We start from the raw sequence: 56,905 nt of genomic DNA, 5'->3' as shown, positions 1-56,905 counted from the left end.
GGTGGACTTGCCCACCCCGCTCGGCCCGACCAGCGCCACCGTCTCCCCGGGCTCGACGGTGAACGACGCCTCGCGCACCGCGTCCACGGACCGCCCCGGGTACCGCACCGTGACCGACTCGAAGGCCACCGCCCCCGCCGGCACCGCCGCGGTCCCGGACACCGGCACCGGCGTCTCCAGCACCTCGAAGATCTCCTCCGCGGCGGCCAGTCCCTCCGCCGCCGCGTGGTACTGCGCCCCCACCTGACGCAGCGGCAGATACGCCTCCGGCGCCAGCACCAGGATCACCAGACCGATGTACAGATCCATGTCGCCGTGGACCAGCCGCATGCCGATCGTCACGGCCACCAGCGCCACCGACAGCGTGGCCAGGAGCTCCAGCGCGAAGGAGGAGATGAAGGCGATCCGCAGGGTCCGCATGGTCGCCTGGCGGTACTCACCGGTGATCCGCCGGATGGACTCGGCCTGCGCCTTGGCCCGGCCGAACACCTTCAGCGTGGGCAGTCCCACGACCACGTCCAGGAAGTGGCCGGACAGCCGGGACAGCAGTCGCCACTGCCGGTCCGTCCGCGCCTGCGTGGCCCAGCCGATCAGCATCATGAACAGCGGAATCAGCGGCAGGGTGCCGACGATGATCGCCGCCGACACCCAGTCCTCGGTGACGATCCGCGCCAGCACCGCCACCGGCACCACCACCGCGAGCCCCAGCTGCGGCAGATAGCGCGAGAAGTAGTCGTCGAGGGCGTCGACCCCACGCGTGGCCAGGTTGACCAGCGAGCCGGTGCGCTGCCCGCCGAGCCACCCGGGACCGAGCTCCGCCGCCCGCTCCAGCAGCCGGCCGCGCAGTTCGGACTTCACCGCAGCGCTCGCCCGGTGGGCGGCCCGTTCGGTGAGCCAGGCGACCAGGGCCCGCCCCACGGACACCGTCACCAGAAGCAGCAGGGGAGTGGTCAGTCCGGCCAGGGAGCGTCCGTGCTGGAAGGCGCCGACGACCACCTCGGCGATGAGCATCGCCTGGGCGATGACCAGCCCGGCACCGACGGCGCCCAGGGCGACGACCGCCACCAGGAAGAAGCGGGTGGCGCGGGCGTACCGCAGCAGACGAGGATCGACTGGTTTCACGTGAAACAGACCCTTCGGCCCAGAGGGTGTGTTTCACGTGAAACACACCCTCGGCGGACTCAGTGTGCGGGTTCGGCGATGTGCTGGGTGCCGATCCGCTTGCGGAACACCCAGTAGGTCCACCCCTGGTAGAGCATCACCAGCGGGGTGGCGATCACCGCGAGCCAGGTCATGATCTTCAGGGTGTAGGGGCTGGACGAGGCGTTGCTGACCGTCAGGCTCCAGTCGCCGTTGAGGGTGGACGGCATGACGTTCGGGAAGAGCGACAGGAAGAGCATCGCCACGGCCGCCACGATGGTGAGGCCGGACAGGCTGAACGCCCATCCCTCGCGCCCGAGCTGGTTGGCGACCAGCGCGCCCACCAGGGCGACGGCCGCCACGACCAGGGCGATGAGGCTCTTGCCGTCACCGCTGTCGGCCTGCGTCCACAGCAGGAAGCCCACCGCCAGCACGGCCGCGACGAGACCGGCCCAGCGGGCCAGCTGCCGCGCCCTCCCCCGGATGTCGCCGACGGTCTTCAGCGCCGTGAACACCGCCCCGTGGAAGGTGAAGAGGGTGAGCGTCACCAGTCCGCCGAGCAGGGCGTAGGGGTTGAGCAGGTCCCAGAAGCTGCCGACGTACTCGAAGTGCCGGTCGATCTTGACGCCCCGCACGATGTTCCCGAAGGCCACGCCCCACAGGAACGCCGGGATCAGGGAGGTCCAGAAGATCGCCGTCTCCCAGTTGCGCTGCCAGTTCTCCTCGGGCCGCTTGGCCCGGTACTCGAAGGCCACGCCCCGCACGATCAGGCAGACCAGGATGGCCAGCAGGGGCAGGTAGAACCCGGAGAAGAGAGTGGCGTACCAGTCGGGGAAGGCGGCGAAGGTCGCGCCGCCCGCCGTGAGCAGCCACACCTCGTTGCCGTCCCAGACGGGCCCGATGGTGTTGATGAGCACCCGCCGCTCGGCCCGGTCCCGGGCCAGCAGCTTGGTGAGGATGCCGACCCCGAAGTCGAAGCCCTCCAGGAAGAAGTAGCCGGTCCACAGGACGGCGATCAGGACGAACCAGACGTCGTGAAGTTCCATGACTGTCCCCTCGGCCTAGTACGAGAAGGCCATCGGCCGGTCGGCGTCACGGGTGTCGCCGCCGATCTTCGTGGGCGGGTTGAGGTCGTCCTCGGTCAGCTCGGGCGGCCCGGCCTTGATGTACTTCGCGAGCAGCCTGACCTCGATCACCGCGAGGATCGCGTACAGCGAGGTGAAGACGATCATCGAGGTGAGGACCTCGCCCTGGGAGACACCGGGGGAGACCGCGTCCCGGGTCTGGAGCACGCCGTAGACGACCCACGGCTGACGGCCCATCTCGGTGAAGATCCAGCCCCAGGAGTTGGCGATCAGCGGGAAGGCCATGGTCCAGGTCGCGATGCGCCAGTACCAGGGGGTCAGCCCGGGGCCGAGCGCCTTCTTGCGGAACAGCACCAGATGCGGCACCTCGTCCTCGCCGACGCGCAGATGCTCCGGCAGCATGAACTTCTTGCGGGTCAGCCAGAGTCCGGCCAGGCCGATGGCGAAGGACGCCATGCCGAAGCCGATCATCCAGCGGAAGCCCCAGAAGGCGACGGGGATGTTGGGCCGGTAGTCGCCGGGCCCGTACTTCTGCTGCTCGGCCTTGTTGACGTCGTTGATCCCGGGGACCTCCGACGTGAAGTTGTCGTTGGCGAGGAAGGAGAGCAGGCCGGGTATCTCGATCGCGACGGAGTTGTGGCCCTTCTCCACATCGCCGTAGGCGAAGATCGAGAACGGCGCCGGCTTCTGGCCGTCCCACAGCGCCTCGGCGGCGGCCATCTTCATCGGCTGCTGCTTGAACATGACCTTGCCGAGGGTGTCGCCGCTGACCGCGGTGAGCATGCCGGCGATGACCACGGTGATCAGCCCGAGCCGCAGCGAGGTCTTCATCTCGCGGATGTGCTTCTTGCGGGCCAGGTGGTAGGCGGAGATGCCGACCATGAAGGCGCCACCGGTCAGGAACGCGGCGGCCAGGGTGTGGAACGCCTGGCTGAGCGCGGTGTTCTGGGTGAGCACCGCCAGGAAGTCGGTGAGTTCGGCACGCCCCCGGGCCTTGTCGATCTTGTAGCCGACGGGGTGCTGCATCCAGGAGTTGGCCGCGAGGATGAAGTACGCCGACAGGATCGTGCCGATCGAGACCATCCAGATGCAGGCCAGGTGGATCTTCTTCGGCAGCTTGTCCCAGCCGAAGATCCACAGCCCGATGAACGTGGACTCGAAGAAGAACGCGATCAGCGCCTCGAAGGCGAGCGGGGCGCCGAAGATGTCACCGACGAAGCGCGAGTAGTCGGACCAGTTCATGCCGAACTGGAACTCCTGCACGATGCCGGTGACCACACCCATCGCGATGTTGATCAGGAAGAGCTTGCCCCAGAACTTCGTCGCCCTGAGGTACTTCTCCTTCTCCGTGCGCACCCAGGCCGTCTGCAACCCGGCCGTCAGGGCGGCCAGGGAGATCGTCAGCGGGACGAACAGGAAGTGGTAGACGGTCGTGATGCCGAACTGCCAGCGCGCCAGTGTCTCCGGCGCCAAAGCCAGGTCCACGTCGTCACTCTCCTTACTACGCCGTTGTACTGCGGCGATTCGCCCCGACTGTCACGTACATACGGGGCAAACGGGACGCGCTTGTGAACGCGTTCACATTCACAAGCCATTATGGCGCACTGGTTTTCGGCCAGGAAGTCCGGGGTCGCTCCCTTGCCTCGGAGTCAAGATCTCCGAGGTCCCCGGCACGTCCCCCGAAGGGGCCGTTCCTCGCGCATGGATCTTCGGACCATGGGTAACCCCCGCCATGACCTGCGAAGATGTCGCCGATGTCCCCGTTTCACGTGAAACGGGCGCCCGGCAGAGCCGGGCGCCCGTGATGTCCTCCGGCGTGAGCCGGATAACAGCTGCTTCGTGAGCGGGATTACAGATCCCTGTGGAAGGTCTCCGAGACCTTCAGGAAGATGTCGTTCGCCTCGGCCTCGCCGATCGTGACCCGGACGCCCTCGCCCGCGAACGGCCGGACCACGACGCCGTGCTCCTCACATGCCTGCGCGAACGCCGTCGTCCGCTCCCCGAGCCGCATCCAGACGAAGTTGGCCTGCGTCTCCGGCACCGTCCAGCCCTGGGCGCGCAGCGCGTCGACCACACGGGTGCGCTCGCAGACCAGCGAGCCGACCCGGCCCAGCAGCTCGTCCTCGGCCCGCAGCGAGGCGATCGCCGCCTCCTGCGCCAGCTGGCTCACGCCGAACGGCACCGCCGTCTTGCGCAGCGCGGCGGCCACCGGCTCATGGGCGATCGCGAAACCGACGCGCAGCCCGGCGAGGCCGTACGCCTTGGAGAAGGTCCGCAGGACGCAGACATTGGGCCGCTCCCGGTACAGCTCGACGCCGTCGGGCACCTCGGGGTCGCGGATGAACTCCCGGTACGCCTCGTCCAGCACCACCAGGACGTCCTTCGGCACCCGGTCCAGGAAGCGCTCCAGCTCGGCCCGCCGCACCACCGTGCCGGTGGGGTTGTTCGGGTTGCAGACGAAGATCAGCCGTGTCCGGTCGGTGATCGCCTCCGCCATCGCGTCCAGGTCGTGCACATCGCCGGGCGTGAGCGGCACCTGCACCGACCGGGCCCCGTTGATCTGCGTGATGATCGGGTACGCCTCGAAGGAGCGCCAGGCGTAGATCACCTCGTCACCGGGACCGCTGGTCGCCTGGATCAGCTGCTGGGCGACGCCCACCGAGCCCGTGCCGGTGGCGACGTGGGAGGCCGGCACCCCGAAGCGCTCCGCCAGCTCCTGCGTCAGGGCGGCGCACGCCATGTCGGGGTAGCGGTTGAAGGAGGCCGCGGCCGCGGTCACGCGCTCCAGCACACCGGGCAGCGGCGGGTACGGGTTCTCGTTCGAGGACAGCTTGTAGGCGACCGGTCCGTCGGCCGCGGCCGGCTTGCCCGGCTTGTAGGTGGGGATACCCTCCAGCTCGGCGCGCAGCTTGGGGCTCGTCTCGCTCACCGCAGTCCTCCTCGCGACCACCGGCGGACCGTCGACGCCGCCGGCTTCCAATACTGCTCACCATATGAGGATTCGGCTGCCCTGAGTACTGGCCATGGGCAAAGCTCCTGGACCCGCGACCACAACAGGGGCATCACCGGGCATGGCCCTATGAAGGCGGATCTTTCGGGGGGCGCGCCGTACATATATCTATGCGCCGGTGGCTCGCGCCGTAGCGCGCATCACCCGTGCAGGTGAGTTGAGACCTCTTCGAAACATCGGACCATTGGCAGGCTCATGCGCGCCGTCACGCTATGTCTTGCCAAGAAAGCGCTCAACTACCTTTGATTCAGAGGTAGTTAATGCGGCATCACCATGCAGAAACGTGCCTGTCAACGAGTGCATATGCGTCCGCACTACCCCACCGCAAGAGCCCTACTATCGGCTCGCCATGACAGCAGCAGGGAAGCACCAGGTGAGCCGCGCGGAAACCTCACGTCGAGGCAGCCGGCCGGGCCGGGCGGGCATCAGGGACGTGGCCGCCGCCGCCGGGGTCTCCATCACGACCGTCTCCGACGCCCTCAACGGCAAGGGACGGCTCCCGGACGCCACCCGGCGCCATGTCCGCGAGGTCGCCGACCGGCTGGGGTACCGCCCCTCGGCCGCCGCCCGTACCCTCCGTACCGGCAAGTCGGGTCTGATCGGCCTGACCGTGACCACGTACGGGGATGAACCTTTCACCTTCACGGAGTTCGCGTACTTCGCCGAGATGGCGCGGGCCGCCACCTCGGCGGCGCTGGCCCGGGGCTACGCCCTGGTCATCCTGCCCGCGACCTCCCGCCACGACGTGTGGTCCAACGTCGCCCTCGACGGCACCGTCGTCATCGACCCCTCCGACCAGGACCCGGTGGTCGGCGAACTCGTCCGCCAGGGGCTGCCCGTCGTCTCCGACGGACGCCCGGCGGGCGAGCTCCCGGTGACCGCCTGGGTGGACAACGACCACGAGGCCGCCGTCCTCGGCATCCTCGACCATCTCGCCGCCGCCGGCGCCCGCCGTATCGGGCTGCTCACCGGCACCTCGACCGACACGTACACCCATCTGTCGACCACGGCCTATCTGCACTGGTGCGAGCGGGTCGGCCAGGACCCGGTCTACGAGTCCTACCCGGCGCACGACCCGTGCGCGGGCGCCGTCGCCGCCGACCGGCTGCTCGCCCGCCCCGACCGGCCCGACGCGGTCTACGGGCTGTTCGACCCCAACGGCACCGATCTGCTCGCCGCCGCCCGGCGCTACGGGCTGCGCGTCCCGGACGATCTGCTGCTGGTGTGCTGCAGCGAGTCCACCGTGTACGCCAGCACCGAGCCGCCGGTCACCACGCTCTCGCTCAAGCCGCGCCGCATCGGCACGGCCGTCGTCCAGCTGCTCATCGACGCCATCGAGGGCGTGGAGTCGGAGCAACCGGTCGAGCAGGTCATACCGACCGAGCTGATCGTGCGCACCTCCTCCCAGCGGCGGCCCCCGCGCACGACGGTCAGCCCACCGCGGTCCCCGGACGACACGTAGGACGGACCGCGCGACGGCGGCGCGGAAGTCGTTCGAGACGGCGCGGACGGCTTCCGGCGGCGGCCCGGGCGGTGTTCGGCCGGGGCGCCGCGCGGGCCGCAGCAGGCCGGCGGTCCTCCGACCGCCGGCGAACACCTGCCCAAACGGGGCGAAAGCCGCGGCGAAGCGGAGTCTTGTTCCGATTCACCACCCCTGGGTCATCACATGGCGCGACGCGCATTCCTATGATGGGCCCACGACACCGCGGACCGCTGCGACCAGGCAGTCCGAAGCGGTGCAGATGCGGCGCGATGGTGGAGGGGTCTGATGACTCAGGGGGCCGGTCAGGGACCCGAGGTGGAGCGGACGGCGACGCTGCGTGACTTCCGGGTGCCCGCGTATGTCCACGAGTCCGGTCCGTACGTCCCGCACACCGAGCAGGACGACAGCGCGCCGCCCGCCGAGGAGTCGTACCCCGAGGCGTACACACCCACCCAGCGCGATCTCCCGGTGATCAACCGCGGCGACACGCTCCAGCTCCCCGTCGACCCGGCGCCCGCCGCGCCCGCGCCGCAACCCGCGGCAGGACCCGGCCCGCTCTTCGTCGTCGGTGACGTGCACGGCTACCTGGACGAGCTGATGGCCGCCCTGCACGAGCAGGGGCTCATCGACGACGCGGGCCAGTGGTGCGCCGGCACCACCCGGCTGTGGTTCCTCGGCGACTTCACCGACCGCGGCCCGGACGGCATCGGCGTCATCGACCTGGTGATGCGGCTGTCCGCCGAGGCGGCCGCGGCCGGCGGCTACTGCAAGGCCCTCATGGGCAACCACGAGCTGCTGCTGCTCGGCGCCAAGCGGTTCGGGGACACGCCCGTCAACTCCGGTGCGGGCACCGCCACGTTCCAGGCGGCCTGGCTGCTCAACGGCGGCCAGAAGACCGACATGGACCGTCTCCAGGACCACCATCTCCAGTGGATGGCCCGCCTCGACGCCCTGGAGGAGGTCGACGGCTATCTGCTGGTGCACTCCGACACCACCGCCTACCTCGACTACGGCGACTCCATCGAGGCCGTCAACGACACCGTGCGCGAGCGGCTCACCCGCAACGACGCGGACGAGTGCTGGGACCTGTTCCGCAAGCTCACCAAGCGCTTCTCCTTCCGCGACGAGGGCGGCGCCGACGCCGTGCGCTCCCTGCTCGACACCTACGGCGGCACCCGGATCGTGCACGGCCACAGCCCCATCCCCTACCTGCTGGGCGAAGTCGGCTCCGAGGACGGCGAGGAGAGCGACGACCCGGTGGTCGAGGGGCCGCATGTCTACGCCGACGGGCTCGCCATCGCCATGGACGGCGGAGTGACCATGGCCGGAAAGCTGCTGGTGAGGCAACTCCCGCTGGAGCGCTGACCGTTCCCCGGGCGGCCTCCGCCATACCGGAGTACGCGCAGGCCGGGACGCAATTTCCGGCAATCCCCTGTCACCACGCGCCGTCACGGCTCTACCATCGGCTTATCCGTAGCAGGCTCCCCTCCGTCTCTGCCCGACGGCTCGCCGCTGCGCGAGCCCCAAGCCCTACGGAGCATCGGGGGATGCACATGAACAGCCTTCCGCAGCACCTGCGGAGCGAGGACCGCCAGGAGTTCGAGCGGCTCCTCGACGAGGTTCTGCGCTCCGCACCACACCGACCGGAACTGGCCGCCGTGGGACAGCGGCTCAACCCCGCGCAACTGCGCACCATGGCCATCGCCGCGTCCGCGCTCATCACGGCGGCCGCGGCCGCCGAGTACCAGCGCTATGTGCGCATCCGCGACGAACTGCGCCACCCGGAGCAGGCCCAGGGCGCGGCCGGCACCGCCCCCGCCGAGCCGGATCCGGCCGCGACGGATCTCGCCGCCGCACACGGCGCGGGCGCGGTCGCGGTCGTCGCCGTCCTGGCACCGCTGCTGTCCGCGACCGCGGCGGTGATATTCCTGCTCATCGGCTACATCCTGAGAACCCTGGACCCCGGACAGTCCTTCGCCGGCACCATGCTCACCGCCGGCTGGGTGTTCGGGGCCCTGACCGTGGCCGCGCTTCTCGTCGCCGCCGCCGGACTGCTCCTGACCGCTCTGCGCAACGGCTCCTCCCCCGAATCCCGGGCCCGCGACGCCGCCGCCGAGGAGGTCGCCAGAGCCAGAGCCGCCTGGGAGGGCGCCCTGCTGGAACGCGGCATCCTCCCCTTCCTCCAGGAGGCCCTCGCCGACCACCCCGACTACACCGGTTCGGAACAGGCCGACCCGGAACACCAGCCGGACTGACCCACCGGGCGCGGGTCCCCGGCCCGACGAGGCGCCGCTCCGAAGCCGGTGGACCGGCCGGAGCGGCGCTCACGTCCCCGTCAGTCCGCGATCGGCAGGTACACCCGGTTCCCGGCCTCCGCGAACTCCTTCGACTTCTGGGCCATGCCCTCCTCGATCTCGGTCCGGTTGCCGCCGTGTTCGCGGCGGATGTCCTGGGAGATCTTCATGCTGCAGAACTTCGGGCCGCACATGGAGCAGAAGTGCGCCGTCTTGGCGGGCTCGGCCGGGAGGGTCTCGTCGTGGAAGGCGCGGGCCGTGTCCGGGTCGAGGGCCAGGTTGAACTGGTCCTCCCAGCGGAACTCGAAGCGCGCGTCCGAGAGGGCGTCGTCCCACTCCTGCGCGCCCGGGTGCCCCTTGGCGAGGTCGGCCGCGTGGGCGGCGATCTTGTAGGTGATGACGCCGGTCTTCACGTCGTCCCGGTTGGGCAGGCCCAGGTGTTCCTTCGGCGTGACGTAGCAGAGCATCGCCGTGCCCCACCAGGCGATCATCGCGGCGCCGATGCCGGAGGTGATGTGGTCGTACGCCGGGGCGATGTCCGTGGTCAGCGGGCCGAGCGTGTAGAACGGGGCCTCGTCGCAGATCTCCTGCTGGAGCTCGATGTTCTCCTTGATCTTGTGCATCGGGACATGCCCGGGGCCCTCGATCATCGTCTGTACGTTCAGCCGCCGGGCGATCCGGCCGAGTTCCCCGAGCGTGCGCAGCTCCGCGAACTGGGCCTCGTCATTGGCGTCCGCGATGGACCCGGGCCGCAGCCCGTCGCCCAGCGAGTACGTGACGTCGTAGGCGGCGAGGATCTCGCACAGCTCCTCGAAGTTCTCGTACAGGAACGAGTCCTTGTGGTGCGCCAGGCACCACGCGGCCATGATGGAGCCGCCCCGCGAGACGATGCCGGTCTTGCGGTTGGCCGTGAGCGGTACGAACGGCAGCCGCACGCCCGCGTGGACGGTCATGTAGTCCACGCCCTGCTCGGCCTGCTCGATGACGGTGTCCTTGTAGATCTCCCAGGTCAGTTCCTCCGCCCTGCCGTCGACCTTCTCCAGCGCCTGGTACAGCGGCACCGTGCCGATCGGGACGGGGGAGTTGCGCAGCACCCACTCGCGGGTGGTGTGGATGTTGCGGCCGGTGGAGAGGTCCATGACCGTGTCGGCGCCCCAGCGGGTCGCCCAGGTCATCTTCTCGACCTCTTCCTCGATGGACGAGGTCACCGCGGAGTTGCCGATGTTGGCGTTCACCTTCACCAGGAACCGCTTGCCGATGATCATCGGCTCGATCTCCGGGTGGTTGACGTTGACCGGCAGCACCGCCCGGCCCGCCGCGATCTCCTCGCGCACCACCTCGGGGGAGACGTTCTCCCGAAGGGCCACGAACTCCATCTCGGGCGTGATCTCGCCCCGGCGCGCGTACGCGAGCTGCGTCACCGCCTGGCCGCCCCGGCCCCGGCGCGGCTGGCGCGGGCGGCCCGGGAAGACCGCGTCCAGGTTCCGCAGCCCGCCGCGCGGCGAGGTGTGCTTGATGCCGTCGTCCTCGGGACGGACGGGACGGCCCGCGTACTCCTCGGTGTCGCCGCGGGCGATGATCCAGTTCTCCCGCAGCGGCGACAGCCCCCGGCGGACGTCGGTGTCGACGAGTTGATCGGTGTACGGGCCCGACGTGTCGTACAGCGTGACCGACTGCCCGTTGGTCAGGTGCACCTGACGGACCGGCACGCGCAGGTCGGGGCGTGAGCCCTCGACGTACGCCTTGTGCCAGCCGATGGACTTCCCGGCCTCCGAGGACATGTCGTCCTGGACGGAGGCAGGCGTGCGTGCGTCCTTGTTGGTCATGAGACCTACTCCCTACGCCGGCATTACCCGGTAACAGGTTCGGCGGTCGACGCAGCGGCTTCCGTCGTCCGAGGTCTCCCGGGGAACATCGCATGTTCCACGTGAAACATCGCTTCTACGGAGGTCAGCGCCCTCTCAGCCCGGTGCTCCGAGCTCCCGCGTGTGCAAAGGTGTCTCCACGCTAGCGTCATCCGTGATGCGATGAACAGTGGGCCCTCCCCGCTTCTTGCGATGATCTGGCGATGACCCGGATGGACCAGCACCCGTACCAGCCGCCCGGCCCGCGCCGGCACGACGGCTCGGAGCCCCCGAGCCGGGGCCACCGTCACGACCCTGGCCATGCCCAAGCCCCGGCCCAGGTGCCGGTCCAGGGCCCGGCCCATGACCACGGACGCGGGCGCGGGCACAGCCACGGCACGGGCCATGGGAACGGCCACGGACACGGCTCCGGCCATGGGCACGGGCACAGCCACGGTCATGGCCCCGCCGCGCCCGTCTCCCGGCATCTGCGCAAGGTGATCGCGGCGATCCTCGTCCCGTTCACCGCGGCGGTCGTGGTCGGTCTGGTGGTGCTCTGGCCCGGTGGCGCGCCCTCGCACAAGCACAGTGGCGTCGGCTTCGACCGGCAGACCCAACAGGCCACCGTGACCCGGGTGACCGAGGTGAGCTGCGCCTCGGTGAGCGCCGGCGGCGGGGCTCCGAGCGGTGATGGCTCCGGCGGGGCACCGACGGGCCGGCAGTCCGGCGGCACCTGCAAGAAGGCGACCGTCCGGGTCGACACCGGCAGGGACAAGGGCCGTACGTTCACCGAGATCGTGCAGCCCGATCAGCCCCGGCAGCTGCACCAGGGCGAGCAGGTCGTCGCCGCCTACGAGCCGACCGCGCCGAAGGACCTCCAGTACTCGGTCGCCGATGTGGACCGGAAGTTCCCGATGGCGCTGCTCGCGGGCGTCTTCGCGCTCGCCGTCGTGGTGGTGGGCCGGCTGCGCGGCGTCATGGCCCTCGTGGCGCTGGCGGTGAGCTTCCTGGTGCTGAACCAGTTCATCCTGCCCGCGATCCTCCAGGGCTCCAATCCCCTGCTGGTGGCGGTGATCGGGGCGAGCGCCATCATGCTGATCGCCCTGTACATGTGCCACGGCCTGTCGGCCCGTACGTCGGTGGCGGTGCTCGGCACGCTGATCTCGCTGAGCCTGATCGGCCTGCTCGGCTCCGTGTTCATCGGCTGGGCCGCCCTGACCGGCAACACCGACGACAGCACCGGTCTGATCCACGGGCTGTACCCGAAGATCGACATGAGCGGCCTGCTGCTGGCCGGGGTCATCATCGGCTCGCTCGGCGTCCTGGACGATGTGACGGTCACCCAGACCTCCGCCGTCTGGGAGCTGCACGAGGCCAACCCCACGATGGGTCCGCGCGGTCTGTACCGGGCGGCCATCCGCATCGGCCGCGACCACATCGCGTCGGTCGTCAACACCCTCGTACTCGCCTACGCGGGCGCCGCGCTGCCGCTGCTGCTGCTGTTCTCCATCGCGCAGAGCAGCGTGGGGACGGTGGCCAACAGCGAGCTGGTGGCGGAGGAGATCGTGCGCACCCTGGTGGGCTCCATCGGGCTGGTCGCCTCGGTACCGGTCACCACCGCCCTCGCCGCCCTGGTGGTGGCGGCCGACCGGAGCGCCCCGGGCACGGAGACCCCGACCGGCACCCAGCCCCTGCCGGCCCGTGGCGGCCGGGGGCGGCGCCGGAAGCGGTGAGGCGGGGCGGGCCGTCCGGCAGGGGACCGGACACCGCCCGCCGCCCCGCGCGAAGGCCGACGCGGAGACCGACGGAGAAGCCGACGTGGCAGCCTGCGTGGCGGCCCGTACGAGGGCCTGTGCGGGGCCCCCTGAAGAAGCGTTACTGCACGGCCCCGTAGCACCGGGCGGAGCGTCCGCGCCCCGTCCCTCGGCGGCTCAGCCCGCGCTCTGCTCCTCGGCGAGAATCCGGTCCAGCGCCTCGTCCAGATGCGCGTCGAAGTCGGCGAGCGCGCCCTCCTGCCCGAGCGGCACCAGCTTGTCCGTGCGATCGAGGAAGGCCACGAGCGGTGCCGCCGACGAACGGAACAGGGCCTGGTCACCGCCGACCTGAAGCCTGATCAGCACCTCGCCCAGCACCTCGGCCTCGACGGGGGAGATCCGCACATCCCCCTCCCCGCACGGCCGTCCGACGCCGTCGATCAGCAGTTCCCGACCGAAGACCCAGGTCACCGGGGCATCGCCGGGCAGATGGAAGGTGAGCCGCACGGCGTAGGGATCGCCTGTCTCGTAGCGCAACTCCACCGGAATGCGGAAGGAGAGCTCCTCCGAGACGAGAAAGCTCATCATGACCTCTGCCTGTACGGACTCGCGCATCGCCTACCCCGTCATATGACATCGACTGGCCGGGTTTGATCCCTCTGACCGTGGTAAATCTTGCTGAAAGTACACAGTGGATCACAAGGAGTAAGTTTTCAGATACTGATAGAGAGGGTCAGAGATCCCAGATTCCGCCCGATCTCCGTGTGAAGCCGCCGCGCCGCGGGCAGCAGCCGGTCGGCCTGGTGGGCCGGGAGGGAAAGGGCCACGGTGGCCGCGGTCGCGCCGACCGTGATGGGCACCGCCGCGCAGACCGTGCCGAGCGCGTACTCCTGGCGCTCCGTCACCGGCGCCATGCGCCGCACCCGGGCCAGCCGCCTCAGCAGGGCGTCGCTGTCGCGCACGGTGTAGGGCGTGAGGGCCTGGACCGGATAGCGGGCGAGATACTCGCGCCGGGCGTCCTCGTCCAGCTGGGAGAGCAGGCACTGTCCGATGGCGTGCGCGTGCCCGGTCTCGCGGAAGTCGGCCCACTCCTCGGCCGCGGGGGCCTCACGGGAGTCGGCGACGCAGAGGACCTCGACCTCGCCGTCCCGGTACATCGCGTAGTACATCGGGGCGCCGATGGAATCGCGCCAGTGCGCGAGGGTGTCCACGACTCTGCCGCGACGTTTCTCCCGCGCCCCGCTGCTGCTCAGCCGCTCGGCCGCGTCCCCGAGGAAGAAGAGCCCCTTGTCCCGGCGTAGATAGCCCTCGTGCACCAGGGTGCGCAGCAGGTGGTAGGTGGTCGGCAGGGCCAGGCCGGTCGCGCGGGCGAGCTGCTTGGCGGGGGCGCCGTACGGATGGGCCGCGACGGTCTCCAGCAGCCGCATGGCGCGCTGTACGGAGCCGATGAGGGTCGCGGGGGCCGGCTGCGGCGGGACGGCCATCCCGGACGGCCGCCGGGCCGGTGGGGTGCGGGGGCGTGGCTGGGCGGGGAGTGCGGGGGTTTTCGCCGGTGCGGTGTCGACCGTGGCCAAGGGGAACTCCGGAAGCGCGTGGGGGCAGCCCGTGCGTCGGCGGGAAGCACGGATGGGTTTCTGCGCCACCCACGGGGCCGCACCCCGTGGGGAGTTCCGGACTCTAACCGGCCGCCACCGGGTGCGGCCGGGCTCACGGGGAAACTTCCCTCGCCCGAGGGAACCGGCACCCCCTTACCGGTCACCGGTTCCCGCGTGTCTCACCAGTCGCCGTGCGAGGAGGAGCTGGACATGAACTTGCGCACGATGTAGATCAGTCCGCCGACCAGGGCGACGAAGACCAGCGCCTTGAACAGCAAGCCGATCACGAAGCCGACCACGCTCGCTATCAGGCCGCCGAACACGACCAGGGCGATGACCGGCACCGCGACCCACTTCACCCACCACGGCAGTCCCGCGAAGATCCCTCGCATGGCCCTCGTCCTTCTCGTCTCGTGCGTACGTGTACGTCGCGTACGGTCCCGATGTCCTGCACTCGATGCTAGAGCCCGGGGACGGCCCGGCGGGGGCCTCGCAGCCCTTGTCCTCCCCTGAGCCGTCCCCTAGGGAACCCGGAGTCCGACCCTCACGCCTCGGGTGGAGAGAACACGACGAGAACCCTCAGATCCTCGCTGATGTGGTGGAACTTGTGGGCGACACCGGCGGGCACGTACACCACGCTGCCCCGCGCCACCTCGGTCGTCTCCAGGCCCACGGTGATCGACGCCCGGCCGCTGACGACGAAGTACACCTCGTCCTGCCGGTGCGGCTGCTGCGGGTCGTGCGCGCCCGCGTCGAGGGCGTAGAGACCGACCGACATGTTCCGCTCCCGCAGGAACTGAAGGTAGGCACCCTCGTTGGCGGCGCGCTCCGCCTCAAGATCGTCCAGTCGGAATGCCTTCATCCGCTTCGTCGCCCTCGCCTCGCTGCTCGCTTCCGATCGGGTCTGCCACGATCGGACACATGAAGAACTTCGTCATCAAGACGATCGTCAACGCGGGCGCGCTCGCGGTGGCCGTCTGGCTCCTCGACAAGATCACCCTGACCGGTGCAGGCACGGCCAAGAAGGCCGGCACGCTGATCGTCGTAGCGCTGATCTTCGGCCTGGTGAACTCGCTGGTCAAGCCGATCCTGAAGGTGCTCACCTTCCCGCTGTTCATCCTGACCCTGGGTCTGATCACCCTGATCGTCAACGCGCTGATGCTGCTGCTGACGTCCTGGGTGTGCGGCAAGCTCCAGTTGAGCTTCCATGTGGAGGGGTTCTGGACGGCCGTGCTCGGCGGTCTGATCATCTCGGTCGTCTCCTGGGCCCTGCACATGATCCTTCCGGACGAGGACTGAGCGCCCATGACCTACCGCGTCTGCTTCGTGTGCACCGGCAACATCTGCCGTTCCCCGATGGCCGAGTACGTCTTCCGCGCGCGGGTGGCGGAGGCCGGGCTGGCGGACCGGGTGGAGATCGACAGCGCGGGTACCGGCGGCTGGCACGAGGGCGAGGCCGCCGACCCGCGCACCGTCGCGGTCCTCCAGGACGGCGGCTACGACTGCGACCACCTCGCACGCCGGTTCCAGACCTCCTGGTTCGCCCGCCGCGACCTCGTGATCGCCCTCGACGCCGGCCATCTGCGGGACCTGCGGCGTCTGGCGCCCACCGAGGACGACGCGCGCAAGGTCCGCCTGCTGCGCGCGTACGCCCACCGCTCGCCCGGCGCCCTCGCGCCGGACGAGCCCCTGGGTGACGACCTCGACGTGCCGGACCCGTACTACGGCGGCCCGGACGGTTTCGAGGAATGCCTCGCGATGGTGGAGGAGGCGAGCACCGGACTGCTCGCCGCCGTACGGGAGCACCTGGAGGGACGGGCCGCATGAGCGACGCAACCGTGGGTGAAGGGCCCGTGGGCGAGGGGCCCGTGGGCGACGGCACGCGTGCGGTCCGGGCCGGGCTGCCCGAGCCGGTCAAGCACGAGCCGACGCTGCCGGGCCCCGTCTTCGCCGCGCACTTCCATCTGCCGGGCGAGGTGACCGGACCGTACTCCTACGGCCGTGACGACAACCCGACCTGGACGCTGCTGGAGAACGCCATCGGCGAGCTGGAGGCTCCCGGGCGGCCGGACGTGGAGACGCTGGTGTTCGCCTCCGGCATGGCCGCGATCTCCGCCGTGCTGTTCTCCCAGCTGCGCGCCGGGGACGCGGTGGTGCTGCCGTCCGACGGCTACCAGGCACTGCCGCTGGTCCGCGCCCAGCTGGAGGCGTACGGCGTCGAGGTGCGCACCGCCCCCACCGGCGGGGACGCCCAGCTGGAGGTCCTGGAGGGGGCCCGGCTGCTGTGGCTGGAGTCCCCCTCCAACCCGGGGCTCGATGTGTGCGACATCCGGCGGCTGGCGGTCGCGGCCCACGCCCAGGGCACCCTGGTGGCCGTCGACAACACCGTCGCCACCCCGCTCGGCCAGCGCCCGCTGGCGCTGGGCGCCGACTTCGCCGTGGCCAGCGGCACCAAGCAGCTCACCGGGCACGGCGACGTCCTGCTCGGGTACGTGGCCGGCCGCGACGCCGGGGCGATGGCGGCCGTACGCCGCTGGCGCAAGATCGTCGGAGCGATCCCGGGGCCGATGGAGGCATGGCTCGCGCATCGCTCCATCGCCACGCTCCAGTTGCGCGTCGACCGGCAGAACGCCACCGCGCTCGCCGTCGCCGAGGCCCTGCGGCAGCGGCCGGAGATCACCGGCCTGCGCCATCCGGGGCTGCCGGACGACCCCGCGCACACGATCGCCTCGCGGCAGATGCGCCGCTACGGCTGCGTCGTGTCGTTCACGCTGCCCACGCGTGCGCGCGCCGAACGCTTTCTCGCCGCCCTGCGCCTGGTGGAGGACGCGACGAGCTTCGGCGGGGTGCGCTCCACGGCCGAGCGCCGCGGCCGCTGGGGCGGGGACGCGGTCCCGGAGGGCTTCGTCCGGATGTCCGTCGGTGCCGAGGACCCCGAAGACCTGGTGGCGGACATCCTGCGCGCCCTGGACGAGTCGGCGCGGTGACTCCGGCCCTGCCGCCGGGGCACCCCGAGGGGCGCCGTACGGCCCGATTCCGTACGGCGGTCCGAGTCTCCCCCTCAGGGCTCGGACCGTCTCCGGCTCGCAGATCCGCACCCTGGAACGCCGGCCGGACAAGCGTCTCTTCCGGCGATCCGCACCGGGCACGCTCGCTGACGGCCCGGGACCACGCAGCACGGTCGGCCGGTTCCACTGTGCGATGTTTCACGTGGAACCAACCGGGCCACATTCCTCCCATGACCGTCCGACCCGTGGTCAAGCGCACCGCCCGTGCCGTCCTGCTGGACGGCGACGACCTGATCCTGATCAAGCGCACCAAGCCCGGCGTGGATCCCTACTGGGTGACCCCTGGCGGCGGGGTCGATCCCGAGGACTCGACCGTCGTGGACGCCCTGCACCGGGAGGTGTACGAGGAGCTGGGCGCCAAGATCAGCGATGTCGTGCCGTGCTTCGTGGACACCGTGGAGCACATCGGTGAGGACGGCGGCGCGACCGGCGTGAAGGTGCAGCACTTCTTCGTCTGCCGCCTGGCGTCCATGGACCCGTCCCTGCGCCATGGACCGGAGGTGGAGGAACCGGTCGGCGAGTACGAGATCGTCCGCATCCCGTTCACCCGCGTCGGCATCGCGTCCGTCCATCTCGTCCCCCTGTCACTGCGGCACTATCTGGACGGCAACATCGAGGGCGTACGCGCCATGCACGCCCCAGACCTGGGGTAGCGGGCGCGGTCGGCCGGGTGGCCGACGGAGCGATGTTTCACGTGAAACAGGTGGACGCCGGGGGCCTGCTTCGGACAGCCTGACGTGCGTGCCAACTCCTTCCCTCGACGCACTGCCCATCCGTCGTCTGACGCTGCGCGATCTCACCGCCTGCGCCGACCTGTCCGAGGACCGGGGGTGGCCACGCGAGGAACACAAGTGGGGCTTCCTCCTCACCGCCGGGCGCGGCTTCGGTATCGACGACCCTCAGGGTGGTCTCGTCGCCGCGTGCGTCATCACCGAGTACGGCTCCTGGGGACGGCCCGAACTCGGCGCCGTCGGCATGGTCCTGGTCGCCGAACGCCATGCCCGCCGGGGTGTCGGGCGCCGCGTGATGCGGCATGTGGTGTCCACGATGGAGGGCACCCCGCTGACCCTGTACGCCACGGAGAACGGCCGCCCCCTGTACGAGGAGCTGGGCTTCAAGGTGACGGGCCGGGCGGAGATGCTCCGGGGCCGCTTCACCCCCGGAGGGCCGGACCTCGGGGTCAAGACACGGGCCGCCACCGCCGAGGATCTTCCCCGGATGCTGCGCGTGGACGAGGAGGTGTTCGGCGCCGACCGGACGCCGCTCCTCGCGCGGCTGCCGGCCTTCGCGGACCAGCTCTGGGTGGCCGAGGAGGACGGCCGGATCATCGGCTACGCGGCCGCGTGGCCCAATATGGACACCCATGTCGTCGGCCCGCTGATCGCCCGGGACACGGAGACCGCCCAGGCACTGATCGCCTCGCTGGCGGCCGGCACGGACCGGCCGCTGCGCACCGACATCGACGTACGGCACGAGGAGTTGCGGGCCTGGGCCAAGGCCCGGGGGCTGGCCTCGGTGACGTACAACTCCGTGATGACGCATGGCATCACCGATCTCCCGGGCGACTGGACACGCCGGTTCGCCCCGCTGACGGTGGCCGCCGGCTGAGACGTCGTACGACACCGGCCCCGCCGCTCGAAGCGGCGGGGCCGGTGTCCGTTGCCGGCCGGGTGATCAGGCGAGGGCCTCTACGGCCGCGGTGGCGAAGCCGTGGTCCTGCTCCGGGGCGCCGCCGCCGACGCCGACCGCGCCGATCAGCCGGCCGTCGCGGTGGACGGGGACGCCGCCCGCGATGAACAGCAGCGGCCGGTCGAGGGCGGTGGGCAGCGTGTGGAAGAGGGCACCGGGCTGCACCGCGTCGACCAGATCGGCGGTGGGGGCGTTCAGCTGGAGCGCGGTGTACGCCTTGCGGGTGCTGGTCTCCCCGGAGATCAGCACCGCCCGGTCGTCCCGGCGGAAGGCGAGCGGATGGCCGCCGGTGTCCAGGACGGTGACGCTGACGGTGACTCCCGCCTCCTCGGCCGCCCGGCGGGCCGTGGCGACGAGCAGTTCGGCGTCCTCGGTGGTGAGCGGCGCGACGGCGGTGGTGCTCATGGAAGGTTCTCCTCGGGTGTTGCGGTGGGGGATGTCGCACGGGGGGCCGCACCGCGGATCGGTGCGGCACCCGCACCGGGGTGCGGTGCGGGTGACCACGGGCCGCGGTGGAGGCGGCCCGCGGTGGTTCAGTGGTGGACGGCGGTGGGCCGGTCGGCGGGCGCGGTGGAGGCGGTGGGGGCGTTGGGGGCGGCCACGGTGGCGCCGTGCGGGGTCTCGCGGCGTTCCAGGGCGGCCGAGAGGACGGCGAGGACCAGGGCGGCCGCGGCGAGCGCGGCACCGACCCAGTTGGGGGCCGTGTAGCCGAGACCGGCCGAGATCACCAGGCCGCCGAGCCAGGCGGAGAGGGCGTTGCCCAGGTTGAAGGCGCCGATGTTCACGGCCGAGGCGAGCGTCGGCGCGCCGTGGGCGTGGTCGAGGACGCGCTTCTGGAGCGGCGGGACGGTGGCGAAGCCGAGGGCGCCGATCAGGGCGATGGTCACGGCCGCCGCGATCTTGTTGTGGGCGGTCAGCGTGAAGAGGGCGAGAACGACGGCCAGGGCGCCGAGCGAGATGTAGAGCATCGGCATCAGGGCGCGGTCGGCGAACCTGCCGCCGACGAGGTTGCCGCCGACCATGCCGAGGCCGAACAGGACCAGCAGCCAGGTGACCGAGCCGTCGGCGAAGCCGGCGACGTGGGTCATCATCGGCGCGATGTAGGTGACGGCCGCGAAGACGCCGCCGAAGCCGAGGACGGTCATCGCCATGGCGAGCAGGACCTGGGCGTTCTTGAAGGCGGCCAGCTCATGGCGCAGGTGCACGCCCTCGGGCCGGGGCAGCTCGGGCACCAGCTTGGCGATGCCGGCGAGGCCGATGACGCCGAGCCCGGCGACGACCGCGAAGGTGACGCGCCAGCCGACGTGCTGGCCGATCAGCGTGCCCAGCGGGACGCCGACGACGTTGGCGACCGTCAGGCCGGTGAACATCATGGCGATGGCCCCGGCCTTCTTCTGGGGCGCGACCAGTTCGGCCGCGACGACCGAACCGATGCCGAAGAAGGCGCCGTGGGCGAGCGAGGCGACCACCCGTCCGATCACCATGACCGCGAAGGCGGGGGCAACGGCGGACAGCAGATTCCCGGCGATGAAGAGACCCATCAGCAGCATCAGCATCCGCTTGCGCGGGATCCTGGTGCCGAGCACGGTCATCAGCGGGGCACCGATGACCACGCCGAGTGCGTAGCCGGTCACGAGCAGGCCGGCCGTGGGGATGGAGACGCCGAAGTCGCCCGCGACCTCGGGCAGCAAGCCCATGATCACGAATTCGGTGGTGCCGATTCCGAAGGCCCCGATCGCGAGGGCCAGAAGCGCGAGAGGCATGTGGGGGTACACCTTCCCAGAAGATTGCATGAGCGCTTTGCGTGCTTCAACAATACTTGCAGACGCGCGTTAAATGCAAGAGCCGTCTATTGCGGGCAGTGGTCTACCCTGGGAGCAACCACTCCGAGACGGAGGAGAACGCCCATGACAGCGACGGACCCCGCGCTCACCGCCCTCGCCCAGGGCTGGTGCGCCCTCTCTGCGCTGCACGGCCGGATCGAGGCGCACATCGAGCGTGCCCTCCAGGCCGGGCACGACCTCAGCGTTCGCGAGTACTCGCTGCTCGACGTGCTGAGCCGGCAGCACGACGGCGAGGGCGGGCATCTCCAGATGAAGCAGGTCGCCGAGGCGGTCGTACTCAGCCAGAGCGCCACCACGCGCCTGGTGAGCCGGCTGGAGGACCGCGGTCTGCTGGAGCGCTATCTGTGCCCCACCGACCGGCGCGGCATCTACACCAACGTCACCGAGGCGGGCCTGCGACTTCTCGAAGAGGCGCGCCCCACCAACGACGGCGCCCTGCGCGAGGCCCTGGACGGGGCTTCCAGGAACCCCGAACTGGCTCCGCTGGTACGGGCGGTGGAGTCGCTGAACGTCCCCGCATAGAGTGCGGGCATGGGAGATCTTCAGATACGGGCCGCAGCCGAGGACGACCTTCCGGCGATCGTCGCGATGCTCGCCGCCGATCCACTGGGCGCGCAGCGGGAGTCCCCCGATGATCTGACCCCGTACCGGGCGGCACTGAAGCAGCTGGAGACGGACCCGAACCAGCACCTCATCGTCGCCGTGCGCGGCGGACGGGTGATCGGCACCCTCCAGCTCACGATCATCCCCGGACTGTCCCACCGGGGCGCGACCCGTGCGCTGATCGAGGCCGTTCGCATCCACGCGGACGAGCGGGGCAGCGGACTGGGCACCGAGCTGATCCAGTGGGCCGTCGACACGGCCCGGCGGCTCGACTGCGTGATGGTGCAGCTGACGTCCGACAAGAAGCGTCCGGACGCCCACCGCTTCTACGAGCGGCTCGGGTTCACCGCCTCGCACGAGGGCTTCAAGCTGCGCCTCTGACGGCGGGGAGCGGCACACGGCCGAGGGGTTGCCTCGGATGTTTCACGTGAAACATCCGAGGCAACCCCTCGTGTCTTCGAGCTGCTTTCTCCGGGCTAGTTGACGCCCCGCCAGCCCTGCGGGTCCACGCCGCCCGGTACCGGGGCCTCGGGGTCGTACGGCTGCCGGGTGAACACGAACGAGCCGAGGTCGAGGTGGCTCAGGGAGCCGTCCGGACGCCGTACGGGCCGCAGCAACTCCCCGGCGTAGTAGTCCTCCAGGCCGGTCCAGGTGCCGTCGCCGTTCGGCCGGAAGCGGGACCCGCGACCGCCGCCGGTCAGCGGGCCGAGCGAGATATGGCCGTCGGCCGTCACCCGCAGACCGAAGGCCCCGGTCCCCCAGTACCACTGGCCGGCCAGCTCCAGCACCGCCGGGTCGGCCTCGCGCAGCGGGCGCCAGGGCTCGGGGGTGCGGGGCTCCGCCTCGGCGACGATCCGTACGAGGTCGTCGCCCACCGCGCCCAGGGACGGCCCGCTGGTGCAGTTGGTGAGCACCACCGCGGCCACGTCGTCCTCCAGGCTGATGGTGAGGTTCGCCAGGAAGCCGGGCAGCGAGCCGGAGTGGCCGAACAGCAGTCGTCCGTCACGGGCGTGGAGCTGCATGCCGAGGCCGTAGGTGACACCGTCCACCACATCGGCGGCCTCGGCCGGCGCGGCCGGGGTCCGCATCTCGCGCACCGACTCCGCGTCGAGCACCCGCTCGTCACCACGGGCCAGGAAGACCGCGAACTTCGCCAGGTCCGCCGTGGTCGACCACAGCTGGCCGGCGGACGCCATCCGGCCGAGGTCCTCCACCGGCTCCGGCAGCAGGGCGTCGGCCCATGGGTGCACCGCCCAGCCGCCCGCGTACGGGGCCTCCGGCTGGGGGGCGGTGCGGTGCAGGCCGAGCGGTTCGAGGATCTCCCGGCGCAGCACCTCCTCCCAGGGGGCGCCGCGCAGTTCCTCCACCAGCGCGCCGAGCACCGTATAGCCGGTGTTGGAGTAGTGGTGCAGACGGCCCGCAGGGTGCAGCAGGGGCTGTTCGCCGAGCACATCGCCGAGTCCGGGCCGCAGCGAGCCCGGCGTCCGCTCCCACCACGGTCCGGGCGACTCGGCCGCCAGCCCGGAGGTGTGCGCGAGCAGTTCGGCGATCGTGGCCTCTCCCACGCCGGTGCCGGGCAGATGCTTGTCCAGCGGATCGCCGAGGTCGAGCACGCCCTCGTCGCGCAGCCGCATCACCAGTACGGCCGTGAAGGTCTTGGTGATCGAACCGATCCGGTACTGCACGTTCTCGTCCGGCGCGTGCCCGTCCACCGAGCTCCGCGCCCCGTGCCACACGGCCCGCCCGCCGCGCACCACGGCGGCGACCAGCGACGGCGCCCGCCCCTCGCTCTGCGCGACGGCGATCCTGTGCAGCAGCGCGCGCTGTGTCCCGGGGAGCAGCGCATCCTGTGAAGTCGTCATTCCCCCAGTCCACCTGCTGGAACGCCGTGCGTCGAATCCATTTCCGACGCACGATCCGCGTTCGGGAGCGGCCGGGGAGTGGTGACCCGGGGTCGCGCCCCCCTGGGGAAAACCACCCGAGAAGTGGAGTGTTGGCCGTAATGCGCCGAGTGTGACCGAAACGGGAGAGTCGGACCATGAACATTTTCCCGCGTTCTGCGAAGGATCTGCCCAGCCCTCCGCCCTCGCCCCGGCGGTCACGGCGGTCACGGAGCGCCGTGACCGCCCAGCGGAGATGCCTTCGCGTCCCGGTCGATTGCTGGCCGAACTGCCAGGCCGACTTCTCCGGGTCGATCGGCTTCATGCCCATCGGACGGCCGCGGTTCCAGGTCGGGACGCGGATCGTGTCAGTTCCGGTCGAACGCCTCACGGACCCGGACCGCGATCTCGGTCGGATCGGTGGGGCGGGTGGTGTCCACCGTGATGACGGGGCCGTAGCCGAGTGGCCGGTCGTACTGGTCCAGGATCTCGGGCCGGAGTTCCTGGACCACATGGACCGGGTGGGCCCCGGCCGCCCGCTCGGCATAGCGACGAGCGGCCTCCGTCGGTGGGCACCAGCAATGGACCTCGACCACGGTCGCGGCCAAGGAATCCAGGTGAGGGCGGGTATCGGGGTGGCGCGACAGGAAGTTGGCCTCCAGGACGGCCTCCGGGCAGCGCGCGGCCAGCGCCCAGATCAACCGCATGGCCGCGGCGCCCAGTCGGCGGGAGGACGCCAGGTCCACCGGCGCCTCCAGCGCGTCGTGCAGGGTTTCCTTGATGTGGTCCTTGGACAGCAACGGGAAACGGAGTTCTGCCGACAGCGGCAGCGCCAGAGTGGTCTTCCCGGCCCCGGGCGCCCCGGTGACAAGCACGATGCGACGGCTCATCCGACCGATGATGCGGGATGCAGGGCCGTCCGTGACGTGTCCTCAGTTTCGGCGCGCCCAGGTGACGTTGCCGCATCGACACACGTCACCGTCCGCTACGGCCGATCCGGTTCCCCGGCCGCGCGGCGCCTCGAGATCCGGGCTTCGATGCCGTCGAGCAGGCAGTCGAGGCCGATCCGGAAGGTGTGGTCGGCGTCCAGGTGGGCGGCGTCGCGCACCACCGCGGCCAGCGCGGGGAACCGGCCGGTGGCGAAGGTCCGCTCCAGATAGGGGCCGAGTGCGGCCTGCCAGCGCCTCTCGTCCATCCCTGTGGCCCGCTCGGCGCGCCGCTCGGCGATCTCCCGGCGCACCGCGCCGATCACATACGCGTTGACCGCGGCGACCACCGGCATGGCGTCGTCCAGGCCGACGCCGTCGAGCCGGGCCAGCACGGTCTCGCCGCCTGCCAGCGCGTGCGGGCCGAGCTGCGGTCGGCCACCGAGCAGATCGGCGAGCCATTCGTGCTCATGGGCGGCCTGCCGGGTGGTCTCGGCGAGAGACCGCAGTACCTCCCGCCACCCGTCTCCGGCGGGCCGGATCTCGGCATAGGCCGCGTCGACCATCAGGTCGAGCAGCTCCTCCTTGCTCGCGATGTAGCTGTACAGCCGCATCGGCCCGACACCCAGCGCGGCAGCGACCTTGCGCAGCGACACCGCCTCCAGGCCGTCCGCGTCGGCCAGCCGGATCGCCGCCCGCACGATGCGTTCTCGGTTCAGCGGGGCCGGGACGGGTCGATCCGGCGGCTCCGGCCTCTCCCACACCAACATGCCGCCCACGATACATCGCATAGATCGATACAGTGTATCGATCAGTACGGCGTATCGAGAGGGCGATCATGACCATTGCCATCGTCGGAGCCGGCCTCGGCGGCCTGGCTCTCGCCCGTGTGCTGCACGTGCACGGGATGGACTCCGTCGTGTACGAACGCGAGGCGTCACGCGGCGCGCGCGGTCAGGGCGGCATGCTCGACATCCACTCCGGCCGGCGGGCACTGCGCGAGGCCGGACTCCTCGAGGGGTTCCACGCGATCGCCCGCGGCGAGGGCCAGGACATGCGTCTCCTCGAACCGGACGGCACCCTCCTGCTCCAGGAGGACACACCCGACGACGCCCCGCTCGACCGGCCCGAGGTGGACCGCGCCGACCTGCGCGATCTGCTGCTGGACTCCCTCCCCGCCGACACGGTCCGCTGGGGGCACGCGTTCGCCTCCGCCGAGAACGGCCGGCTGGACCTCGCCGACGGCGGCAGTGCGCCGTACGACCTGCTGGTCGGCGCGGACGGCGCGAACTCCCGGGTCCGCGCGCTGCTCACCGACGCCCGCCCGGCACACATCGGCCAGAACGTCGTGGAGGTCGGCATCCCCGACATCGACCGCACATACCCCGCCCTCGCGACGATGGTCGGGCGCGGCAACTACTGGGTGCTCGGCGACGGGATATCCCTGGCGGCACAGCGCAACGGCGACGGCCGCGTACGCATCGGCATCAGCTTCTACGACACCGCCGAGGACTGGTTCGCCACCAGCGGGATCCCGTTCGACGACCCGGCCGCGGCCCGGGCGCGGCTGATCGGCCTGCTCTCCGGCTGGGACCCGCGGTTCACCGCGCTGATCGCGGCCTGCGACGACACCATAGTGCCGCGGCCGATCACCGCCCTCCCGGTCGGCCTGACGTGGCCGTCGGCGCCGGACGTCACCCTGATCGGCGATGCCGCGCACCTGATGCCACCGGTGGGCCAGGGCGCCAACATGGCCTTGCTCGACGGCGCCCTGCTCGGTCTCGCGCTGGCCGCGCGCCCGGACGACTTCCCCGCCGCCGTCGCGGAATACGAACGCGAGATGTTCGAACGCACCGGCGCCGCCGCCCGGATGTCCGCGAGGATGAAGGAGATGCTGACGTCGCCGGACGCCGCCCGGAAAATGCTCGCGTTCTTCCAGCCCGGCGGAGCCCCCGACGGCGCCTGAGACACCGCGGGTTCCCCCGCGCCGATCCGATCAGGTCTGCGCCATGTCCACGAAGCGCGAGTAGTGGCCCTGGAAGGCGACCGTGATGGTGGCCGTGGGGCCGTTACGGTGCTTGGCGACGATCAGGTCGGCCTCGCCGGCGCGGGGGGACTCCTTCTCGTAGGCGTCCTCGCGGTGCAGCAGGATGACCATGTCGGCGTCCTGCTCGATCGAGCCGGATTCACGCAGGTCGGAGACCATCGGCTTCTTGTCGGTGCGCTGTTCGGGGCCACGGTTCAGCTGGGACAGCGCGATGACCGGGATCTCCAGCTCCTTGGCGAGGAGCTTGAGGTTACGGGACATGTCCGAGACCTCCTGCTGGCGGCTCTCGGCGCGCTTGGAGCCGCCGGACTGCATCAGCTGGAGGTAGTCGATGACGACGAGTTTCAGGTCGTTGCGCTGCTTGAGGCGGCGGCACTTGGCCCGGATCTCCATCATCGACAGGTTCGGGGAGTCGTCGATGTAGAGCGGGGCGGCCGAGACGTCCGGCATCCGGCGGGCGAGCCGGGTCCAGTCCTCGTCGGTCATCGTGCCGGAGCGCATGTGGTGCAGGGCGACGCGCGCTTCGGCGGACAGCAGACGCATCGCGATCTCGTTGCGCCCCATTTCGAGCGAGAAGATGACGCTCGGCAGGTTGTTCTTGATCGACGCGGCCCGCGCGAAGTCCAGCGCCAGCGTCGACTTACCCATGGCGGGACGGGCCGCGATGACGATCATCTGACCGGGGTGCAGACCGTTGGTCAGCGAGTCGAAGTCGGTGAACCCGGTGGGCACACCGGTCATCTCGCCGCTGCGCGAGCCGATCGCCTCGATCTCGTCGAGCGCCCCCTCCATGATGTCGCCCAGCGGCAGATAGTCCTCGCTGGTGCGCTGCTCGGTTACGGCGTAGATCTCGGCCTGGGCACTGTTGACGATCTCGTCCACATCGCCGTCGGCCGCGTATCCCATCTGCGTGATCCGGGTGCCGGCCTCGACCAGGCGGCGCAGTACGGCCCGCTCGTGGACGATCTCCGCGTAGTACTCGGCGTTGGCCGCCGTCGGCACGGTCTGGACGAGGCTGTGCAGATACGCCGCGCCGCCGACCTTGTTGATCTCGCCGCGCTTGGTGAGTTCCGCGGCGATGGTGATCGGGTCGGCCGGCTCACCCTTGGCGTAGATGTCGAGGATCGCCTGGTAGATCGTCTCGTGCGCGGGCTTGTAGAAGTCGTGGCCCTTGAGGATCTCGACGACGTCGGCGATGGCGTCCTTGGACAGCAGCATGCCGCCGAGCACCGACTGCTCGGCGTCGAGGTCCTGCGGGGGCACCCGCTCGAAGGAGGAACCGCCGCCGTCCCACCCGGTGTTGTCCCGGCCCCGGTCGTGCTGCTCGTCACGGCCCCGGCCGCCCTCGGGTCGCCGACGGGAGGCCGGCAGACGATCACTGGGCCCGCTGTCGGCCCACGGATCGTCCAAGGGCTCGGAAATGCTCACCGAGCCACCTCCTCCCGTCACACGGCGGACCTCGCCGTGTCCTCTTTTGTACGGCACGACACTGACAAATCGAGAGGCCCAACTCCGCTCAAGGCGCGTCGGTTTTGTGCCGTTTCCCGGGCCTCGGAGGCATCGCCTGCCGGAGCCCGGAGAAGGAGCGGGCGCCGGACCACGGTAGGCCCGTCGGCACCGTCAGCCAATCTGGTTATCCACAGGCCATGTGGACGACGGCCCCGATGCTGTGGAGAACTCGCCGAAACCTGTGCACGACCCGGTGGACAGCCCTGTGAACAAGCCCTCGATCCCTTCCAGGCCACGCCCCTGACCTGCGGTTTCGGCATCCACCGGCTGTGCAGAAGAAAAACTTTCCCGGTCGGACCAAGATCGGTTCGAACGGTGCGCGAGCGGAGGGCGGTCAAGAGCACAAGTAAGGGTCACAATGCAATTGCATCTCTTACCTGTGGACGATTACATTAGCGCCCATGACCCAGGCTCCCGAGATCCCCGAGGCCACCCGCCGGCGGCACGACCGAGAGATCGTCGCGCTGGCCGTCCCGGCCTTCGGCGCACTCGTCGCCGAGCCGCTTTTCGTCATGGCGGACAGTGCCATTGTCGGCCACCTCGGCACGGCCCAGCTCGCCGGTCTCGGCATCGCCTCCGCCCTTCTGACCACCGCCGTGAGCATCTTCGTCTTCCTCGCCTACGCCACCACGGCCGCCGTGGCCCGCCGGGTCGGCGCGGGTGATCGCGCGGGCGCCATCCGCCAGGGCATGGACGGCATCTGGCTGGCGCTGCTGCTCGGGATCGCCGTCATCGCCGTCGTCCTTCCCCTGGCACCCGGCATCGTGGACCTCTTCGGCGCCTCCACCACCGCGGCCCCCTACGCCACGACCTATCTGCGCGTCTCCTCGCTGGGTATCCCGGCCATGCTCATGGTGCTCGCCGCCACCGGAGTGCTTCGCGGCCTCCAGGACACCAGGACGCCGCTCTATGTGGCGATCGGCGGTTTCATCGCCAACGGCGTTCTCAATGTGGGCCTGGTCTACGGCGCCGGGCTGGGCATCGCCGGCTCGGCCTGGGGCACGGTGATCGCCCAGTGCGCCATGGCGGCCGTCTATCTGACCGTGGTCGTACGGGGTGCGCGACGGCACGGAGCGTCCCTGCGCCCGGACGCGGCCGGGATCCGGGCCTCGGCACAGGCCGGTGTCCCGCTCCTGGTCCGCACCCTGTCGCTGCGCGCGATCCTCATGATCGCCACCGCCGTCGCGGCCCGTCTCGGTGACGCCGACATCGCCGCCCACCAGATCATTTTGTCCCTGTGGAGCCTGCTGGCCTTCGCGCTCGACGCCATCGCGATCGCGGGGCAGGCCATCATCGGCCGCTACCTCGGAGCGGCCGACACCGAGGGCGCCCGCGCGGCCTGCCGGCGGATGGTCCAGTGGGGCATCGCCACCGGTGTCGTACTCGGACTGCTGGTCGTCGCGGCCCGGCCGCTCTTCCTGCCGCTGTTCACCGGCGACCCGGTGGTCAAGGACGCGGCACTGCCCGCGTTGCTGCTGGTGGCGCTGTCCCAGCCCATCTGCGGCATCGTCTTCGTCCTGGACGGCGTCCTGATGGGCGCCGGAGACGGGCCCTACCTGGCGGGGGCGATGCTGGTGACCCTGGCCGTGTTCGTTCCGGCGGCCCTGCTCGTCCCGGTGTTCGGCGGCGGGCTGACCGCGCTCTGGGCCGCGATGACGCTGATGATGACCGTCCGCATGGCCACCCTGTGGTGGCGCAGCCGCTCGGGCCGCTGGCTGGTGACGGGCGCGACCCGCTGACCGTTTCACGTGAAACATCCGCTGCGGCTTCCGTCCCGGAACGCGTCGGCAACGGAGGAGACAACGGAAGAGGGGCCGTACCCGCGATGGGTACGGCCCCTCTTCTCAGCTGCTCAGACCGAGCGCTGGGTCACGCGGAGACGACCTCGATGGCGACCTTGGCGGCCACCTCGGGGTGCAGACGCACGGACGTCTCGTGGGAGCCCAGGGTCTTGATCGGGGCGCCCAGCTCGATGCGGCGCTTGTCGACCTCGGGGCCACCGGAAGCCTTGATCGCGGACGCGACGTCGGCCGGGGTGACGGAACCGAAGAGACGACCGGCGTCGCCGGAGCGAACGGCCAGACGGACCTTCACGCCCTCGAGCTGGGCCTTGACCTGGTTGGCCTGCTCGATGGTCTGGATCTCGTGGATCTTGCGCGCACGACGGATCTGCGCGACGTCCTTCTCGCCACCCTTGGTCCAGCGGATAGCGAACTTCCGCGGGATCAGGTAGTTGCGAGCGTAGCCGTCCTTGACGTCGACAACGTCGCCGGCGGCACCGAGGCCAGAGACCTCGTGGGTGAGGATGATCTTCATGAGTCGGTCACCCTTCCCTTATCGCGCGGTGGACGTGTAGGGCAGCAGCGCCATCTCACGGCTGTTCTTCACGGCCGTGGCGACGTCACGCTGGTGCTGCGTGCAGTTGCCGGTCACGCGGCGGGCACGGATCTTGCCGCGGTCGGAAATGAACTTCCGCAGCATGTTCGTGTCCTTGTAGTCCACGTACGTGACCTTGTCCTTGCAGAAAGCGCAGACCTTCTTCTTAGGCTTGCGCACAGGCGGCTTCGCCATGGTGTTTCTCCTGTGTGATCAAGAAGTGTGGGATACGAGCCCTAGAAAGGAGGCTCGTCCGAGTAGCCGCCGCCGCCCTGGTTGCCGCCGGAGCCGCCGCCCCAGCCGCCGCCACCCTGGTTGCCACCGGCGGGAGCGCCGGTCGCCCACGGGTCGTCGGCCGGAGCGCCGCCACCCTGCTGGCCGCCGCCGGAGCCACCGCCCCAGCCGCCGCCACCCTGGCCGCCACCGCTGCCGCCGCCGTAACCACCCTGGCCACCGCGACCGCCACCACCGGAAGTCTTGGTGACCTTGGCCGTGGCATTGCGCAGGCTGGGCCCGACCTCGTCGACGTCCAGCTCGTAGACCGTGCGCTTGACGCCCTCACGGTCCTCGTAGGACCGCTGCTTCAGCCGGCCCTGCACGAGCACGCGCATGCCTCGCTGGAGCGACTCGGCGACGTTCTCCGCCGCCTGGCGCCAGACCGAGCAGGTCAGGAACAGGCTGTCGCCGTCCTTCCACTCGTTGGTCTGACGGTCGAAGGTGCGGGGAGTGGACGCGATACGGAACTTCGCGACCGCCGCACCGGACGGGGTGAAGCGCAGCTCGGGGTCGTCGACAAGATTGCCGATGACCGTGATGACGGTCTCGCCTGCCATGGGGGAACCTCTCGGCGGGTTTGCTGCTGGCTGCTTGCTGCTACTCGAATCCCGGGATCAGCTGAGCCGAGGCTCAGTGCATCTCGGGACGGAGGACCTTGGTCCGGAGGACCGACTCGTTCAGGTTCATCTGGCGGTCGAGCTCCTTGACGACCGCAGGCTCGGCCTGCAGGTCGATGACCGAGTAGATGCCCTCGGGCTTCTTCTTGATCTCGTAGGCGAGACGACGACGGCCCCAGGTGTCGACCTTCTCCACCTTGCCGCCGCCATCACGGACGACGGACATGAAGTTCTCGATCAGCGGGGAGACAGCACGCTCCTCGAGATCGGGGTCGAGGATGACCATCACCTCGTAGTGACGCATGTGGAACCCACCTCCTTTGGACTCAGCGGCCACGGTCGTTCCGTGGCAGGAGGGTCTAATGCGTTCGCACGGTATCGGCCAGCACTGACAATCAGGGATTTCCACTGACGATCAGGGCTCCGCGAGGATTCCCCGCCGCGGATCCGGGCAGACACCGGTGCAGACGGTACAGACTACCCGCACACCCGCTTCCGGTTGAAATCCGGCCGTGAGGGCCGACAATCTGTACACGTCGGGTGTGTACGGCGCTACGATGCGCCGCCTTCCGCAGGAGGTGCCCCATGGCACAGGCTTTGCAGCCCAACACCGCCGGATCCCTGTTCGCCACCGATGGCAAGTCCCATCCACTCCCGGACATCCTGATGGCCGTGACGCTGGTCCTGGGCCTGCTGTCCTTCATCACCGCGTTCTTCCCCGGCCTGCACCTGCTCACGTCCTGGGCCGGTCTGGTCGGCATCGCCACCGGCGCGTACGGGCAGTGGGTCTCGGTGACCACGCGCGAGCGCTTCGGGCTGATCCTGGGCCTCGGCGCCTCCGGGGTCGGCCTGCTGATCGGCATGTCGAACGGCGGGCTGTTCGGCGGCTTGTTCTGAGGCGGTTCCTCCCCGGGCGGCCGCCGCGAAGACGATCTCCGCGGCGGCGCCCCCGCGCGGGCGGGCCCTTCTAAGCCGTCCGCCCCCTCGGGGCGCTCATCGGGCGCAGTAGGCTTCGGCGCGAGAGCCGGAGCCCCTGAACCCATGGGGACACACCAGCCCGAGGAGCGCCCCGACATGAGCCTGACCCTGAGGACCATTAGCCGAGAGCAGCATCTGGCATTCATCCAGAGCCTGCCGTCGGCGAGCCACATGCAGGTCCCGGCCTGGGCCGACGTGAAGGCGGAGTGGCGCTCGGAGAGCCTCGGCTGGTTCGACGAGCGCACCGGTCACCTGGTCGGCGCGGGCCTGGTCCTCTACCGCCAGCTGCCCAAGATCAAGCGCTACCTCGCCTATCTGCCCGAGGGCCCGGTCATTAACTGGTACGCGCCGAATCTGGACGACTGGATCCAGCCGATGCTCGCGCATCTGAAGCAGCAGGGCGCCTTCTCCGTGAAGATGGGCCCGCCGGTGATCATCCGGCGCTGGAACGCGGAGACGATCAAGAAGGGCATCCAGGACCATGACGTCAAGCGCCTGCGCGACCTGGAGGCCGACTACATCGAGCCGCGCGCCTTCGAGGTCGCCGACAAGCTGCGCCGCATGGGCTGGCAGCAGGGCGAGGACGGCGGCGCGGGCTTCGGCGACGTCCAGCCGCGCTACGTCTACCAGGTGCCGCTGGCGAACCGCTCCCTGGAAGAGGTCCACAAGAACTTCAACCAGCTGTGGCGCCGCAACATCAAGAAGGCCGAGAAGGCCGGCGTCGAGGTCGTCCAGGGCGGCTACCAGGACCTCGCCGAGTGGCAGCGGCTGTACGAGATCACGGCCGTGCGCGACCACTTCCGGCCGCGCCCGCTGTCGTACTTCCAGCGCATGTGGACGGCCCTCAACACCGAGGACCCGAACCGCATGCGGCTGTACTTCGCCCGGCACAACGGCGTGAACCTCTCCGCGGCCACCATGCTGATCGTGGGCGGGCACGTCTGGTACTCCTACGGCGCCTCCGACAACATCGGCCGCGAGGTCCGGCCCTCGAACGCGATGCAGTGGCGCATGCTGCGCGACGCCTACGCGCTCGGGGCGACCGTCTACGACCTGCGCGGCATCTCCGACTCGCTGGACGAGTCGGACCACCTGTTCGGCCTGATCCAGTTCAAGGTCGGCACGGGCGGACAGGCCGCCGAGTACCTCGGCGAATGGGACTTCCCGCTGAACAAGCTGCTCCACAAGGCGCTCGACATCTACATGTCGCGCCGCTGAGCAGCCGGCGTTTGATTCCATAGGGTTCACAGCTCTCACACCCCCGATACACCTCAGCCACGAGAAAGGGTCCGGGTCCGGCCATGGCGCTCACGCTCTACGTCGACACCGCGCGCTGGCGGGCGCACCACAAGCACGTGCAGGAGCAGTTCCCGGGCCTGGTCCCGGTCTGCAAGGGCAACGGCTACGGCTTTGGACACGAACGGCTGTCCGAGGAGGCGACCCGGCTCGGCTCGGACCTGCTCGCCGTCGGCACCACGTACGAGGCCGCGCGCATCAAGGACTACTTCGGCGGCGACCTGCTGGTGCTGACGCCCTACCGGCGCGGCGAGGAGCCGGTGCCGCTGCCCGACCGGGTCGTCCGCTCGGTCTCCTCGATCGACGGCGTGTACGGCCTGGTGGGCGCGCGGGTCGTCATCGAGGTGATGTCCTCGATGAAGCGGCACGGCATCAGCGAGCAGGACCTGCCGCAGCTGCACCAGGCCATAGAGAACGTCCGCCTGGAGGGCTTCGCCATCCATCTGCCGCTGGACCGCACCGACGGCTCGGACGCCGTCGAGGAGGTCATCGGCTGGATGGACCGGCTGCGCGCGGCCCGGCTGCCGCTGCACACGATGTTCGTCAGCCACCTCAAGGCCGACGAACTCGTCCGGCTCCAGCAGCAGTTCCCGCAGACCCGCTTCCGCGCCCGGATCGGCACGCGGCTGTGGCTGGGGGACCACGAGGCCACCCAGTACCGCGGTGCCGTCCTGGACGTCACCCGGGTGACCAAGGGCGACCGGTTCGGCTACCGGCAGCAGAAGGCGGCCTCCGACGGCTTCCTGGTGGTCGTGGCGGGCGGTACGTCGCACGGGGTGGGCCTGGAGGCCCCGAAGGCCCTGCACGGCGTCATGCCGCGTGCCAAGGGCGTCGCCCGGGCCGGCCTCGCCACGGTCAACCGGAACCTCTCCCCGTTCGTCTGGGACGGCAAGCAGCGCTGGTTCGCCGAGCCGCCGCACATGCAGGTGTCGATCCTGTTCGTGCCCGCGGACGCCGCGGAGCCCAAGGTCGGCGACGAGCTGGTGGCCCATCTGCGGCACACCACCACGCAGTTCGACCGCATCGTGGACTGCTGAGACCGGCTGGAGCCCGCCGGTCCGGGACAGCGGGAAGGCCGTACACGGAACTCCGTGTACGGCCTTCTCCATGACCTCGTGTACGGCTTCTCCATGACCTCGCCCGCGGCCTCGGGCCGGGGCGGCGCGGGCCGTTCAGCCGAGCTGTTCGCTCACAGCGAACGGCCCTGTGGGCGGGCCACCTCCGGCCTGCCCCACTCCACCTGCGGCGTCTCGTGCGGGGCGGCGTGCCGGGGCCGGTGGTCCACCGCGGCGAACGCGAAGACGTCCTCCGCCCCGTCGAGCACCCCGCCCGAGGGATCGTCGTCCCCGGACCGGCGCACCACGTCCCGCTCCGGCATCAGGATGTCGCGGACGACGACGGCGCACAGATACAGCGTGCCCAGCAGGTGCGCCGCGATCGCCCACTGGTAGCCGTGCGTCGGCAGGCCCTTGTGGGCGTCTCCGCTGGTCGTGTAGGCGAGGTACATCCAGATGCCGAGGAAGTACGCCACCTCGCACGCCTGCCAGATCAGGAAGTCCCGCCACTTGGGCCGGGCGAGGGCCGCCAGCGGCACCAGCCAGAGCACGTACTGCGGCGAGTAGACCTTGTTGGTGAGGACGAAGGCCGCCACGATCAGGAAGGCCAGCTGGGCGAAGCGCGGCCGGCGCGGGGCGGTGAACGTCAGCACGGCGATCCCGATGGAGCACAGCACCACCAGCACGGTGGCGGCGGTGTTCACGAAGTCGGTGCTGGGCGGGTGGTCCGAGTTCTGCGACCAGATCAGCCAGAACGAGCCGAAGTCGACGCCCCGGTCGTGGCTGAACGAGTAGAACTTCGACCAGCCCGGGAAGGCGAACAGCATCACCGGCAGGTTCACCACCAGCCAGGCGACCGCCGTTCCCGCCGCGGCCCGCCCGAACTCCCGCCATCGGCCGGCCCGCCAGCACAGCACGAGCAGCGGGCCGAGCAGCAGCACGGGGTAGAGCTTGGCGGCCGTGGCGAGCCCCAGGAGGACGCCGAAGGCGACCGGACGGCTGCGGGCCCACATCAGCATCGCGGCGGCCGTCAGCGCCACCGCCAGCAGGTCCCAGTTGATGGTGGCGGTCAGCGCCGCCGCGGGCGCCAGAGCGACCAGCAGGCCGTCCCAGGGACGGCGGCGGTGGGTACGGGCCGCACAGACGGCGAGCACGGCCGTACAGACCATCAGCATCGCGGCGTTGACGAACCAGTACCACTGCTCCTGGTGCTGGATGCCGCCGCTGTGCGGGGTCAGCCAGGAGGCCACCTGCATGAACACTCCGGTCAGCACCGGGTACTCGAGATAGCCCATGCCGCCGGACAGAGCGTCCGGGAGCTTGTCGAAGTAGGGCACGAGGTGGTCGGCGAATCCGCGGCCCTGGTAGAGGTGCGGGATGTCCGAGTAGCAGGCTTTCGTGTACTGGGAGCTGGCGCCGAAGAACCAGGCGCTGTGGTAGCACGGCGCCTTCTGGACCAGGCCCAGGGCGAACATGCCGATCGCGACGAGCGCGACGATCCGCACGGGCGTCCACCAGGAGGTTCCGAGCAGGGCGTACCGCCCGATGGGGCCGCCGACCAGCTCGCTGCCGGCCGCCGCGACCTCGTCCTCCCGGGTCGGCCGCACCGGCTCCGGTGGCGTGGACCGCTCCGGCTCGGGCTCGTACACGCCCGGGGGTGTCATCTCTGCACTGGGCATGGGCCACATCCTGCCGTACCTCCCCATGAAAACGCGGAGGGCCGCCGCACCCGGTGGGTGCGGCGGCCTCATGTTTCACGTGAAACAGGCAGGGCGGGCGATATGGCCGCCAACCGGTCGGACCGAGCGGGCTAGCCCGCCGGTCCCCAGATGGTGCCCCCGTTGCCATTGCCGTTGCCGTTTCCATTGCCCCGCGTGCCGCCGTCGGCATTGGGATCGGTGGCCGTCGTCGAGGGCGTCGGCCCGCCGTCCGTGCCGCCGTTGCCGTTCCCGCCGGCACCGGTGCCGTTGTCACCGCCGTTGCCGTTGCCGCCGTCGGTGCAGCCGAAGAAGCCGCAGGTCTGGCTGTTCGTCGGGCTCGGGGAGACGCTGGTGCTCGGCGACGGGCTCGTGGACGGGCTCGTGGACGGGCTCGGCGAGGTCGACGGGGTCGGCGTCGGGCTCGGCTCGGGGTTCAGCGCGACGCCGATGGGCTCGGGCGTCGGGAACGTCAGCACCGGCTGACCCTGAAGCGCCTGGGTCATGTAGTCGTGGAAGATCTCCGACGGGAACGAGGCGCCGTGGATCTGCTTCTGGCCGCCCGTTCCGTACATCTCCAGGAACGAGCGCTGCTTGTTGTTCGCGTTGTCGTCCAGGCGGAACATGCTGATCGCGGTGGACAGCTGCGGGGTGTAGCCGACGAACCAGGCCGACTTGTTGCCGTCGGTGGTACCGGTCTTGCCGGCCACCTCACGTCCGGGCAGCCGGGCGTTGGTACCCGTGCCCTTGTCGACCACGGTCCGCAGGACGTCGGTGACGTTGTTCGCCACGTTCGCCGGGTACGCGTCCTTCGACTTCACCTCGTGCTCGTAGACGACCCCGTCCTTGCTCTCGACCTTGTCGACGGAGTACGGATCGTTCTGCTGCCCGCTGTTGGCGAAGGTGCCGTAGGCCCCGGCCATGCGGATGGCGCTCGGGTCGGAGGTGCCGATAGAGAAGGACGGGTAGTTGGAGCTGGCCAGGCTGCCCTTCAGGAGGCCGGCGGCCAGCGCGGACTGCTCGACCTTGTCCAGGCCCACGTCCATGCCGAGCTGCACATAGGCGGAGTTGACCGAGAACTGCATCGCCGTACGCAGGTCGATCTTGTAGTCCGGCGCGTCACCGGTGGACTCGTCGCCGTCGTTGGTCTGGAGCCACTCCTTGCCGTCCTTGTCCGTCCAGACGGTGTGGTCGTATTTCTCGATCTTGAGCTGGTTCTTCCCGCTGTACAGGCTCTTGGGCGAGGCAATCGTGCGCTGGTCCGGGCCCTGGTTCGGCGGTCCGTGCGGGTCGCGCACCCCCCACTTCATCGAGGCGGCCAGCACGAAGGGCTTGAACGTCGAACCCACCTGGGCGCCGGTCGAGTCGGCGTTGTCGGTGAAGTGCTTGGTCGCGTCCTCACCGCCGTAGATGGCCCTGATGGCGCCCGTCTTCGGCTCGACCGAGGCCCCGCCGAACTGGACGTAGCTGTCGTACTTCGGACGTTCCTTGGGCTTGATGTTCGTTTTCTGGACCTTCTTGACCGCGGCTTCCAGTGCGCCGACCTTCTTCTTGTCGAAGGTCGTGCGGATCCGGTAGCCGCCCCGCTGCAGGTCGTCCGCGGTGACATGGGTCTTGTCGCTGTTGTTGATCAGGTACGACTTGGCGAGGTCGACCAGGTAACCGACCTGGCCGCTGAGCCGGCTGTTCGACCGCGGGTTCTGCGAGTGGGGGAGCGTGGTGTATTTGGCCCGCTCGGCGGCGCTCAGATGGCCGTACTGGACCATCTTGTCGAGGGTGTCCTGCATCTGCCCGAGAGCGCGCTTCTGGTTCGCCTGGGCCGTGGCACCGGGGTCGAGCGAGGTCGCGCCGGCCGGGTCGTAGTACGTGGCACCCTTCAGCATCGCCGCGAGGAAGGCGCACTGGCCGGGGTTGAGGTTCTTGGCGTCGATGTTGAAGTACGCGCGCGAGGCGGCCTGGATGCCGTAAGCGCCGCGGCCGAAGTACGCCGAGTTCAGGTATCCGGCCATGATCTCCGGCTTGGGCACATTGGTGCCCACCTTGATCGCGACGAAGATCTCCTTGAACTTGCGGGAGAGGGTCTGCGACTGGTCGTCGAGCATGGCGTTCTTGACGTACTGCTGGGTGATCGTCGAACCACCCTGGGTCTGACCGCCCCGGGCCATGTTGAAGACCGCTCGGGCGATGCCCGACGGGTCCACGCCGCTGTCGGTCTCGAAGGTCTTGTTCTCCTGGGAGATGACGGCGTACCGCATCTCCTTGGGGATGTCCTCGTAGTTGATGATCTGCCGGTTGGTCTCGCCTCCGGTCGCGACCATCACCGATCCGTCGGACCAGTAGTAGACGTTGTTCTGCGCCCGCGCGGTCTTGGCCACGACGGGGACGCTCACCATCGCGTACCCGAGGCCGGCGACGGCCACGATGCAGCCGACGAAGCCGATGAAGATGCCCGACACGAGCTTCCAGGACGGCACCCACCGGTGCCACCCGTACTTGTCCGCGCGGGGATAGTCGATGATCCGCTTCTTGCCGGACGGGGCCGGGCGCCCCCGGCCGCGGCCGGGTCCGGAGGGACCGCCGGGACCACCGCGGCGACCACCGCCTGCGGGCTCGGCTCTGCGGCGCCCACCACTGCTTCTCTGGGCCGCGCGCCGGGCCTCGGCGCGGCCGCCGAGCGACCGCCCCTCGTCTCCCGGAGAGTCGGCAGGCGATCCGCTGGCGCCTCGCGGTGCCGCGCGGCGGCCGGGGGACGAACCGGGCTGGCCGCGTCGGGCCGCGGCACGTCCGCCTCCCTGCGGCTGCGGCGGTTTGCGACGGTGCTCGCTCATCGAACGATTACTCCTCGGGCAGGCGCACCCTTGCGCGCCTGGACTGGCGGCTGGTTTCCGGTCCCCCCGACGTACGGATGTGGTCGGTCGCGCATTCACCCGTACTGCACCGGGGACGACGACGCCCCCCAGGCGTCGCATGGTTCCCGGTGGTCTGCATGCCGCACAGACTACGCACCGCCAAAACCTGCCGAGCCCCGAAGTTCACCCCAAACCAGGCAAGTTGCCTCCTACGAATCGGTTATGTGATCCCGTTCACCATCGTCCCTCTTGTCGCACGCGTGACGCCGTTCTATCGTCGTGATGTATCGAGTCGATACATCAGCGCGAGATAAAGACGCTGAGAAGGCACTGGGAGACCTGCGGTGGGAGCCGTGGGCCGGGAGGAGGCGACGATGAGCCGGCGCTCCGGCATTCTCGAGTTCGCCGTGCTCGGCCTGCTGCGCGAGTCCCCTATGCACGGTTACGAGCTGCGTAAACGACTCAACACGTCCCTGGGTGTGTTCCGCGCTTTCAGCTACGGGACCCTGTATCCCTGCCTCAAGACGCTGGCCGCGAGCGGCTGGTTGACCGAGGAGCCGGGCAACACCCACGAGGACGCCCTCGCCGCTCCCCTCACCGGACGCCGCGCCAAGATCGTCTACCGGTTGACGGCGGAAGGTAAGGAGCACTTCGAGGAACTGCTCTCGCAGACCGGTCCCGACGCGTACGAGGACGAGCACTTCGCCGCACGGTTCGCCTTCTTCGGGCAGACCTCGCGCGATGTGCGCATGCGCGTACTGGAGGGCCGGCGCAGCCGGCTGGAGGAGCGCCTGGAGAAGATGCGCGCCTCCCTGACCCGGACGCGGGAGCGCCTGGACGACTACACACTCGAGCTCCAGCGCCACGGTATGGAGTCCGTGGAGCGCGAAGTGCGCTGGCTGAACGAGCTCATCGAGAGCGAGCGAGCCGGACGGGACCTGAGAAGTCCCTCGTCCGGGGGGCCCGCTCAACAGGACACCACCACTGGATCGACGGGCGGCCTGCCCCGTCCCGGGAGCACCTCCCGGACGGATCCGCCCGGCGACACCGCCACGTGAGTCCCAGTCAGGGCCTCACTCGTACACACAGGGAGCAACCGGAATGGGTTCGGTTCGCGTAGCCGTCGTCGGCGTGGGCAACTGCGCCGCGTCGCTGGTGCAGGGAGTCGAGTACTACAAGGACGCCGACGCGGCGACCAAGGTGCCCGGCCTGATGCACGTGCAGTTCGGTGAGTACCACGTGCGCGACATCGAGTTCGTGGCCGCGTTCGACGTGGACGCCAAGAAGGTCGGCCTCGACCTCGCGGACGCGATCGGCGCCTCCGAGAACAACACCATCAAGATCTGCGACGTCCCGAACACCGGCGTCACCGTGCAGCGCGGCCACACCCTCGACGGCCTGGGCAAGTACTACCGCCTGACCATCGAGGAGTCGGAGGCCGAGCCGGTCGACGTCGTCCAGATCCTGAAGGACAAGCAGGTCGACGTTCTGGTCTGCTACCTGCCGGTCGGCTCCGAGGACGCGGCGAAGTTCTACGCCCAGTGCGCCATCGACGCCAAGGTCGCCTTCGTCAACGCCCTCCCGGTCTTCATCGCCGGTACCAAGGAGTGGGCGGACAAGTTCACCGAGGCCGGCGTGCCGATCGTCGGTGACGACATCAAGTCCCAGGTCGGCGCCACCATCACGCACCGCGTCATGGCGAAGCTGTTCGAGGACCGCGGTGTCGTCCTGGACCGCACGATGCAGCTGAACGTCGGCGGCAACATGGACTTCAAGAACATGCTCGAGCGCGAGCGCCTGGAGTCCAAGAAGATCTCCAAGACGCAGGCCGTCACCTCCCAGATCCCCGACCGGGACCTCGGCGAGAAGAACGTCCACATCGGCCCGTCCGACTACGTGGCCTGGCTGGACGACCGCAAGTGGGCGTACGTCCGCCTCGAGGGCCGCGCCTTCGGCGACGTCCCGCTGAACCTGGAGTACAAGCTCGAGGTCTGGGACTCCCCGAACTCCGCCGGTGTCATCATCGACGCCCTGCGTGCCGCGAAGATCGCCAAGGACCGCGGCGTCGGCGGCCCGATCCTCTCGGCGTCCTCGTACTTCATGAAGTCCCCGCCGGTGCAGTACTTCGACGACGAGGCCCGCGAGAACGTCGAGAAGTTCATCCGCGGCGACGTCGAGCGCTAGAGCTCGGCACCGCCCCACGGGGAGCCGCTCGTACAAAAATCGCTCCTGCCAGGGCTGTGAAGGTCCCCGGGTCCCGACCCGGGGACCTTCCGCATATGTGAGGCTGTGCCCCATGCCCGTCGTCCGTGACCTGCGCGTCCTGCTGCGCCTGCGGTACTTCCGGCGCCTGCTGTACGTCCGCCTGCTGTCCCAGGGCGCCGACGGCGTCTACCAGGTCGCGCTCGCCGCCTATGTCGTCTTCTCCCCGGAGAAGCAGACCTCGGCGGCCGCGATCGCCTCGGCGATGGCGGTGCTGCTTCTCCCCTATTCACTCGTCGGCCCCTTCGCGGGCGTCCTGCTGGACCGCTGGCAGCGCCGCCAGGTGTTCGTCCACGGCAATCTGCTGCGCGCCCTGCTGGCCCTCGGCACCGCCGTGCTGATGGCGGGCGACGCCCCCGCCTGGCTCTTCTACGTCTCGGCGCTGTGTGTCACGGCCGTCAACCGCTTCATCCTCGCCGGGCTGTCCGCGGCCCTGCCCCGCGTGGTCGACACCGAGCGCCTGGTGATCGCCAACTCGCTGTCCCCGACGGCCGGCACGCTCGCCGCGACCGCCGGGGGCGGGCTCGCGTTCGCGGTACGGCTGCTGTCCTCGGGCTCCGACGCCGCGGTGGTGCTCCTGGGCGCCCTGCTCTATCTGTGCGCGGGAGTGGTCTCCCTGAGCATGGCGCCCGCCCTTCTCGGGCCCGACCGGCAGCAGCTGCAACCGCACCTGGCGACCGCGCTCGCCGCCACGGCTCGCGATCTGCTCGCCGCGATCCGGCATCTGGCCGCGCCCCGCCGCAGGGCGGCGGCCTGGGCACTGGCCTCGATGACGCTGATGCGCTTCTGCTACGGCGCGCTCCTCGTCCTGCTGCTCATGCTGTGCCGCTACACCCTCTCGTCCGGACCCGAGGAAGGGCTGCGGCTGCTCGGTCTGGCGCTGGCTCTGTCCGGCGCCGGGTTCTTCGTGGCGGCCGCGGTGACCCCCTGGGCGGCCGGACGGCTGGGACCGCTGCGCTGGATCGTGGTGTGCTCGGCGGCGGCCGCGGTGCTGGAACCCGCACTCGGTCTGCCGTTCGCCACCGGACCGCTGCTCGTCGCGGCCTTCGTGCTGGGGCTGATCACCCAGGGCGCCAAGATCGCGACCGACACCATCGTCCAGTCCTGGGTGGACGACGGTTTTCGCGGGCGGATCTTCTCCGTCTACGACGTCCTCTTCAATGTGGCCTTCGTCGGCGCGGCCGGGGTGGGGGCCCTGATGCTCCCGCCGGACGGCAGATCGCCGCTGCTGGTCGTCCTCGTCGCCGTGATCTACGCGTTCGTCGCCGTGCTGCTGGCGTACTTCGAACGGCTGCTGCGGGGAGCGGCGAGAAAGAAGGAGGGTCGATGTTTCACGTGAAACATCGACCCTCGGTGCGGTCGGCCCGGCGGATGTTTCACGTGAAACATCGACCGGGCAACGCCCTCACTCCTGTCCGGCCCACCACTCCTTGAGCGCGGCCACCGCGGCCTCGTGCTCCATCGGGCCGTTCTCCAGCCGCAGCTCCAGCAGGTGCTTGTACGCCTTGCCGATCACCGGGCCGGGAGTGACGCCCAGGATCTCCATGATCTGGTTGCCGTCGAGGTCCGGGCGGATCGAGTCCAGCTCCTCCTGCTCCTGGAGCTGGCCGATGCGCTCCTCCAGGCCGTCGTAGGCCCGGGACAGCGCAGACGCCCTCCGCTTGTTCCGGGTGGTGCAGTCCGAGCGGGTCAGCTTGTGCAGGCGGTCCAGCAGCGGGCCCGCGTCACGGACGTAGCGGCGGACCGCCGAGTCCGTCCACTCCCCGGTGCCGTAGCCGTGGAAGCGCAGATGAAGTTCGACCAGTCGTGAGACGTCCTTCACCAGCTCGTTGGAGTACTTCAGGGCGGTCATGCGCTTCTTGGTCATCTTGGCGCCGACCACCTCGTGGTGGTGGAAGGAGACCCGGCCGTCCTTCTCGAAGCGGCGGGTGCGCGGCTTGCCGATGTCGTGCAGCAGCGCGGACAGCCGCAGCGCGAGGTCGGGGCCGTCCTCCTCCAGCGCCATCGCCTGCTCCAGAACGATCAGCGTGTGCTCGTAGACGTCCTTGTGCCGGTGGTGCTCGTCGCTCTCCAGGCGCAGCGCCGGCAGCTCGGGCAGCACATGGTCGGCGAGCCCGGTGTCGACGAGCAGGGTCAGTCCCTTGCGCGGGTGGTCCGAGAGGATCAGCTTGTTCAGCTCGTCCCGGACCCGTTCCGCGGAGACGATCTCGATGCGCCCGGCCATGTCCGTCATGGCGGCGACGACCTCGGGGGCGACCTCGAAGTCCAGCTGGGCGGCGAACCGGGCGGCCCGCATCATCCGCAGCGGATCGTCCGAGAAGGACTCCTCCGGTGTGCCCGGCGTCCGCAGCACACGGGCCGCGAGGTCCACCAGACCGCCGTACGGATCGACGAACTCCTTCTCCGGCAGGGCCACGGCCATCGCGTTGACCGTGAAGTCCCGGCGGACCAGATCCTGCTCGATGGAGTCGCCGTAGGAGACCTCGGGCTTGCGCGAGGTGCGGTCGTACGCCTCCGACCGGTAGGTCGTGATCTCGATCTGGAAGGTCATGTCGGTGTCCCCGACCCGGGCGCCCTTGTGCGCGCCGACGGTGCCGAAGGCGATCCCCACCTCCCAGACCGCGTCGGCCCAGGGCCGGACGATCTTCAGCACGTCCTCGGGACGGGCATCGGTGGTGAAGTCCAGATCATTGCCGAGCCGGCCGAGCAGTGCGTCGCGCACCGACCCGCCGACCAGGGCGAGGGAGAACCCCGCCTCCTGGAATCGGCGGGCGAGATCGTCGGCGACCGGCGCCACCCGCAGCAGCTCGGTGACCGCGCGCTGCTGGGCCTGGCTCAGGGCGGAGGGAGTGTCTTCGTTGGGGTTCGGCACAACAGAAGAGGGTACGTGCCCCGGGCGCTCCGGGGCGCCCCCAGGCGGCCCGGGACCCGGCCCGCAGCGGGCCGCGGACGGCTTCCGGCATACCCGTGCAAGCCCAGCTCTTGCGGCGTACGGCCCCTCTCCCCTCGATACTGGATATAGCGGACGGGTCGTCTCCGTCCAACGATCTTGTGACCTGGTCCGTGGCACTTCCGCTCGGCGCACATCGTTACCATGCGGGGACGCACATTCCGACGACCACTGAGACGACGACGAGGGACGGGCGAGCGCGTGGCCGAGGCGGCTGACTTCCAGGGGACCAGTGCCTCACCCGCGCGCCGATGGCTGCGGCGCACCGGAGCCCTGCTCGCCGGCGCGCCCCTGCTGGCCGGGCTGCTCCAGCTGCCCGCCGCCGCACCGGCGGCCGCCGCCTCCGCCACCGGGGACCCGGTGTCCGTCTCCCTGGACTCGATGAGCCCCAATGCCCCCGCGGACGGCGACACCCTCACCGTCTCCGGCACGGTGACGAACAACGGCAAGCAGGCCGTCACCGGCGCCCACGTGGGTCTGCGGGTCGGCCCGATGCTGAACACCCGCTCCGGGATCAACGACGTGGCCGAGCACCCCGACGAGATCCAGGGCGTCGGCGGCTCCGAGGTCGGGGACAAGTACGCGCAGAAGTTCGCCGAGCTGGCGCCGGGCGTCGCCGAGCACTTCAGCATCTCCGTGCCGATGGACAAGCTCGACCTCGGTGCGGACGGTGTCTACGAGTTCGGGGTCGCCCTGTCCGGGCAGACCTCCGCCCAGCCCTGGCAGCAGGTGCTCGGCGTGCAGCGGACGTTTCTGCCGTGGCAGCCGTCCGACGCCGACACCAAGACCAGGACGACGGTCATGTGGCCGCTGCTGTCCAGCGTCCACATGACGGCCAAGACGGGCGCCGGTGAGCTCCAGACGCCGGTCTTCCGCAACGACGACCTGGCCAAGGAGCTCGCGCCGGGCGGCCGGCTGGACCAGATGGTCAGCCTCGGCAAGGACCTGGACGTCACCTGGGTGATCGACCCGGACCTGCTGGCCTCCGTGGACGCCATGGCATCGGGCAACTACCGGCTCCAGGGGGACGGCGACACCACGGTCGCGGGCCCCAAGGAGCACCAGGCGCTCGCCAAGCAGTGGCTGGCGAACCTCCAGAAGGCGGTGGTGGGCAAGGAGGTCGTCGCGCTGCCCTTCGCCGACCCCGACCTCGCCTCCCTCGCGCACCGGGGCACCAGCGTCACCGGCTCCCTCAGCCACCTCAAGGACGCCACCGACGTCGCCGCCACCACCGTGAAGACCGTGCTCCACGTCACACCGAGCACCGATTACGCGTGGCCGGTGAACGGCGCCGTGGACCCGTCGATCATGAGGGTCGCGACCTCCGCCGGCGCGGACCGGGTGATCGCCCGCAGCGACAGCCTCCAGGAGACGGCCGGGCTGTCGTACACGCCCTCCGCCGCCCGTCCGGTCGGCGGCGGCACCACGGCGGTCGTGGCCGACGCCACGCTGTCCACGGCCTTCGAGGGCGATCTGACGAAGGCGGGCTCGGGCACGCTCGCCGTGCAGGAGTTCCTGGCCCAGAGCCTTGAGATCAACGCGCAGACGGACCAGCAGCGCAGCATCGTCGTCGCCCCGCAGCGCCTGCCCACGGCGGCCCAGGCGAAGGCGATGGCCGCGGCCGTGCGGGCGCTCCAGGGCGGCACCTGGTCCCAGGCGCAGGATCTGACGGCGGCGGCCAAGGCCAAGCCCGACCCGAGCGCCACCACGCGCATCCCGTCGACCTCCGCCTACCCCACGTATCTGCGCCGGCAGGAGCTCCCGGCCTCGGCCTTCCAGCAGATCGCCCGGACCCAGGACAAGCTCGACGACTTCCAGGTGATCCTCTCCGACCAGTCCCGCGTGGTCACGCCGTTCGGGCGGGCCATAAACCGCGGGATGGCCACGTCGTGGCGGGGCCAGAGCGGGGACGGCGACGGCTTCCGCAGCGGCGTCGAGGCATGGCTGGACGATCTGGCCGGGCAGGTCAGGCTGATCGACAAGTCCGAGACCAAGCTCTCCGGACGCAGCGCGACCATCCCGGTGACCGTTCAGAACAACCTCGTCCAGCCGGTCGGCCATCTGGTGCTGCGCCTCACCTCGACCCAGCCGACCCGACTGAAGATCGGCGGCAAGGCGTACTACGAGCAGTCCGTCGACATCGCCGGCGGCCACGCCCAGTCGGTGAAGTTCACCACCTCGGCCAACGCCAACGGCCGGGCCACGGTGATCGCCCAGCTGTACACCGAGGACGGCCAGGAGTACGGCGCCCCCGTCAGCTTCGATGTGAAGGTCACCGAGGTCACCCCCACGGTGATGCTGGTCATCGGCGGCGGTGTGCTGCTCCTCGTCCTCGCCGGCTTCCGGATGTACACCCAGCGCAAGCGCGCGGCCGCCCGCCAGGCCGGAGAGGGCGGCGAGGGCACGGCGGGGGAGCACTCCGACGAGCCGGGGAACCCCGACGCGCCCGGGGATCGTCTCCCGGAGGAGCCCGACTCCGCCGCGGGGACAGACGACCCGGAGCAGCCGAGTGACCCTGAGCCGGACACCGCACCGGAAAGCACCGACCCGTCCGGGACGGGTGAGAGAGTGGACCGTTGAGCGATGTCGTGGCCGGTGGGCCTGGGACGATGAGGTGGGGTAAGGCATGAACGCGCCGTACGACGGTGACCGCGGCCAGGGCGCGGCCGGCTCGGGCTACCCCGAGACGCCGCCCGAGCCCGGCCAGGTGCCGCCGCAGCAAGCGGCGGACATGTACCTCCAGGACGCCTACGACCAGGATCCCTACCGGGCACACGATCTGACCGCCCAGGACCCGGTCGCCGAGGCGCTCTACGACCGCGCCGCGCACCCCCCGCCGCCCCCGGGCACCTACGAGCAGCCGCTGTACGGGCAGCCCGCCCCGTCGCCGTACGCGCCCGACCCGCGGGTGTGGGCGCAGACCCCGGCGCCCGAGCCGGACGGCACGGCGCCCCAGCTGCCCTACGGCGACGACCCGCGCACCACCCAGTTCGTGGGCGTGGACGACCTGGTCTCGAACTCCGGCGAGGAGTACCACGAGCCGGACGCGTTCGCGCATCTCTTCAAGGACCAGCAGCAGAGCGGCGGGCACACGCCGATGGACCCCCCGGGCGTCCCGGGACCGGCCGCCGCGCCGGCCATGGGCGCCCCGTCCGGCGGCCAGTACCCGCCGGCCTACGGCCACCAGGCGCAGCAGGCACAGCAGGCACAGCAGGCACAGCAGCAGAATCCGTACGCCGGGCAGGGATACCCGGCCGGGCCCGCCGCACCCTACGTCTCCGCCCAGAACCCGGCGCAGCCCCCGGTGGCCGCACCGGTCGGTGCCCCGGTTCCCGGCGTCCCGACCGGGTCAGGGCCGGCCGATACGGTCATGGCGCCCGTGGCCTCGGTGGCGACCGCCGCCCCCGCCAAGAAGGGCGGCAAGGTCGGCGGGCTGATGAAGTCCAGCGCCGTCATGGCGGCCGGCACCCTGGTCTCCCGGCTCACCGGCTTCGTCCGCTCCGCGCTGATCGTCTCCGCGCTCGGCCTCGGCTTCCTCGGCGACTCCTTCCAGGTCGCCTACCAGCTGCCGACCATGATCTACATCCTCACCGTCGGCGGCGGCCTCAACTCGGTCTTCGTGCCGCAGCTGGTCCGCTCGATGAAGGAGGACGAGGACGGCGGCGAGGCGTTCGCCAACCGCCTGCTGACCCTCGTGATGGTGGCGCTGGCGGCGCTGACCGCGCTCGCGATGTTCGCGGCGCCCCTGCTGGTCCGCATGATCTCCAACCCGGTCGCCAGCAACCCGGCGGCCAACGAGGTCGCGGTCACCTTCACCCGCTACTTCCTGCCCTCGATCTTCTTCATGGGCATCCATGTGGTGATGGGTCAGGTCCTCAACGCGCGCGGCAAGTTCGGCGCCATGATGTGGACCCCGGTCCTGAACAACATCGTCATCATCGTGTCGCTGGGCATGTTCATCTGGGTCTACGGCACCGCCTCCCACTCCCACATGACGGTCACCAACATCCCGCCGCAGGGTCAGCGCCTGCTCGGCGTCGGTGTGCTGCTCGGCCTGGTCGTGCAGGCGCTGGCGATGATCCCCTATCTGCGCGAGACCGGGTTCCGGATCCGGCCGCGGTTCGACTGGCGCGGCCACGGTCTGGGCAAGGCGGCGGCGCTCGCCAAGTGGACGTTCCTGTTCGTGCTCGCCAACCAGGCCGGCGCCATGATCGTCACCCAGCTCTCCACCGCGGCCGGCAAGGACTCCGGCATCTCGGGCACCGGGTTCGCCGCCTACGCCAACGCCCAGCTGATCTGGGGCCTGCCGCAGGCGATCATCACGGTCTCCCTGATGGCCGCCCTGCTGCCGCGCATCTCCCGCTCGGCCTCCGAGGGCGACGGCGGCGCGGTGCGCGACGACATCTCGCAGGGCCTGCGGACCACCGCGGTCGCCATCGTCCCGGTCGCCTTCGGCTTCGTGGCGCTGGGCATCCCGATGTGCACCCTGATCTTCGGCAGCTCGGGCACCGGCTCGGCCACCAACATGGGCTACATGCTGATGGCCTTCGGCCTCGGCCTGATCCCGTTCTCGGTGCAGTACGTCGTCCTACGCGCCTTCTACGCCTATGAAGACACCCGCACCCCCTTCTACAACACGGTCATCGTCGCCGCGGTCAACGCGGGCGCCTCGGCCCTGTGCTACGTCCTGCTGCCGGCCCGCTGGGCGGTCGCCGGCATGGCGGCCGCGTACGGCATCGCCTACGCCATCGGCGTCATCGTCGCCTGGCGGCGGCTGCGCAAGCGCCTCGGCGGCGACCTGGACGGCGCCCGGGTGCTGCGGACGTACGCCCGGCTGTGCATCGCCTCGGTACCGGCGGCCCTGCTCAGCGGCGCGGCCTGCTACGGCATCGGGCACACTCTCGGCCAGGGCGCCATCGGCTCCTTCGCGGCGCTGTTCGTCGGCGGGGCCGTACTGTTCGGTGTCTTCTTCGTCGCCGCCCGCCGGATGCGGATCGACGAACTCAACTCGCTCGTGGGTATGGTGCGCGGGCGTCTGGGCCGCTGAGGCAGGGGTACGCGCACAACCATCGTCCGCCGCCGTGTGTCGTGCATAGCGGCGGACTGTGGGCACAATTGGTTTTGGCGTCGGACAGCGTGCAACGGATGGGGAGGCAGGGACGACGGTGGCGGAACGGAGCACGGCTGCCGTCGACGTGGCAGACAACAGCGGCGAGCAGTCGCTGACCGCGAAGGCGGACCAGTCCACGGCCGACGGGGTGGCCAAGAACCCGGAGCGGGACACGGACGGCAGCGAGGGGCAGGGGAACGCCGCAGAGGGCTCTCTCAGGCACACCGCGCCGCCCGAACTGCACAGCGGTCACAAACTCGCCAGACGCTACCGGCTGGAGGAGTGCGTCACCCGACTGGACGGATTCAGCAGCTGGCGTGCGGTCGACGAGAAACTGCGCCGCGCCGTCGGCGTCCATATCCTGCCGGCAAACCACGCACGGGCCCGTTCGGTCCTCGCCGCGGCCCGGTCCTCCGCGCTGCTCGGCGATCCGCGCTTCGTCCAGGTCCTCGACGCCGTCGAGGAGAACGACCTCGTCTACGTCGTCCACGAATGGCTGCCCGACGCCACCGAGCTGACGACGCTGCTCACGGCCGGACCGCTGGAGCCGCACGACGCGTACCAGATGGTCAGTCAGGTGGCCTCCGCCATGGCCGCCGCGCACCGTGAGGGCCTCGCCCATCTGCGGCTGAACCCCAATGCGGTGCTGCGCACCTCGACCGGCCAGTGGCGTATCCGCGGCCTCGCGGTGAACGCCGCGCTGCGCGGCGTCAGCTCCGACACCCCGCAGCGCACCGACACCGAGGCGATCGGCGCCCTGCTGTACGCGGCGCTGACCCAGCGCTGGCCCTACGAGGACGATGCCTACGGCCTGTCGGGCCTGCCCAAGGACGTCGGCCTCGTCGCACCGGACCAGGTGCGGGCCGGCATCCACCGCGGTCTGTCCGAGCTGGCCATGCGGGCGCTCGCCAACGACGGGGCCACCGCGTCCCGGCACGAGGCGCCGTGCACCACGCCGGAGGAGCTGGTGAAGGCGATCGGCGAGATGCCGCGCATCCGCCCGCCGGAGCCCGCGTTCACCACCCCGCCCGAGTACCAGCGCACGACCTATCAGCAGGGCACCTACGGCCGTCCGGCGCCGCACCCCGGCGCCGCCCAGCCGATCGTGGCTCCGCCGCCCCCGTTGCAGAGCCGTACCGGCAAGGCGCTGAAGTGGGCGGTCTCCGCCCTTCTCATCGCCGCTCTCGGCCTGGGCAGCTGGCAGTTGGCGGACGCCCTGATGGATCAGGGCGGCAAGTCCAACGACACCAACAAGAGCCGCACCACGGACGGCGGTGACAAGACCGGCAAGCAGCCGCCGGCACCGATAAAGATCCAGGGCGGCCAGGAGTTCGTCGCCGAGGGGGATCCCCAGAGCGCCGACAGTGTCGCCAAGACGTACGACGGCAATCCGTCGACCTACTGGAAGACCAAGTCCTTCAACGACGGTCCGCCCATCGCGCCGTTGAAGCCGGGTGTCGGCATCGTCTACGACCTCGGCTCGGCCACCTCGCTCGACACGGCCACGCTCAGCCTGCGCTACGGCGGCGACCACACCACGGTCGAGCTGTACGCCGCGGACTCGCTGACCCCGCCGTCGCTGGACTCGATGACCCGGATCGGCACGGTCACCACCACGGGCACCACCGCTACCGTGAAGGTCACCAAGCAGCTGAAGACGCGGTACGTCCTCGTCTGGCTGACCGCGCTGCCGAACTCCGGCTACGACTCCACGCTGTACTCCAGGGCGGGGTACAAGCAGGCCATCGGCGAAGTGCAGTTCACGGGCTGACGTCTCACCCGGACCGGAGGGGGCAGATGGCGCAGGACGCCGGATACGACGGGGTGAGCGACCAGGAGCTGCTCGCCCGCCATGTGCAGGGCGACCCCGACGCCTTCGGAGAGCTCGTACGGCGGCACCGGGACCGGCTCTGGGCCGTCGCGATGCGCACGCTGAGGGACCGCGAGGAAGCCGCCGACGCGGTACAGGACGCCCTGGTGTCGGCCTACCGGGCCGCGCACACCTTCCGGGGCCAGTCGGCCGTGACGACCTGGCTGCACCGGATCACGGTGAACGCCTGCCTGGACCGCGCCCGCAAGGCGGCCTCGCGCAAGACCGCCCCGGTGGACGACACCGAGCGGCTGGAACAGCTGCTGGAGCCGCACGAGTCCGCGTCCGCGCCGGCCGAGCGCAATGATCTGCACCGCCAGCTCATCGAGGCGATGGGCACCCTGGCGCCGGAGCAGCGGGCCGCGCTGGTCCTCGTGGACATGCAGGGCTACCCGGTCGCCGAGGCGGCCCGGATCCTCGATGTGCCGACGGGCACCGTGAAGAGCCGGTGCGCCCGGGGCAGGGCCCGGCTGCTGCCCCTGCTCACCCACCTACGCCCCGGCCGCCGCACGGAAGAGGGCCATGGGACGGAAGAAAACAGTTCTGGCCGGAACCGGGTGGAAGGGACATCCGTCCCATCGGCAGCGGGGGCTTCCGACGCGAGTCTCCCGGAACCGACCGATTCAGCCGTAGCGAAGGGCGGAGGTGGGCGAGCGTGACATCGACGACGGACACGGCCGGGCACCCGGACGTCACCGAGATCTCCGACCTTGCCGAGGGGCTTCTCCCGCCCGGGCGCGGCACGGACGTACGACGCCATCTGGGCGCCTGCGAGCTGTGCGCGGACACCTACGCCTCGCTGGAGGAGATCCGGGGACTGCTGGGATCCGCACAGGCGCCGGAGCCCATGCCGGTCGACGTGGCCCAGCGCATCGACGCCGCCCTGGCCGCCGAGGCGCTGCTGGACGCTTCCCGGCCGGACCCCACCGGCCATGTTTCACGTGAAACATCGACGCCCGGCGAGTACGGAACCGCCGGTCCGGCCGACGGTCCCGTCGATGACCCCGTCGGCCGTCCCGTCGATCGCCCCGCCGGCCGCCCGCAGGCCGCGACCGGGCCGGGCCGGAAGAAGCACGGGCCCGGCCGCCGTCGCAGGGCCTTCGTGCTGGGCGGTGTGCTCGCCGCCGCCGTCCTGGGGGCCGGCGCACTGGTGCTCCAGTCGCTGGGCGGCAACACCTCCTCCACGACGGCCAGGGGCAAGCCGAGCGCGGCCGCCGGCGCGTTCTCCGGAAGCAGCGTCCAGAACCAGGTGCGGGATCTGCTGAGCACGAAGAAGAGCCCTCAGCAGGAGGACGGCCAGCGGCAGCGTTCCGGGCAGAACACCCCGCAGACGAGCGAGAGCGCGCACACGCTCCTCCAGCCCCAGGTCGCGGTCCCCGAGTGCGTCCGACAGGCGGTCCCCGGGGGTGGGCAGGCCCTGGCCGCGAAGACCGGTACCTACGCCGGGAAGAGCGCCTATCTCGTCGTCCTTCCCGACCCCCGGGACAACGCACGCGTCACGGCCTATGTGGTCGACGCCGCCTGTGTCGGACAGCAGCCCGTCTCCGCCGGCAAGGTTCTGCTGAAGCAGCCCGTCGCCCGTCCCTGAAGCCCGAGCCGTGGCCGGCCGTCCCCCGCACGCGTGTGCCCGGACACAGTGGGAATGCGCGCCCCGTAGGATCCGTTGGGTGGGGTGGGAGCTCCGGAAGGGACTTCCCCCGGTCGACTGACGCAGACCAGAGACGAGGAATCTAGCCGTGAGCGATGTCCGTAACGTGATCATCATCGGCTCCGGGCCCGCAGGCTATACGTCGGCGCTGTACACCGCGCGCGCATCGCTGAAGCCCCTGGTGTTCGAGGGCGCCGTCACCGCCGGTGGCGCGCTGATGAACACCACCGAGGTGGAGAACTTCCCGGGCTTCCGTGACGGCATCATGGGCCCCGACCTCATGGACAACATGCGGGCGCAGGCCGAGCGCTTCGGTGCCGAGCTGATCCCGGACGACATCGTCTCGGTCGACCTCACCGGGGAGATCAAGACCGTCACGGACACCGCGGGCACGGTGCACAAGGCCAAGGCCGTCATCGTCACCACCGGCTCCCAGCACCGCAAGCTCGGCCTCCCGAACGAGGACGCGCTGTCCGGCCGCGGTGTCTCCTGGTGCGCCACCTGCGACGGGTTCTTCTTCAAGGACCAGGACATCGCCGTGATCGGCGGCGGCGACACCGCGATGGAGGAGGCCACCTTCCTCTCGCGCTTCGCCAAGTCGGTGACGATCGTCCACCGCCGGGACACGCTGCGCGCCTCCAAGGCGATGCAGGAGCGCGCCTTCGGCGACCCGAAGATCAAGTTCGTGTGGGACAGCGAGGTCGCCGAGATCCAGGGCGAGCAGAAGCTCTCCGGCCTGAAGCTGCGCAACCTCAAGAGCGGCGAGCTGTCCGAGCTGCCGGTGACCGGTCTGTTCATCGCGATCGGCCACGACCCGCGCACCGAACTGTTCAAGGGCCAGCTGGACCTCGACGAGGAGGGCTACCTGAAGGTCGCCTCCCCCTCCACCCGCACCAATGTGACCGGTGTCTTCGCCGCCGGTGACGTGGTCGACCACACCTACCGTCAGGCGATCACCGCGGCCGGCACCGGCTGCTCCGCCGCTCTGGACGCCGAGCGCTTCCTCGCCTCTCTCGCGGACGAGGACCAGGCCGAGCCCGAGAAGACCGCCGCGGTCTGACGCGCCTCTCAGCTTTCTCCCCCTCCCCGCCCCACGATCAAGCTAAGGAGCCCAGCGTGGCCGCCCTGAAGAACGTGACCGACGCCTCCTTCGACGAGGACGTCCTCAAGAACGACAAGCCCGTCCTGGTGGACTTCTGGGCCGCCTGGTGCGGTCCGTGCCGTCAGATCGCCCCCTCCCTGGAGGCGATCGCGGCCGAGCACGGCGACAAGATCGAGATCGTCAAGCTCAACATCGACGAGAACCCGGCCACGGCCGCCAAGTACGGCGTCATGTCCATCCCGACCCTGAACGTCTACCAGGGTGGCGAGGTCGCCAAGACCATCGTCGGCGCCAAGCCCAAGGCCGCGATCGTCCGCGACCTCGAGGACTTCCTCGCCGAGTGATGTTTCACGTGAAACATGAAGGGGCCGACCTCCACGGGTCGGCCCCTTCGTTCGTATCCGCCCCCTGACGCACCACGACGGCAGACGCGGTGCCAGGACCCGCGAGCCCGGCATGATCCACACGAGAGGCTAGAGCGGCCGCAGCGCCGGTTCCTTCTGGACCGCGCCCAACAGCCGGTCGATCGCCATCTCGACGTCTTCCTTCCAGGAGAGCGTCGATCGCAGCTCCAGCCGCAGCCGGGGATGCACGGGATGCTGCCGTACCGTCTTGAAGCCGACGGCCAGGAGATGGTCTGCCGGCAGCAGACAGGCGGGCTCCTTCCAGCGCGCGTCCCCGAACGCCTCTATGGCCTTGAAGCCCCGGCGCAGCAGATCCTTGGCGACCGTCTGCACCAGCACCCGGCCGAGCCCCTGTCCCTGGTAGCCGGGCTTGACGAAGGCCGTGATCAGCTGGACGGCGTCCGGTGAGACCGGGCTCGTGGGGAAGGCGGCCGAGCGCGGGACATAGGCGGGAGGAGCGTAGAGCACATGGCCCACCGGTGCGTCATCGACGTAGACCACACGGCCGCAGGAGCCCCAGTCGAGCAGGACGGCGGAGATCCAGGATTCCTTCTCCCCGGCTGCCTTGCCGTCCTTGATCGCCGCCTCACCGCTCACGGGGTCCAGCTCCCAGAAAACACAAGAGCGGCAGCGCTGGGGAAGGTCCTGGAGGTTGTCCAGCGTGAGCGGCACCAGCCGACGCCCCATGAAGGCCCTTCCTCGCTTCCCTCACCGGCCGCCGCGGCGCGAGCGGCCGTTCGAGCACTGCGCTCCCTGAGCACTGGCATCGTATCCACCATGCGATTCGCTCGATACCGCCGCAAAGCAAAGAGCGGGCCGTGTTCCGGTACACACCGGACACGCCCGCTCCTCGCCTGATCCCAGGGGATCGAAGCGACCGGGATCAGTCGTCCTGGTCCTCTTCGGAGCCTTCCTGAAGATCACTCGGCAGGACCCGGCCCTCGCCCGGGGCGAGGGTGCCCAGGATCCGCTGGAGGTCGTCCATGGAGGCGAACTCGACGGTGATCTTGCCCTTCTTCTGCCCGAGGTCGACCTTCACCCGGGTCTCGAAGCGGTCCGACAGCCGGGTCGCCAGCTCGTTCAGCGCCGGGGAGAGCCGGGATCCGGCCCGCGGTCCCTTGGGGCGCTGCGGCTTCTGCGGCCGGGAGCCCATGAGGGTCACGATCTCCTCGACGGCCCGCACCGACAGCCCCTCGGCCACGATGCGGTGGGCCAGCCGGTCCTGCTCCTCCGAGTCCGCCACGGACAGCAGCGCCCGCGCGTGTCCGGCGGAGAGCACTCCGGCGGCGACCCTCTTCTGCACGGTCGGCGAGAGCTTCAGCAGCCGCAGGGTGTTGGAGACCTGCGGACGGGAGCGCCCGATCCGGTCAGCCAGCTGGTCGTGCGTGCAGTTGAAGTCCTTCAGCAACTGGTCGTAGGCGGCGGCCTCTTCCAGCGGGTTCAGCTGCGCACGGTGCAGGTTCTCCAGCAGCGCGTCCAGAAGGAGCTTCTCGTCGTCCGTGGCCCGGACGATCGCCGGGATGGCCTCCAGACCGGCCTCGCGGCAGGCGCGCCAGCGGCGCTCGCCCATGATCAGCTCATAGCGGCCGGGGCCCAACTGCCGCACGACGACCGGCTGAAGCAGACCGACCTCCTGGATGGAGGTGATCAGTTCGTGCAGGGCGTCCTCGTCGAAGACCTCGCGCGGCTGGCGCGGGTTCGGCGTGATCGCGTCCAGCGGGATCTCGGCGAAGTGGGCGCCCAGCGGAGGCGCGGGCGTCTCCCCGGCCGGGGCCGCCGATCGCTCCTCGGCCTCCTGGGAGGGCGAGGGCAGCGCGGCCACCTTCGCCGCGGCAACCCCGCGCTCCGCCGTCAGCACCGGAGCGCCCGCGGGAGAGGCGGACGCACCGCCGCTCAGCGCGGCCGGTACCGGGTTCTTCTCGACCGGGGCAGGAGGGATCAACGCGCCCAGTCCTCGGCCCAACCCCCTCCGTCGCTCACTCACTGGATCCCCTCCACCATGCTCGGGTCGCTCTGGGCGCCGATGTGGGCCTGGCTCGCGTCATAGCTGATGCCAACGCCCCTCAGCGCGATTTCTCGGGCCGCCTCAAGATACGAGAGGGCGCCGCTCGATCCAGGATCGTAAGTCAGCACCGTCTGCCCGTAGCTCGGCGCCTCGGAGATACGGACCGAGCGGGGAATGCTCGTCCGCAGCACCTCTTCGCCGAAGTGGCTGCGCACCTCTTCCGCGACCTGGGAGGCGAGTCGCGTCCGGCCGTCGTACATGGTGAGCAGGATGGTCGATACATGCAGGGCGGGGTTGAGGTGCCCCCGCACCAGATCGACATTGCGCAGCAGCTGGCCCAGGCCCTCCAGCGCGTAGTACTCGCACTGGATCGGGATGAGCACCTCTTGGCCCGCGACCAGCGCATTGACCGTCAACAGGCCGAGCGAGGGCGGGCAGTCGATGAGGACGTAGTCCAACGGCTGCTCATACGCCTGGATCGCGCGGTCCAGGCGGCTTTCGCGGGCCACCAGGGACACCAGCTCGATCTCCGCACCGGCGAGATCGATGGTGGCCGGGGCACAGAAGAGTCCTTCGACGTCCGGCACGGGCTGGACGACCTCGGCGAGCGGCTTGCTCTCCACCAACACGTCGTAGATC

At 70.2% G+C, this 56,905-nt stretch carries 51 protein-coding genes and 1 riboswitch (2 of these 52 cut by a window edge); of the genes, 26 read left to right on the top strand and 25 right to left on the bottom strand.

Annotation, left to right across the window (positions count from 1 at the left end):
• The 4 genes from cydD to hisC all read right to left on the bottom strand — a co-directional run.
• On the bottom strand, positions 1–1,122 hold the beginning of the coding sequence (gene cydD, locus GHR20_RS18520) for a thiol reductant ABC exporter subunit CydD (protein WP_153813805.1). It extends 2,409 nt beyond the left edge of the window; only the first 1,122 of its 3,531 coding nucleotides appear in the window; it begins with the start codon at positions 1,120–1,122; the stop codon falls past the left edge of the window.
• A 59-nt stretch (positions 1,123–1,181) separates the two neighbouring features.
• On the bottom strand, positions 1,182–2,186 hold the full coding sequence (cydB, locus tag GHR20_RS18515; RefSeq protein WP_153813804.1) for a cytochrome d ubiquinol oxidase subunit II: 1,005 nt from the start codon (positions 2,184–2,186) through the stop codon (positions 1,182–1,184).
• 15 nt (positions 2,187–2,201) lie between these two features.
• Positions 2,202–3,710, bottom strand: coding sequence for a cytochrome ubiquinol oxidase subunit I (locus GHR20_RS18510; RefSeq protein WP_111585734.1), 1,509 nt, complete (start codon positions 3,708–3,710; stop codon positions 2,202–2,204).
• A gap of 364 nt (positions 3,711–4,074) precedes the next feature.
• Complete coding sequence (gene hisC / locus GHR20_RS18505; protein WP_153813803.1) at positions 4,075–5,154, bottom strand: histidinol-phosphate transaminase; 1,080 nt, start codon at positions 5,152–5,154, stop codon at positions 4,075–4,077.
• Positions 5,155–5,584: 430 nt separating this feature from the next.
• Here hisC and GHR20_RS18500 point away from each other — a divergent pair, with 430 nt between their 5' ends.
• The 3 genes from GHR20_RS18500 (at position 5,585) to GHR20_RS18490 (ending at position 8,973) form a co-directional block, all read left to right on the top strand.
• Positions 5,585–6,697 carry a LacI family DNA-binding transcriptional regulator gene (locus GHR20_RS18500; RefSeq protein WP_111585732.1) on the top strand — a complete coding sequence of 371 codons (1,113 nt, stop codon included), beginning with the start codon at positions 5,585–5,587 and terminating at the stop codon, positions 6,695–6,697.
• 306 nt (positions 6,698–7,003) lie between these two features.
• Positions 7,004–8,083 carry a metallophosphoesterase gene (locus GHR20_RS18495; RefSeq protein WP_148024361.1) on the top strand — a complete coding sequence of 360 codons (1,080 nt, stop codon included), beginning with the start codon at positions 7,004–7,006 and terminating at the stop codon, positions 8,081–8,083.
• 182 nt (positions 8,084–8,265) lie between these two features.
• Positions 8,266–8,973, top strand: a complete 708-nt coding sequence (locus GHR20_RS18490) for a hypothetical protein (protein WP_148024360.1) — start codon at positions 8,266–8,268, stop codon at positions 8,971–8,973.
• An 80-nt stretch (positions 8,974–9,053) separates the two neighbouring features.
• Here the strand turns inward: GHR20_RS18490 and thiC are convergent, their stop codons facing one another.
• Positions 9,054–10,838 (bottom strand): phosphomethylpyrimidine synthase ThiC, encoded by a 1,785-nt coding sequence (gene thiC, locus GHR20_RS18485; protein ID WP_111585729.1) that lies wholly within the window; start codon positions 10,836–10,838, stop codon positions 9,054–9,056.
• A riboswitch (TPP riboswitch) is annotated at positions 10,831–11,008 on the bottom strand. Its footprint overlaps the gene before it by 8 nt.
• Before the next feature lie 72 nt (positions 11,009–11,080).
• On the opposite strand from thiC, the gene GHR20_RS18480 reads away from it, so the two are divergent.
• Positions 11,081–12,589, top strand: a complete 1,509-nt coding sequence (locus GHR20_RS18480) for a YibE/F family protein (protein WP_153813802.1) — start codon at positions 11,081–11,083, stop codon at positions 12,587–12,589.
• Between the two features lie 198 nt (positions 12,590–12,787).
• Here GHR20_RS18480 and GHR20_RS18475 read toward each other — a convergent pair whose 3' ends face one another.
• The 4 genes from GHR20_RS18475 to GHR20_RS18460 form a co-directional block, all read right to left on the bottom strand.
• Positions 12,788–13,225, bottom strand: coding sequence for an SsgA family sporulation/cell division regulator (locus tag GHR20_RS18475; protein WP_111585728.1), 438 nt, complete (start codon positions 13,223–13,225; stop codon positions 12,788–12,790).
• Between the two features lie 98 nt (positions 13,226–13,323).
• Positions 13,324–14,184, bottom strand: coding sequence for an IclR family transcriptional regulator C-terminal domain-containing protein (locus GHR20_RS18470; RefSeq protein ID WP_275549714.1), 861 nt, complete (start codon positions 14,182–14,184; stop codon positions 13,324–13,326).
• Positions 14,185–14,384: 200 nt separating this feature from the next.
• Complete coding sequence (locus GHR20_RS18465) at positions 14,385–14,597, bottom strand: DUF5326 family protein (RefSeq protein WP_111585727.1); 213 nt, start codon at positions 14,595–14,597, stop codon at positions 14,385–14,387.
• A 152-nt stretch (positions 14,598–14,749) separates the two neighbouring features.
• Positions 14,750–15,067, bottom strand: a complete 318-nt coding sequence (locus GHR20_RS18460; RefSeq protein ID WP_111585726.1) for a cupin domain-containing protein — start codon at positions 15,065–15,067, stop codon at positions 14,750–14,752.
• Between the two features lie 59 nt (positions 15,068–15,126).
• Here GHR20_RS18460 and GHR20_RS18455 point away from each other — a divergent pair, with 59 nt between their 5' ends.
• The 5 genes from GHR20_RS18455 (at position 15,127) to GHR20_RS18435 (ending at position 18,881) form a co-directional block, all read left to right on the top strand.
• Positions 15,127–15,504: a phage holin family protein gene (locus tag GHR20_RS18455; protein ID WP_111585725.1), complete on the top strand. Its 378-nt coding sequence runs from the start codon at positions 15,127–15,129 to the stop codon at positions 15,502–15,504.
• A gap of 6 nt (positions 15,505–15,510) precedes the next feature.
• A complete protein-coding gene (locus GHR20_RS18450; protein WP_153813801.1) occupies positions 15,511–16,032 on the top strand; it encodes a low molecular weight protein-tyrosine-phosphatase in 522 nt (173 codons plus the stop codon).
• Positions 16,029–17,192 (top strand): cystathionine gamma-lyase, encoded by a 1,164-nt coding sequence (locus GHR20_RS18445; protein WP_153813800.1) that lies wholly within the window; start codon positions 16,029–16,031, stop codon positions 17,190–17,192. Before GHR20_RS18450 ends, GHR20_RS18445 begins: the two co-directional genes overlap by 4 nt.
• A 251-nt stretch (positions 17,193–17,443) precedes the next feature.
• Positions 17,444–17,926, top strand: a complete 483-nt coding sequence (locus tag GHR20_RS18440; RefSeq protein ID WP_111585722.1) for an NUDIX hydrolase — start codon at positions 17,444–17,446, stop codon at positions 17,924–17,926.
• Between the two features lie 88 nt (positions 17,927–18,014).
• Entirely contained in the window at positions 18,015–18,881 is an 867-nt protein-coding gene (locus GHR20_RS18435; RefSeq protein WP_153813799.1) for a GNAT family N-acetyltransferase, read from the top strand.
• A 66-nt stretch (positions 18,882–18,947) separates the two neighbouring features.
• Here the strand turns inward: GHR20_RS18435 and GHR20_RS18430 are convergent, their stop codons facing one another.
• On the bottom strand, positions 18,948–19,367 hold the full coding sequence (locus GHR20_RS18430; RefSeq protein ID WP_153813798.1) for a heme-binding protein: 420 nt from the start codon (positions 19,365–19,367) through the stop codon (positions 18,948–18,950).
• A gap of 128 nt (positions 19,368–19,495) precedes the next feature.
• On the bottom strand, positions 19,496–20,725 hold the full coding sequence (locus GHR20_RS18425; protein WP_153813797.1) for an MFS transporter: 1,230 nt from the start codon (positions 20,723–20,725) through the stop codon (positions 19,496–19,498).
• Between the two features lie 144 nt (positions 20,726–20,869).
• Here GHR20_RS18425 and GHR20_RS18420 point away from each other — a divergent pair, with 144 nt between their 5' ends.
• Positions 20,870–21,328: a MarR family transcriptional regulator gene (locus GHR20_RS18420; protein ID WP_111585718.1), complete on the top strand. Its 459-nt coding sequence runs from the start codon at positions 20,870–20,872 to the stop codon at positions 21,326–21,328.
• A 9-nt stretch (positions 21,329–21,337) separates the two neighbouring features.
• Complete coding sequence (locus GHR20_RS18415; protein WP_111585717.1) at positions 21,338–21,790, top strand: GNAT family N-acetyltransferase; 453 nt, start codon at positions 21,338–21,340, stop codon at positions 21,788–21,790.
• Between the two features lie 95 nt (positions 21,791–21,885).
• Here GHR20_RS18415 and GHR20_RS18410 read toward each other — a convergent pair whose 3' ends face one another.
• The 3 genes from GHR20_RS18410 to GHR20_RS18400 all read right to left on the bottom strand — a co-directional run bounded on the left by GHR20_RS18410 (position 21,886) and on the right by GHR20_RS18400 (position 24,985).
• On the bottom strand, positions 21,886–23,271 hold the full coding sequence (locus GHR20_RS18410; RefSeq protein WP_153813796.1) for a serine hydrolase domain-containing protein: 1,386 nt from the start codon (positions 23,269–23,271) through the stop codon (positions 21,886–21,888).
• 386 nt (positions 23,272–23,657) lie between these two features.
• A complete protein-coding gene (locus GHR20_RS18405; protein ID WP_153813795.1) occupies positions 23,658–24,179 on the bottom strand; it encodes an AAA family ATPase in 522 nt (173 codons plus the stop codon).
• 95 nt (positions 24,180–24,274) lie between these two features.
• On the bottom strand, positions 24,275–24,985 hold the full coding sequence (locus GHR20_RS18400) for a TetR/AcrR family transcriptional regulator (protein ID WP_153813794.1): 711 nt from the start codon (positions 24,983–24,985) through the stop codon (positions 24,275–24,277).
• Between the two features lie 68 nt (positions 24,986–25,053).
• Between GHR20_RS18400 and GHR20_RS18395 the strand changes: the two genes are divergently transcribed.
• On the top strand, positions 25,054–26,181 hold the full coding sequence (locus GHR20_RS18395) for an FAD-dependent monooxygenase (RefSeq protein ID WP_153813793.1): 1,128 nt from the start codon (positions 25,054–25,056) through the stop codon (positions 26,179–26,181).
• A gap of 30 nt (positions 26,182–26,211) precedes the next feature.
• Here the strand turns inward: GHR20_RS18395 and dnaB are convergent, their stop codons facing one another.
• Positions 26,212–27,690: a replicative DNA helicase gene (gene dnaB / locus GHR20_RS18390; protein WP_111585712.1), complete on the bottom strand. Its 1,479-nt coding sequence runs from the start codon at positions 27,688–27,690 to the stop codon at positions 26,212–26,214.
• Positions 27,691–28,172: 482 nt separating this feature from the next.
• Here dnaB and GHR20_RS18385 point away from each other — a divergent pair, with 482 nt between their 5' ends.
• Positions 28,173–29,510 (top strand): MATE family efflux transporter, encoded by a 1,338-nt coding sequence (locus GHR20_RS18385; RefSeq protein ID WP_153813792.1) that lies wholly within the window; start codon positions 28,173–28,175, stop codon positions 29,508–29,510.
• Between the two features lie 130 nt (positions 29,511–29,640).
• Here GHR20_RS18385 and rplI read toward each other — a convergent pair whose 3' ends face one another.
• The 4 genes from rplI to rpsF all read right to left on the bottom strand — a co-directional run bounded on the left by rplI (position 29,641) and on the right by rpsF (position 31,344).
• A complete protein-coding gene (gene rplI / locus GHR20_RS18380) occupies positions 29,641–30,087 on the bottom strand; it encodes a 50S ribosomal protein L9 (protein WP_037650447.1) in 447 nt (148 codons plus the stop codon).
• An 18-nt stretch (positions 30,088–30,105) separates the two neighbouring features.
• Positions 30,106–30,342 carry a 30S ribosomal protein S18 gene (rpsR, locus tag GHR20_RS18375; RefSeq protein ID WP_003949403.1) on the bottom strand — a complete coding sequence of 79 codons (237 nt, stop codon included), beginning with the start codon at positions 30,340–30,342 and terminating at the stop codon, positions 30,106–30,108.
• Between the two features lie 41 nt (positions 30,343–30,383).
• Positions 30,384–30,980, bottom strand: a complete 597-nt coding sequence (locus GHR20_RS18370; RefSeq protein ID WP_153813791.1) for a single-stranded DNA-binding protein — start codon at positions 30,978–30,980, stop codon at positions 30,384–30,386.
• 73 nt (positions 30,981–31,053) lie between these two features.
• Complete coding sequence (gene rpsF, locus GHR20_RS18365) at positions 31,054–31,344, bottom strand: 30S ribosomal protein S6 (RefSeq protein ID WP_037650441.1); 291 nt, start codon at positions 31,342–31,344, stop codon at positions 31,054–31,056.
• Positions 31,345–31,625: 281 nt separating this feature from the next.
• Between rpsF and GHR20_RS18360 the strand changes: the two genes are divergently transcribed.
• The 3 genes from GHR20_RS18360 (at position 31,626) to GHR20_RS18350 (ending at position 34,351) form a co-directional block, all read left to right on the top strand.
• Positions 31,626–31,937, top strand: coding sequence for a hypothetical protein (locus GHR20_RS18360; protein ID WP_111585709.1), 312 nt, complete (start codon positions 31,626–31,628; stop codon positions 31,935–31,937).
• Between the two features lie 177 nt (positions 31,938–32,114).
• Positions 32,115–33,236 (top strand): peptidoglycan bridge formation glycyltransferase FemA/FemB family protein, encoded by a 1,122-nt coding sequence (locus GHR20_RS18355; RefSeq protein WP_153813790.1) that lies wholly within the window; start codon positions 32,115–32,117, stop codon positions 33,234–33,236.
• 83 nt (positions 33,237–33,319) lie between these two features.
• On the top strand, positions 33,320–34,351 hold the full coding sequence (locus GHR20_RS18350; protein ID WP_111585707.1) for an alanine racemase: 1,032 nt from the start codon (positions 33,320–33,322) through the stop codon (positions 34,349–34,351).
• A gap of 152 nt (positions 34,352–34,503) precedes the next feature.
• Here GHR20_RS18350 and GHR20_RS18345 read toward each other — a convergent pair whose 3' ends face one another.
• Together GHR20_RS18345 and GHR20_RS18340 are read right to left on the bottom strand one after the other, a co-directional pair.
• Complete coding sequence (locus GHR20_RS18345; protein WP_194858915.1) at positions 34,504–36,048, bottom strand: glycosyltransferase 87 family protein; 1,545 nt, start codon at positions 36,046–36,048, stop codon at positions 34,504–34,506.
• A 131-nt stretch (positions 36,049–36,179) separates the two neighbouring features.
• Positions 36,180–38,894, bottom strand: coding sequence for a transglycosylase domain-containing protein (locus GHR20_RS18340; RefSeq protein WP_153813788.1), 2,715 nt, complete (start codon positions 38,892–38,894; stop codon positions 36,180–36,182).
• A 395-nt stretch (positions 38,895–39,289) separates the two neighbouring features.
• Here GHR20_RS18340 and GHR20_RS18335 point away from each other — a divergent pair, with 395 nt between their 5' ends.
• The 3 genes from GHR20_RS18335 to GHR20_RS18325 all read left to right on the top strand — a co-directional run bounded on the left by GHR20_RS18335 (position 39,290) and on the right by GHR20_RS18325 (position 42,516).
• Positions 39,290–39,973, top strand: a complete 684-nt coding sequence (locus tag GHR20_RS18335) for a PadR family transcriptional regulator (protein WP_111585704.1) — start codon at positions 39,290–39,292, stop codon at positions 39,971–39,973.
• A 43-nt stretch (positions 39,974–40,016) separates the two neighbouring features.
• A complete protein-coding gene (locus tag GHR20_RS18330; RefSeq protein WP_111585703.1) occupies positions 40,017–41,099 on the top strand; it encodes an inositol-3-phosphate synthase in 1,083 nt (360 codons plus the stop codon).
• A gap of 112 nt (positions 41,100–41,211) precedes the next feature.
• On the top strand, positions 41,212–42,516 hold the full coding sequence (locus GHR20_RS18325) for an MFS transporter (protein WP_153813787.1): 1,305 nt from the start codon (positions 41,212–41,214) through the stop codon (positions 42,514–42,516).
• A gap of 66 nt (positions 42,517–42,582) precedes the next feature.
• Here GHR20_RS18325 and GHR20_RS18320 read toward each other — a convergent pair whose 3' ends face one another.
• Complete coding sequence (locus tag GHR20_RS18320; protein WP_153813786.1) at positions 42,583–44,049, bottom strand: CCA tRNA nucleotidyltransferase; 1,467 nt, start codon at positions 44,047–44,049, stop codon at positions 42,583–42,585.
• A 279-nt stretch (positions 44,050–44,328) separates the two neighbouring features.
• Between GHR20_RS18320 and GHR20_RS18315 the strand changes: the two genes are divergently transcribed.
• From GHR20_RS18315 to trxA, 7 genes are all read left to right on the top strand, one after another.
• Complete coding sequence (locus GHR20_RS18315; RefSeq protein ID WP_153813785.1) at positions 44,329–46,707, top strand: DUF6049 family protein; 2,379 nt, start codon at positions 44,329–44,331, stop codon at positions 46,705–46,707.
• A gap of 46 nt (positions 46,708–46,753) precedes the next feature.
• Positions 46,754–49,174: a murein biosynthesis integral membrane protein MurJ gene (gene murJ, locus GHR20_RS18310; RefSeq protein ID WP_153813784.1), complete on the top strand. Its 2,421-nt coding sequence runs from the start codon at positions 46,754–46,756 to the stop codon at positions 49,172–49,174.
• A gap of 118 nt (positions 49,175–49,292) precedes the next feature.
• Positions 49,293–51,008, top strand: a complete 1,716-nt coding sequence (locus GHR20_RS18305; protein ID WP_153813783.1) for a protein kinase family protein — start codon at positions 49,293–49,295, stop codon at positions 51,006–51,008.
• A gap of 26 nt (positions 51,009–51,034) precedes the next feature.
• On the top strand, positions 51,035–51,766 hold the full coding sequence (gene sigM / locus GHR20_RS18300) for an RNA polymerase sigma factor SigM (RefSeq protein ID WP_153813782.1): 732 nt from the start codon (positions 51,035–51,037) through the stop codon (positions 51,764–51,766).
• Positions 51,763–52,695, top strand: coding sequence for a hypothetical protein (locus GHR20_RS18295; protein WP_153813781.1), 933 nt, complete (start codon positions 51,763–51,765; stop codon positions 52,693–52,695). Before sigM ends, GHR20_RS18295 begins: the two co-directional genes overlap by 4 nt.
• 148 nt (positions 52,696–52,843) lie before the next feature.
• Entirely contained in the window at positions 52,844–53,815 is a 972-nt protein-coding gene (trxB, locus tag GHR20_RS18290) for a thioredoxin-disulfide reductase (RefSeq protein WP_111585695.1), read from the top strand.
• Between the two features lie 56 nt (positions 53,816–53,871).
• Positions 53,872–54,201, top strand: coding sequence for a thioredoxin (trxA, locus tag GHR20_RS18285; protein WP_153813780.1), 330 nt, complete (start codon positions 53,872–53,874; stop codon positions 54,199–54,201).
• A gap of 129 nt (positions 54,202–54,330) precedes the next feature.
• On the opposite strand, the gene GHR20_RS18280 is transcribed toward trxA, so the two are convergent.
• From GHR20_RS18280 to GHR20_RS18270, 3 genes are all read right to left on the bottom strand, one after another.
• Complete coding sequence (locus tag GHR20_RS18280; protein WP_153813779.1) at positions 54,331–54,948, bottom strand: GNAT family N-acetyltransferase; 618 nt, start codon at positions 54,946–54,948, stop codon at positions 54,331–54,333.
• 196 nt (positions 54,949–55,144) lie between these two features.
• Positions 55,145–56,245 (bottom strand): ParB/RepB/Spo0J family partition protein, encoded by a 1,101-nt coding sequence (locus GHR20_RS18275; RefSeq protein ID WP_111583371.1) that lies wholly within the window; start codon positions 56,243–56,245, stop codon positions 55,145–55,147.
• Positions 56,242–56,905, bottom strand: partial view of a ParA family protein gene (locus tag GHR20_RS18270; protein ID WP_111583414.1) — the 3' portion only. Its footprint extends 410 nt past the window's final position; only the last 664 of its 1,074 coding nucleotides appear in the window; the start codon falls outside the window, past its right edge; the stop codon is at positions 56,242–56,244. The genes GHR20_RS18275 and GHR20_RS18270 overlap by 4 nt, the downstream gene beginning before the upstream one ends.

The organism is Streptomyces sp. SUK 48, assembly GCF_009650765.1.
Classification (GTDB): domain Bacteria; phylum Actinomycetota; class Actinomycetes; order Streptomycetales; family Streptomycetaceae; genus Streptomyces.
Note: the sequence above shows the minus strand (reverse complement) of the source record. Positions and strands in the feature narration are given on the sequence as shown.

Bases quoted from the DNA above. Each gene is read 5' to 3' on its own strand.
- cydB (WP_153813804.1), bottom strand. From the start codon at position 2,186: ATGGAACTTCACGACGTCTGGTTCGTCCTGATCGCCGTCCTGTGGACC.
- GHR20_RS18500 (WP_111585732.1), top strand. From the start codon at position 5,585: ATGACAGCAGCAGGGAAGCACCAGGTGAGCCGCGCGGAAACCTCACGT.
- GHR20_RS18495 (WP_148024361.1), top strand. From the start codon at position 7,004: ATGACTCAGGGGGCCGGTCAGGGACCCGAGGTGGAGCGGACGGCGACG.
- GHR20_RS18490 (WP_148024360.1), top strand. From the start codon at position 8,266: ATGCACATGAACAGCCTTCCGCAGCACCTGCGGAGCGAGGACCGCCAG.
- thiC (WP_111585729.1), bottom strand. From the start codon at position 10,838: ATGACCAACAAGGACGCACGCACGCCTGCCTCCGTCCAGGACGACATG.
- GHR20_RS18480 (WP_153813802.1), top strand. From the start codon at position 11,081: ATGACCCGGATGGACCAGCACCCGTACCAGCCGCCCGGCCCGCGCCGG.
- GHR20_RS18475 (WP_111585728.1), bottom strand. From the start codon at position 13,225: ATGCGCGAGTCCGTACAGGCAGAGGTCATGATGAGCTTTCTCGTCTCG.
- GHR20_RS18465 (WP_111585727.1), bottom strand. From the start codon at position 14,597: ATGCGAGGGATCTTCGCGGGACTGCCGTGGTGGGTGAAGTGGGTCGCG.
- GHR20_RS18460 (WP_111585726.1), bottom strand. From the start codon at position 15,067: ATGAAGGCATTCCGACTGGACGATCTTGAGGCGGAGCGCGCCGCCAAC.
- GHR20_RS18455 (WP_111585725.1), top strand. From the start codon at position 15,127: ATGAAGAACTTCGTCATCAAGACGATCGTCAACGCGGGCGCGCTCGCG.
- GHR20_RS18450 (WP_153813801.1), top strand. From the start codon at position 15,511: ATGACCTACCGCGTCTGCTTCGTGTGCACCGGCAACATCTGCCGTTCC.
- GHR20_RS18445 (WP_153813800.1), top strand. From the start codon at position 16,029: ATGAGCGACGCAACCGTGGGTGAAGGGCCCGTGGGCGAGGGGCCCGTG.
- GHR20_RS18440 (WP_111585722.1), top strand. From the start codon at position 17,444: ATGACCGTCCGACCCGTGGTCAAGCGCACCGCCCGTGCCGTCCTGCTG.
- GHR20_RS18430 (WP_153813798.1), bottom strand. From the start codon at position 19,367: ATGAGCACCACCGCCGTCGCGCCGCTCACCACCGAGGACGCCGAACTG.
- GHR20_RS18425 (WP_153813797.1), bottom strand. From the start codon at position 20,725: ATGCCTCTCGCGCTTCTGGCCCTCGCGATCGGGGCCTTCGGAATCGGC.
- GHR20_RS18420 (WP_111585718.1), top strand. From the start codon at position 20,870: ATGACAGCGACGGACCCCGCGCTCACCGCCCTCGCCCAGGGCTGGTGC.
- GHR20_RS18415 (WP_111585717.1), top strand. From the start codon at position 21,338: ATGGGAGATCTTCAGATACGGGCCGCAGCCGAGGACGACCTTCCGGCG.
- GHR20_RS18410 (WP_153813796.1), bottom strand. From the start codon at position 23,271: ATGACGACTTCACAGGATGCGCTGCTCCCCGGGACACAGCGCGCGCTG.
- GHR20_RS18405 (WP_153813795.1), bottom strand. From the start codon at position 24,179: ATGAGCCGTCGCATCGTGCTTGTCACCGGGGCGCCCGGGGCCGGGAAG.
- GHR20_RS18400 (WP_153813794.1), bottom strand. From the start codon at position 24,985: ATGTTGGTGTGGGAGAGGCCGGAGCCGCCGGATCGACCCGTCCCGGCC.
- GHR20_RS18395 (WP_153813793.1), top strand. From the start codon at position 25,054: ATGACCATTGCCATCGTCGGAGCCGGCCTCGGCGGCCTGGCTCTCGCC.
- GHR20_RS18385 (WP_153813792.1), top strand. From the start codon at position 28,173: ATGACCCAGGCTCCCGAGATCCCCGAGGCCACCCGCCGGCGGCACGAC.
- rplI (WP_037650447.1), bottom strand. From the start codon at position 30,087: ATGAAGATCATCCTCACCCACGAGGTCTCTGGCCTCGGTGCCGCCGGC.
- rpsR (WP_003949403.1), bottom strand. From the start codon at position 30,342: ATGGCGAAGCCGCCTGTGCGCAAGCCTAAGAAGAAGGTCTGCGCTTTC.
- GHR20_RS18370 (WP_153813791.1), bottom strand. From the start codon at position 30,980: ATGGCAGGCGAGACCGTCATCACGGTCATCGGCAATCTTGTCGACGAC.
- rpsF (WP_037650441.1), bottom strand. From the start codon at position 31,344: ATGCGTCACTACGAGGTGATGGTCATCCTCGACCCCGATCTCGAGGAG.
- GHR20_RS18360 (WP_111585709.1), top strand. From the start codon at position 31,626: ATGGCACAGGCTTTGCAGCCCAACACCGCCGGATCCCTGTTCGCCACC.
- GHR20_RS18355 (WP_153813790.1), top strand. From the start codon at position 32,115: ATGAGCCTGACCCTGAGGACCATTAGCCGAGAGCAGCATCTGGCATTC.
- GHR20_RS18350 (WP_111585707.1), top strand. From the start codon at position 33,320: ATGGCGCTCACGCTCTACGTCGACACCGCGCGCTGGCGGGCGCACCAC.
- GHR20_RS18345 (WP_194858915.1), bottom strand. From the start codon at position 36,048: ATGCCCAGTGCAGAGATGACACCCCCGGGCGTGTACGAGCCCGAGCCG.
- GHR20_RS18340 (WP_153813788.1), bottom strand. From the start codon at position 38,894: ATGAGCGAGCACCGTCGCAAACCGCCGCAGCCGCAGGGAGGCGGACGT.
- GHR20_RS18335 (WP_111585704.1), top strand. From the start codon at position 39,290: ATGAGCCGGCGCTCCGGCATTCTCGAGTTCGCCGTGCTCGGCCTGCTG.
- GHR20_RS18330 (WP_111585703.1), top strand. From the start codon at position 40,017: ATGGGTTCGGTTCGCGTAGCCGTCGTCGGCGTGGGCAACTGCGCCGCG.
- GHR20_RS18325 (WP_153813787.1), top strand. From the start codon at position 41,212: ATGCCCGTCGTCCGTGACCTGCGCGTCCTGCTGCGCCTGCGGTACTTC.
- murJ (WP_153813784.1), top strand. From the start codon at position 46,754: ATGAACGCGCCGTACGACGGTGACCGCGGCCAGGGCGCGGCCGGCTCG.
- sigM (WP_153813782.1), top strand. From the start codon at position 51,035: ATGGCGCAGGACGCCGGATACGACGGGGTGAGCGACCAGGAGCTGCTC.
- GHR20_RS18280 (WP_153813779.1), bottom strand. From the start codon at position 54,948: ATGGGGCGTCGGCTGGTGCCGCTCACGCTGGACAACCTCCAGGACCTT.